General features: G+C 62.0%; 46 protein-coding genes, 1 tRNA gene and 1 pseudogene. 30 read left to right on the top strand and 18 right to left on the bottom strand.

Annotation, left to right across the window (positions count from 1 at the left end; translation table 11 throughout):
• Window positions 1–75: 75 nt before the first annotated feature.
• Window positions 76–354, bottom strand: coding sequence for a conjugal transfer protein TraD (locus JQK15_RS27335; RefSeq protein WP_214868775.1), 279 nt, complete (start codon window positions 352–354; stop codon window positions 76–78).
• Window positions 335–640: a conjugal transfer protein TraD gene (locus JQK15_RS24215; RefSeq protein ID WP_214868773.1), complete on the bottom strand. Its 306-nt coding sequence runs from the start codon at window positions 638–640 to the stop codon at window positions 335–337. The genes JQK15_RS27335 and JQK15_RS24215 overlap by 20 nt, the downstream gene beginning before the upstream one ends.
• A 172-nt stretch (window positions 641–812) precedes the next feature.
• Between JQK15_RS24215 and traA the strand changes: the two genes are divergently transcribed.
• The 5 genes from traA (at window position 813) to JQK15_RS24190 (ending at window position 9,712) form a co-directional block, all read left to right on the top strand.
• Complete coding sequence (gene traA / locus JQK15_RS24210; protein ID WP_214868771.1) at window positions 813–3,827, top strand: Ti-type conjugative transfer relaxase TraA; 3,015 nt, start codon at window positions 813–815, stop codon at window positions 3,825–3,827.
• A gap of 17 nt (window positions 3,828–3,844) precedes the next feature.
• Window positions 3,845–4,594, top strand: a complete 750-nt coding sequence (locus tag JQK15_RS24205; protein ID WP_214868764.1) for a DUF6118 family protein — start codon at window positions 3,845–3,847, stop codon at window positions 4,592–4,594.
• A gap of 656 nt (window positions 4,595–5,250) precedes the next feature.
• Window positions 5,251–6,471: an HlyD family secretion protein gene (locus JQK15_RS24200; RefSeq protein WP_214868761.1), complete on the top strand. Its 1,221-nt coding sequence runs from the start codon at window positions 5,251–5,253 to the stop codon at window positions 6,469–6,471.
• Between the two features lie 14 nt (window positions 6,472–6,485).
• Window positions 6,486–8,594, top strand: coding sequence for a peptidase domain-containing ABC transporter (locus tag JQK15_RS24195; RefSeq protein WP_214868760.1), 2,109 nt, complete (start codon window positions 6,486–6,488; stop codon window positions 8,592–8,594).
• Between the two features lie 23 nt (window positions 8,595–8,617).
• Window positions 8,618–9,712: an MvdC/MvdD family ATP grasp protein gene (locus tag JQK15_RS24190; RefSeq protein ID WP_214868758.1), complete on the top strand. Its 1,095-nt coding sequence runs from the start codon at window positions 8,618–8,620 to the stop codon at window positions 9,710–9,712.
• Between the two features lie 15 nt (window positions 9,713–9,727).
• On the opposite strand, the pseudogene JQK15_RS24185 reads toward JQK15_RS24190, so the two are convergent.
• The 8 genes and pseudogenes from JQK15_RS24185 to JQK15_RS24150 form a co-directional block, all read right to left on the bottom strand.
• A pseudogene (locus JQK15_RS24185) lies at window positions 9,728–10,550 on the bottom strand (IS5 family transposase).
• A 62-nt stretch (window positions 10,551–10,612) separates the two neighbouring features.
• Window positions 10,613–11,290, bottom strand: a complete 678-nt coding sequence (locus JQK15_RS24180) for a DUF6624 domain-containing protein (RefSeq protein ID WP_214868757.1) — start codon at window positions 11,288–11,290, stop codon at window positions 10,613–10,615.
• 4 nt (window positions 11,291–11,294) lie between these two features.
• Window positions 11,295–11,519, bottom strand: coding sequence for a hypothetical protein (locus JQK15_RS24175; RefSeq protein ID WP_214868755.1), 225 nt, complete (start codon window positions 11,517–11,519; stop codon window positions 11,295–11,297).
• A 389-nt stretch (window positions 11,520–11,908) separates the two neighbouring features.
• Window positions 11,909–12,139 carry a hypothetical protein gene (locus tag JQK15_RS24170; RefSeq protein WP_214868753.1) on the bottom strand — a complete coding sequence of 77 codons (231 nt, stop codon included), beginning with the start codon at window positions 12,137–12,139 and terminating at the stop codon, window positions 11,909–11,911.
• A gap of 682 nt (window positions 12,140–12,821) precedes the next feature.
• Window positions 12,822–14,066 (bottom strand): IS110 family RNA-guided transposase, encoded by a 1,245-nt coding sequence (locus JQK15_RS24165; protein ID WP_214868751.1) that lies wholly within the window; start codon window positions 14,064–14,066, stop codon window positions 12,822–12,824.
• Window positions 14,067–14,761: 695 nt separating this feature from the next.
• Window positions 14,762–14,836: transfer RNA gene (locus tag JQK15_RS24160), tRNA-Glu, on the bottom strand.
• 308 nt (window positions 14,837–15,144) lie between these two features.
• Window positions 15,145–15,933, bottom strand: coding sequence for a SapC family protein (locus JQK15_RS24155; protein ID WP_214868749.1), 789 nt, complete (start codon window positions 15,931–15,933; stop codon window positions 15,145–15,147).
• A 116-nt stretch (window positions 15,934–16,049) separates the two neighbouring features.
• Window positions 16,050–17,504: an FAD-binding oxidoreductase gene (locus tag JQK15_RS24150; RefSeq protein WP_214868747.1), complete on the bottom strand. Its 1,455-nt coding sequence runs from the start codon at window positions 17,502–17,504 to the stop codon at window positions 16,050–16,052.
• A 77-nt stretch (window positions 17,505–17,581) separates the two neighbouring features.
• Between JQK15_RS24150 and JQK15_RS24145 the strand changes: the two genes are divergently transcribed.
• The 3 genes from JQK15_RS24145 (at window position 17,582) to JQK15_RS24135 (ending at window position 20,019) form a co-directional block, all read left to right on the top strand.
• Complete coding sequence (locus tag JQK15_RS24145) at window positions 17,582–18,013, top strand: hypothetical protein (RefSeq protein ID WP_004207401.1); 432 nt, start codon at window positions 17,582–17,584, stop codon at window positions 18,011–18,013.
• 134 nt (window positions 18,014–18,147) lie between these two features.
• Window positions 18,148–19,539 (top strand): DEAD/DEAH box helicase, encoded by a 1,392-nt coding sequence (locus tag JQK15_RS24140; protein ID WP_136187451.1) that lies wholly within the window; start codon window positions 18,148–18,150, stop codon window positions 19,537–19,539.
• A 99-nt stretch (window positions 19,540–19,638) separates the two neighbouring features.
• On the top strand, window positions 19,639–20,019 hold the full coding sequence (locus JQK15_RS24135) for a VOC family protein (RefSeq protein WP_214868745.1): 381 nt from the start codon (window positions 19,639–19,641) through the stop codon (window positions 20,017–20,019).
• 2 nt (window positions 20,020–20,021) lie between these two features.
• Here JQK15_RS24135 and radC read toward each other — a convergent pair whose 3' ends face one another.
• Window positions 20,022–20,714, bottom strand: coding sequence for a RadC family protein (gene radC / locus JQK15_RS24130; protein ID WP_048937915.1), 693 nt, complete (start codon window positions 20,712–20,714; stop codon window positions 20,022–20,024).
• A gap of 152 nt (window positions 20,715–20,866) precedes the next feature.
• Here radC and JQK15_RS24125 point away from each other — a divergent pair, with 152 nt between their 5' ends.
• From JQK15_RS24125 to JQK15_RS24090, 8 genes are all read left to right on the top strand, one after another.
• Window positions 20,867–24,106 (top strand): intermembrane phospholipid transport protein YdbH family protein, encoded by a 3,240-nt coding sequence (locus tag JQK15_RS24125; protein WP_214868744.1) that lies wholly within the window; start codon window positions 20,867–20,869, stop codon window positions 24,104–24,106.
• Window positions 24,103–24,291 (top strand): YnbE family lipoprotein, encoded by a 189-nt coding sequence (locus JQK15_RS24120; protein WP_214868742.1) that lies wholly within the window; start codon window positions 24,103–24,105, stop codon window positions 24,289–24,291. Before JQK15_RS24125 ends, JQK15_RS24120 begins: the two co-directional genes overlap by 4 nt.
• Complete coding sequence (locus JQK15_RS24115) at window positions 24,288–24,674, top strand: YdbL family probable chaperone protein (RefSeq protein ID WP_004207395.1); 387 nt, start codon at window positions 24,288–24,290, stop codon at window positions 24,672–24,674. Before JQK15_RS24120 ends, JQK15_RS24115 begins: the two co-directional genes overlap by 4 nt.
• Window positions 24,675–24,847: 173 nt before the next feature.
• Window positions 24,848–25,171: an AtpZ/AtpI family protein gene (locus JQK15_RS24110; protein ID WP_004207394.1), complete on the top strand. Its 324-nt coding sequence runs from the start codon at window positions 24,848–24,850 to the stop codon at window positions 25,169–25,171.
• A gap of 46 nt (window positions 25,172–25,217) precedes the next feature.
• Window positions 25,218–26,003 (top strand): F0F1 ATP synthase subunit A, encoded by a 786-nt coding sequence (locus tag JQK15_RS24105; RefSeq protein ID WP_017503282.1) that lies wholly within the window; start codon window positions 25,218–25,220, stop codon window positions 26,001–26,003.
• Window positions 26,004–26,055: 52 nt separating this feature from the next.
• Window positions 26,056–26,283, top strand: a complete 228-nt coding sequence (locus tag JQK15_RS24100) for a F0F1 ATP synthase subunit C (RefSeq protein ID WP_004207392.1) — start codon at window positions 26,056–26,058, stop codon at window positions 26,281–26,283.
• Between the two features lie 67 nt (window positions 26,284–26,350).
• Window positions 26,351–26,845 carry a F0F1 ATP synthase subunit B family protein gene (locus tag JQK15_RS24095; protein ID WP_004207391.1) on the top strand — a complete coding sequence of 165 codons (495 nt, stop codon included), beginning with the start codon at window positions 26,351–26,353 and terminating at the stop codon, window positions 26,843–26,845.
• Entirely contained in the window at window positions 26,838–27,452 is a 615-nt protein-coding gene (locus JQK15_RS24090; protein WP_004207390.1) for a F0F1 ATP synthase subunit B family protein, read from the top strand. The genes JQK15_RS24095 and JQK15_RS24090 overlap by 8 nt, the downstream gene beginning before the upstream one ends.
• A 62-nt stretch (window positions 27,453–27,514) precedes the next feature.
• Here JQK15_RS24090 and JQK15_RS24085 read toward each other — a convergent pair whose 3' ends face one another.
• From JQK15_RS24085 to JQK15_RS24075, 3 genes are all read right to left on the bottom strand, one after another.
• On the bottom strand, window positions 27,515–28,039 hold the full coding sequence (locus JQK15_RS24085) for a GNAT family N-acetyltransferase (RefSeq protein ID WP_214868740.1): 525 nt from the start codon (window positions 28,037–28,039) through the stop codon (window positions 27,515–27,517).
• Window positions 28,040–28,109: 70 nt separating this feature from the next.
• The gene (locus JQK15_RS24080; protein ID WP_214868738.1) at window positions 28,110–29,024 is read right to left on the bottom strand and encodes an HAD family hydrolase; all 915 of its coding nucleotides are present in this window, start codon (window positions 29,022–29,024) and stop codon (window positions 28,110–28,112) included.
• A gap of 141 nt (window positions 29,025–29,165) precedes the next feature.
• Window positions 29,166–30,218, bottom strand: coding sequence for an NAD(P)-dependent alcohol dehydrogenase (locus JQK15_RS24075; RefSeq protein ID WP_214868736.1), 1,053 nt, complete (start codon window positions 30,216–30,218; stop codon window positions 29,166–29,168).
• A 242-nt stretch (window positions 30,219–30,460) separates the two neighbouring features.
• Here JQK15_RS24075 and uvrC point away from each other — a divergent pair, with 242 nt between their 5' ends.
• From uvrC to JQK15_RS24060, 3 genes are all read left to right on the top strand, one after another.
• Window positions 30,461–32,374, top strand: coding sequence for an excinuclease ABC subunit UvrC (gene uvrC, locus JQK15_RS24070; RefSeq protein WP_037512030.1), 1,914 nt, complete (start codon window positions 30,461–30,463; stop codon window positions 32,372–32,374).
• Window positions 32,375–32,528: 154 nt separating this feature from the next.
• Window positions 32,529–32,780, top strand: a complete 252-nt coding sequence (locus tag JQK15_RS24065) for a hypothetical protein (RefSeq protein WP_214868734.1) — start codon at window positions 32,529–32,531, stop codon at window positions 32,778–32,780.
• Window positions 32,777–34,303 carry a methyl-accepting chemotaxis protein gene (locus tag JQK15_RS24060; RefSeq protein WP_214868732.1) on the top strand — a complete coding sequence of 509 codons (1,527 nt, stop codon included), beginning with the start codon at window positions 32,777–32,779 and terminating at the stop codon, window positions 34,301–34,303. The genes JQK15_RS24065 and JQK15_RS24060 overlap by 4 nt, the downstream gene beginning before the upstream one ends.
• On the opposite strand, the gene JQK15_RS24055 is transcribed toward JQK15_RS24060, so the two are convergent.
• Window positions 34,300–35,187, bottom strand: a complete 888-nt coding sequence (locus JQK15_RS24055; RefSeq protein WP_214868730.1) for a LysR family transcriptional regulator — start codon at window positions 35,185–35,187, stop codon at window positions 34,300–34,302. The genes JQK15_RS24060 and JQK15_RS24055 overlap by 4 nt on opposite strands.
• A 116-nt stretch (window positions 35,188–35,303) precedes the next feature.
• Here JQK15_RS24055 and scpC point away from each other — a divergent pair, with 116 nt between their 5' ends.
• From scpC to JQK15_RS24010, 9 genes are all read left to right on the top strand, one after another.
• Entirely contained in the window at window positions 35,304–36,821 is a 1,518-nt protein-coding gene (scpC, locus tag JQK15_RS24050; RefSeq protein ID WP_214868728.1) for a succinyl-CoA:acetate CoA-transferase ScpC, read from the top strand.
• A 141-nt stretch (window positions 36,822–36,962) separates the two neighbouring features.
• Window positions 36,963–37,943 carry a TerC family protein gene (locus tag JQK15_RS24045; RefSeq protein WP_214868727.1) on the top strand — a complete coding sequence of 327 codons (981 nt, stop codon included), beginning with the start codon at window positions 36,963–36,965 and terminating at the stop codon, window positions 37,941–37,943.
• 38 nt (window positions 37,944–37,981) lie between these two features.
• Complete coding sequence (gene recO / locus JQK15_RS24040; protein WP_214868725.1) at window positions 37,982–38,716, top strand: DNA repair protein RecO; 735 nt, start codon at window positions 37,982–37,984, stop codon at window positions 38,714–38,716.
• A gap of 120 nt (window positions 38,717–38,836) precedes the next feature.
• Window positions 38,837–39,880 carry a 3-isopropylmalate dehydrogenase gene (gene leuB / locus JQK15_RS24035; protein WP_214868723.1) on the top strand — a complete coding sequence of 348 codons (1,044 nt, stop codon included), beginning with the start codon at window positions 38,837–38,839 and terminating at the stop codon, window positions 39,878–39,880.
• Window positions 39,881–39,965: 85 nt separating this feature from the next.
• Window positions 39,966–40,382, top strand: a complete 417-nt coding sequence (locus JQK15_RS24030) for a hypothetical protein (RefSeq protein ID WP_214868721.1) — start codon at window positions 39,966–39,968, stop codon at window positions 40,380–40,382.
• A 184-nt stretch (window positions 40,383–40,566) separates the two neighbouring features.
• Window positions 40,567–41,565, top strand: a complete 999-nt coding sequence (locus tag JQK15_RS24025; RefSeq protein WP_214868719.1) for a threonine dehydratase — start codon at window positions 40,567–40,569, stop codon at window positions 41,563–41,565.
• Entirely contained in the window at window positions 41,562–42,770 is a 1,209-nt protein-coding gene (locus tag JQK15_RS24020) for a trans-sulfuration enzyme family protein (RefSeq protein ID WP_214868717.1), read from the top strand. The genes JQK15_RS24025 and JQK15_RS24020 overlap by 4 nt, the downstream gene beginning before the upstream one ends.
• 32 nt (window positions 42,771–42,802) lie before the next feature.
• Window positions 42,803–43,201, top strand: coding sequence for a Co2+/Mg2+ efflux facilitator ApaG/CorD (gene apaG / locus JQK15_RS24015; RefSeq protein WP_004207375.1), 399 nt, complete (start codon window positions 42,803–42,805; stop codon window positions 43,199–43,201).
• Complete coding sequence (locus tag JQK15_RS24010) at window positions 43,198–43,989, top strand: LysR family transcriptional regulator (RefSeq protein ID WP_004207374.1); 792 nt, start codon at window positions 43,198–43,200, stop codon at window positions 43,987–43,989. The genes apaG and JQK15_RS24010 overlap by 4 nt, the downstream gene beginning before the upstream one ends.
• Before the next feature lie 167 nt (window positions 43,990–44,156).
• Here JQK15_RS24010 and JQK15_RS24005 read toward each other — a convergent pair whose 3' ends face one another.
• Together JQK15_RS24005 and parE are read right to left on the bottom strand one after the other, a co-directional pair.
• Entirely contained in the window at window positions 44,157–45,431 is a 1,275-nt protein-coding gene (locus tag JQK15_RS24005) for a serine hydrolase (RefSeq protein ID WP_214868715.1), read from the bottom strand.
• Entirely contained in the window at window positions 45,428–47,407 is a 1,980-nt protein-coding gene (gene parE, locus JQK15_RS24000; RefSeq protein ID WP_214868713.1) for a DNA topoisomerase IV subunit B, read from the bottom strand. Before parE ends, JQK15_RS24005 begins: the two co-directional genes overlap by 4 nt.
• Before the next feature lie 153 nt (window positions 47,408–47,560).
• Between parE and JQK15_RS23995 the strand changes: the two genes are divergently transcribed.
• Together JQK15_RS23995 and JQK15_RS23990 are read left to right on the top strand one after the other, a co-directional pair.
• The gene (locus JQK15_RS23995) at window positions 47,561–48,403 is read left to right on the top strand and encodes an outer membrane protein (RefSeq protein WP_214868711.1); all 843 of its coding nucleotides are present in this window, start codon (window positions 47,561–47,563) and stop codon (window positions 48,401–48,403) included.
• A gap of 115 nt (window positions 48,404–48,518) precedes the next feature.
• Window positions 48,519–49,697 (top strand): M48 family metalloprotease, encoded by a 1,179-nt coding sequence (locus tag JQK15_RS23990; RefSeq protein ID WP_214868709.1) that lies wholly within the window; start codon window positions 48,519–48,521, stop codon window positions 49,695–49,697.
• Window positions 49,698–49,749: 52 nt separating this feature from the next.
• Here JQK15_RS23990 and JQK15_RS23985 read toward each other — a convergent pair.
• On the bottom strand, window positions 49,750–50,150 hold a 401-nt coding region (locus JQK15_RS23985), incomplete at its 5' end, for a GcrA family cell cycle regulator (protein ID WP_214868707.1).

The raw sequence follows: 50,150 nt of genomic DNA, 5'->3' as shown, positions 1-50,150 counted from the left end.
CGATCCATCCGGCCGTTTTGTCATCGCCAGCGCTGACGAAGTGATACAGCCGGTAGAGCAGGCAAGCACGACAATCTATCGCTCGCGCTGATCGCTTTCGGCCTCGAACGCACGCTTGCCCTTGCGCTGCCATAGAGCCAGCGCCTGTTGCCGATCCTCTCCGCGCAGCCTGTCCGCGACGGCGAGAAAGGCGCCATAGAGTGTGGCACGATTGTCATCGACGAGATCGACCAGGCCGGCCTTGATGACGAGGCCACCCAATTCGATCAGATGACGGGTCCGTTCCCGGCGCTTGACGGCCCAGTCTCGCCTGTCGGTTCTTGCCTTCTGTGCCTCAAGCCGATGCCGAGCCACCGTCGAGCGGGAGAGTGCCGCTCTGGAGGCGATCAGGTCCGCCCGCAGGCTGGCGCTTGTCGCCGCGAAAGAAGGCGGCGCCTGCCTTGCGCCACGCCTCCTTGGCTGTCGCATCCTTGCTGCGCGCCGCATGAAGGAGCACCCCGGCCAGCATATCGGCGTCGAGCACATCCGCGCCGGTTGCCGCGACCAGTTCGCCCAACTGGCGTACGCGCCGTTCCTTCAACTGCTTTGCCTTGTCAGCCAGCGCCTTCAGCTCCGAATCAAAATCGCGGGGTTTGCGCATGATCAAGTCTCCGTTGAATGATGATGCACTCATGATAGAAGAAGGACCTGTGGCACGCAGTAGAGTCGCCGGGACAGTCTGACACCGCCTAGTCCCTTCCAGGAAAATTTCGAGAAGGGCGCGCTTATACGTCGTGCCGACGTGCGCTTAAGGCAGTAGATGGTATGTCGCTATGGCGATCTACCATTTCTCCGTTCAAGTCATCGGGCGCGGCCAAGGGCGCAGCGCCGTTGCGGCAGCGGCCTATCGCGCGGCCGAGCGGCTGCACGACGAGCACCTCGACCGCACCCATGACTTCACGAACAAGGCGGGCGTCGTCCATTCGGAAATCCTCCTGCCCGAAGGCGCGCCCGAACGCTTTTCGGATCGCGCCACCCTCTGGAACGAGGTTGAAGCGACCGAGAAGCGCAAGGATGCGCAACTCGCGCGCGAAGTCGAGTTCGCCATCCCGCGCGAGATGAATCAGGCGCAGGGCATCGCGCTCGCACAGGATTTCGTGCGCGCCGAGTTTGTCGATCGCGGCATGATCGCCGACCTCAATGTGCATTGGGACATTGGCGCAGACAAGCTGGCGAAGCCCCATGCCCATGTCATGCTCACCATGAGGGAGGTCGGCGAAGACGGCTTCGGCGCAAAGGTCCGCGACTGGAACCGCACTGAACTTGTCGAGGAATGGCGCGAGCGCTGGGCCGATCACGTCAACGCCCGTCTTGCCGAACTGGATATTGATGCCCGCATAGATCACCGATCTTTGGAGGCGCAGGGCATCGACCTTGAACCACAAGACAAGATCGGCCCCGCCGCATCACGCATGGGCGAGCGCGGCCTTGAATCCGAGCGGATCGAGGATCACCGTGCCGTCGCCCAGCGCAACGGCGAGAAGATCATTGCCGACCCGTCCGTAGCGCTCAATTCGATCACCCACAATCAGGCGACGTTCACCAATCGCGACCTTGCGATGTTCGTCCACCGGCACAGCGACGGCAAGGACCAGTATGACCGGGCGATGAGCGCGGTTCGTGCCTCGCCCGACCTGATCGCGCTGGGCAAGGACGGGCGCGGCGAGGATCGGTTTACCAGCCGCGACATGATCGAGACCGAGCAGCGGTTGCAGCGCGCGTCCGAACTGATGGCTGGGCGCGAACGGCATCGCACGGACGAGAATTCGCGGGAGGCGGCATTGGTCAGCGCGGAGGGGCGCGGATTGTTGCTGTCGGGAGAGCAGTGCGCGGCGTTCGAGCATGTGACCGGCGATCGGGATTTGAGCATCGTCGTAGGTTACGCAGGCACCGGCAAGAGCGCGATGCTGGGCGTTGCACGAGAGGCGTGGGAGCGGTCGGGGTTCGAGGTGCGCGGCGTGGCGCTGTCGGGTATCGCGGCGGAGGGGCTGGAGAATGGTTCCGGCATCGCCTCGCGCACCATCGCCAGCATGGAATATGGCTGGGCCAACGGACGCGATCTTCTCACTGCCCGCGACGTGCTGGTGATCGACGAGGCGGGCATGGTCGGCACCCGCCAGATGGAGCGCGTGCTCTCCCATGCCGAAAGAGCGGGCGCGAAGATCGTGCTTGTTGGCGATGCCGAGCAGTTGCAGGCGATCGAGGCGGGCGCGGCGTTCCGCGCCATTCATGAACGGCACGGCGGCGTCGAGATCACCGAAATCCGCCGCCAGCATGAGGACTGGCAGAAAGACGCGACCCGCCATCTGGCGACCGGGAGGACCGGCGAGGCGATCCGGGCCTATGCAGATCATGGCATGCTGCATGCCGCCGAGACCCGCGAACAGGCGCGTGGCGATCTGATCGTTCGCTGGGACGCTGCGCGGCTGGCCGAACCCGACAAGACGCGGATGATCTTCACCCATACCAATGACGAGGTGCGGACGCTCAACGAGATGGCGCGCGATCGGCGGCGCGATGCGGGCGAACTGGGCGACGATGCCCGTGTGAAGACCGCGAACGGCGACCGGGACTTTGCGTCCGGGGATCGCGTCATGTTTCGGCGCAACGAACGCAGCATGGACGTGAAGAACGGCACGCTGGGGACCATCGAGCGCGTCAACGAGCAGAGCATGAGCGTGCGCACCGATGACGGGCGCTCTGTGGCGTTCGACCTGAAGGACTATCGCGACCTCGATCATGGCTATGCCGCCACGATCCACAAGACACAGGCGGTCAGTGTCGATCGTACCCATGCGCTCGCCACGCCGGGGATGGACCGGCACGGAACCTATGTCGTCCTCACCCGCCACCGGGAGGGCGTGGACTTCCATTATGGGCGGGATGATTTCAAGGACGATTCCCGCCTAGTCCGCACCCTGTCTCGCGAGCGCGCCAAGGACATGGCGAGCGACTACCGCCAGGTCGATCCGGCCAAGGAATTTGCCGAGCGGCGCGGAATCAGCTTCGGCGAGCGCGTCGCGGAAATCGTCAGACCGATCGCAGAGAAAGCGCGCGGGATCTTCGATGGGTTGCGCCTCTCGCTGCCCGGTCAGGATCGCGTGCCATCGCCCGCGCCCGAACCCGGACGCGGCATGTTCGACGGTCTGGACCTCGGCCGCTTCGCTTCCGCGCCTGTTCACGATCCAGCCCGTCATCAACAGCGCGAGCATGATCCGCAGCCGATGCGCGCAGGCGGTTTGCGCGGGGCGGTTGAGCGCTACGCCAAGGCGGTGGATGCGATCCGGCAGACCCGTGCGCAGGGCATCGATCCCATGCCCCACCAGCGCGAGGCGCTGGACCGGGCACGCGACGCTCTGGATGCGATCCGGCCCGAAGGCTCGACAGATTTGAACAGTGCGTTTCGGGCTGGCCCGGAACTGATCCGCGAGGCAGCGCAAGGACGCGGCCATGAGGCCGTGCGCGCGATGCAGGCGGAGGCGGAAATCCGCATCGATCCCTACAGCCGAGCTGACAGGTTCGTGGAAGGCTGGCAGCAGTTGCAGCGCCAGCATCAGGAGCTTGTGCGCGACGGCAATTTCCGGGGTGCGAAGACCACGGCGCAGCACATGGCCGACATGGCGAAAAGCCTTGAGCGCGACGCCCAGCTTGAGTCCGTGCTGGGCCTGCGCAGCCGCGAGCTTGGCCTTGAGATTGGTCAGGACATGGGCCGCAGCATCGGCCGTGACCTCGCCGCTTCCATCCCCTTCGATCATGGCCGCGACATGAGCCGCGGCATGGAACGCTAGACCAAGGAGAAGTGCATATGGACGATCAATCCCTGTTGAACGAGCCGGAACCCCGGCCGCCGACCGGCACGGCGGCGGAGGCGTTCGCGCACCTGGCGGCGCGCGTGGAGGCGATGGAGCAACGTATGGACGGGCGTCTGGCGGTGATCGCCCGCGCCCTTGAGCATATCGCCGTCGAGAAGCAGAGCATCGAGGTTCCCGACTACAATCCAACGCTCGCCAAGATCAACGCCGCCCTGGCCGAGATCGCCAAGCGTATGAAGGCGTTTGCGCAGTCCGAAGCGCTCAACATGACCCCGGAGAGCATGGCGGAACGAATTACCGTGTCAGCGGACGCGGCGCGGGACACGGACAAGGCGTACATCAAACAGGCACAGGCGCTTCTGCGCGAAGCCCATGCGGATCAGATGCGGGTTATCGGCGCGATCCGCACCAAGGATCGGCAACGCCGGCACACTCTTTACGCTGGCATAGGCACGGCGCTGGCGGTATCGCTCCTGTGGCTGTTCTATCCGGGATGGGCGGCGAGCCTTGCACCCAATGGCTGGCACTGGTCCGAACGGATCGCTACGCGCACGATGGGGGAGGCATCGCCATGGGAAGCAGGCATCCGTCTGATGCGCGCCGGGAACCCGGAAGGCTGGCAGGGTATCGTTGATGCAGCCGACATGGCGCGCGAGAACCATGACCCCATCGCCGCGTGCAAGAGAGCGGCGGAGAAAGCCAAGGAGCCGGTGCGATGCTCGATCAGGATAGGGCAACGTTAGTCGGTTCGATTAGCGACAGGCCGTAAAGCCGATACGCTCATGGTCAAATCGAAACTCTCAAAGGGAACGGCAATGCCATACCTTCCCCTAAAACCTAGGACCAGACCAACCGAGATTTGGCGAGAAAGCGCTAAAACCCGACGCTAATGACCCATATAGATCACGAAACTTAGTTTTCGAGCACGCGATAATTGTACCGTTGAGTACATCGCCTTATACGGAAGCAGGGTTCGAACGCTGAGGACAACGACAATAGATCGTAAAGGGATCGCGCCTGATAGATCCATATTTGCAAATTGATAATAAGGCTAGCAACAATTTGGAAACAAATCAAATCAGTAATTTGATTGATAGCGAAGGTTGCGTTAGCCTGCGATTCGCCCAGTGAGGGCGACTAACGAGTGGAGGTACTATGTCAGAGACTACGAAACCCGCCTCGGATAAGGATTTTGCTGCCGAAATCGAGCGTACACTTTCGTCGAAACTCGCTCGAACTCTCGACGAAGGCGAACTGGGCGAAATTGCCGGCGGCACTTGTGCAACGCAACACCCCGGATTTGGAACCTGTGACGATTGGGCCCAGCCCTAATCGTCTGGCTCCCCCTCTGAAATTTGGAGGGGGGCCTATTTCTCCAATGTACTAAGCGAGTACCATTGTGAAAAGCGGGCTATTTAGAGAAGATTTTCTAAGAAATAGGAAAAATAATCTTCAGGGAGAAATCATACTACCGGCGAAAATTTCAAAATTATCCATCTCATTTGGACTCATGAGTTTTTTCATTGTTGCCGGCGTCTGGTCTTACTTCACACCATTTCCTAATCGGGTCTCTGGCCGCGGATTTGTGATACGCGGGTCTTCGCCCTTGATAATAAAATCTCCTAAAAATGGGATAATAATCTCTTCACAATTTAATGAGGGAGATTTTATTAACAAGGGAGACATAATAGCTGAGCTAGACACAGCTCTTGTCGCTTCCGAAAATCGGAACGAAGTACGGTCTCTAATAGAGCAGCAAGCAGCTGCGGCTTTTGACCAATATAATCTTGAACTTGAAATTCAGCCAATAAATCGAAAAAAGATGATCAAGGAGAGAGAAATAGCGCGCCAGCAATTGGCAGAGGCATATAGTCAACTGCAAATTCAGGAAGTGTTGGTCGAATCCGCTAAGGCTTCTTTCAAACAGATAGAGGAAGTCGCTCGGCGAGGCTTCATTAGTAAGACGGAGACGGAGCGACGATATCAGGAAGTGCTCGTTAAGCAGCAGAATCTGTCTGCATTGCGTACGAAAGTAGCCGAAGCAAAGTCCAAAATCGACGCAATTGATTCCCAAATTGCAAGGGATCCAGTTGAGGCAAAGCAGCGCGAGCGAACAGCTTCGGCAGCCAAAGATGCAGCGAATGAGCGTTTGAAGACCCTCGATGCTCAGTCTCGATATGAAATTCGAGCTCTGGCTTCCGGTTACGCAGCCGGTTGGAACGCACGTGTCGGACGAACGGTTCGCGAAGATACCACGCTTGGCTCAATCATCGATGACGCATCGACGTTCTCAATTGAAGCGTACTTTCCCGCCAATCAACGGGGGAAGCTTCAGGTCGGCAATCGAGCCGTGATCCGTTTTGATGCCTACCCTCATCAACAATATGGACAGGTGTCAGCGACCGTTGCGCAGGTGTCGCTTTCATCGACCACCTCTGATCAAACGCCTGGACCTATCGCTCTAGAGGGGCCGGCTATACGAGTGGTACTCACTCCGTCACGGAGGGCAGCGTTACCAAAGGATTTGGGGCCAAATATGACCGCAAGCGTCGACGTTATTAGCAAGCAAACAACCGTCCTTGGTAGAATTACAGACGCCTTTCGTAATAAAATAAATTAGAAGATTGATATAAAATGGAAATGAACAACTTAATTCCTGAACGAAAAAAGGTTCCACTGATATATCAGTCGGAAGTTACTGAATGTGGTCTTGCTTGCTTAGCAATGGTCTGCAACTATCATGGTTATGAAGTTGACTTAATAAATCTGCGAAGAGATTTCCCCATATCACTTAGGGGTCTAAATCTATCGTCAATCATAAAAGTCGCCGGCAGCTTGAATTTTCACGCAAGGCCTATGCGAGTTGAAATCGAGCACCTTAACGAGATAGATCTTCCAACAATATTGCATTGGAATCTCGATCATTTCGTTGTTTTAACTGCTATAAAAAGTACCCGTCATACAAGGACCTACACGATTAATGATCCGTCTGTAGGCATAAGAAAGCTAACTGAAAAAGAATTTTCGAAACATTTTACCGGAATAGCGCTTGAACTTACCCCCAGCGCTAATTTTGTTCGTAAAATTCAAAAAACTAAATTACATCTATGGGATTTATGGTCTTCTAGCAAAGGCGTATTCTCATCTCTATCAAGCTTGTTGATTTTGACGGTATTGATACAGATCGCGACCCTTCTGTCACCGCTATTCGTACAAGTCGCTGTCGATGATATTTACAGTTCGAGCGATACATTTGCACTAATTATATTTTCAATCGGATTTGCTATACTCGCAATTTTTGGCGGTGCCGCCTCTTGGGCGAGAGCTCGCCTAGCCTCAGACGTTTCCCAAATCTTGGATTTTCAGATTATTTCGAACGTTGTCTCTCACCTGTTTCGCCTTCCATTGGCTTGGTTTGAAAAGAGGTACGTAGGAGATGTAATTTCTAGGTTTAATGCAACAACGCAAATCACGGATCTCCTAAGCAAAGGATTGGTAGTAGGTGGATTAGATATTATTACGCTCGTATCTATAGTTTTCCTTCTATCATTTATGTATTGGCCTGCATCATTCATCGCCACATTAGGAATTTTCCTTATAGCGGTTATACATTTTTACTATGTTCCGCGAATCAATGTTGCAACGGCTGAAGCTTTAATCGCGCAGGCAGCAGATAGCTCCACAATCATCGAGAGCCTCCAAGGCATCTCGGGGATAAAGGCAAGTGGAAACGAATTTTCGCGATTGCGTATATGGCGAGATCGCAAATCAAGGTCCACAAACAGGGCAATTTACGTAAATAGACTTAAAAACTCGTCGGAAACAATAAAGCAATCTTGTTGCAATCTGACAAATGTCATATTTGCGCTTTTCGCCATTTATTCTGCAATAGAAGGCGATATTACACTTGGCTCGGCAATTGCAATTGTTGCGTATTACTCTTTTTTACAAATATCCGGAATTCGCGTACTCCAACTCCACGGTGAGTACAGAATGCTTTCAGTTCATTTGGACCGCTTATCTGACATCGTTCTCGAAGATCCCGAACCATTCAAAGAGCGTATGAATGATGCTCCTCCGTTCAATGGAGCAATTTCGCTACAGAATGTGCATTTTTCGTACGGTGTTGGCGAAGACGAAGTCCTAAAAAATATTAACATTGATATCGCTCCGGGTGAGAGTGTCGCCATTGTGGGCGCATCTGGGGAAGGGAAGACAACCTTAATTAAAATTATGGTGGGCTTATTAGATCCTACAAGTGGAATTGTAAAAGTGGACGGGAGGCCTTTAGATAACAGAACAAAGTTAATGTGGAGAAGAAACGTCGGATATGTCGCTCAAAACGACGATCTTTATAGTGGATCAATAGCGGAAAATATTGCGTTCTTCGATTCTTCGTTAGATCTTGCTGAGGTGGTTAATGCGGCGAAGAAGGCCGCCATACATGAATTTATTGAAAAGACTCCTATGGGTTACGATAGCTTGGTGGGCGATATGGGGTCGGCGCTATCAGGTGGACAAATAGCACGGATTCTACTCGCCCGCGCACTCTACCGGCGCCCGAAGGTCTTGTTCGCTGATGAGGGGACGGCCCATTTGGATTCCGAAACGGAGAGAAAGGTAAATTCGTCGATTTCTGATATGGGCATTACCAGGATTATTGTTGCACATCGGGAGTCGACGATAAATTCGGCGGACAGGAAAATCGAAATATTTAATGGAGAGGCAATAGAGCGCAGGTAGTTCGGCTTCGATAGGAGAACAATGTGAAAAATATTCTTATACCCACTCAGTCGAATGACATCCATGCATTAGCCGTATTCTGCGCCTTGGAAAGGCTCGGGGCCAAACCGATTATGATACATGGGGCTGATTTTCCGTCTCGGCAATTTAATTCTGTTAATATTAGTAATGAAATTGGGTTGGATTGCAGGTTCGAGGGCAATGACTTCGATTTTAATTTTAGTGATATTTCAGTTGTATGGAATAGAAGACTAACCGCACCCGTAATACCTGATGGATTATTAAACGATCAAGACTTGCCGTTTATGAAAATAGAAGCGAGAACGTACTTTAGGTATATATGGATTGCGCTTTCAGAAAGCGCATTCTGGGTTAACCCTAGAGTGGCGCAATATGCAGCTAACTCAAAAATTCTCCAATTGAAAATAGCTCGGGATCTCGGCTTTGCATTTCCTGCCACCCTTATATCAAACAAACCAGCTGATCTTTTGAGATTTTTTGATGAGCACGAGCACGTAATTTATAAGCCATTCATCTCTTTGGGTGAAGTTTTGGATGGCAAAAATGCCGTGCATGAAACCGTTGATGTATGTCGGAGCGATCTCGCATCCGAAGAAATCCAACGGTTATCGACCGGCATATTCCAGGAAAAAATCATAAAGAAAACAGAAGTGAGAGTGGTGGTTTTTGGGAAGCATCTATATGCTGTTGAAATACTTTCGCAGAGAAACGAAAGAACCTTAGTTGATTGGAGAAATCATTCTCTGGGCTCTGTTGAAATGAAGAGGATGCGCGTACCGGATCATGTAGCAGATTTCTGCTTTAAGATGCTTTTATCGCTCGGACTGGTATACGGTGCGTTTGACTTCATCATAAAGCGCAATGATGAATGGATTTTTCTAGAAGTAAACGAGTCTGGCCAATTCCTTTTCATGGAGCAATTAGATCCTGAGCTCGCGCTCTTAAATGCATTTTCTAGATTTTTGATTGATCCAGAGGCAGATATGATGCGCCATGAAAATGTGATCACATTCGACGAGGTGGTCAACAGTGACCGTTATAGAGAGTTGCACAGTGATAATCAGGAGAATCATGTCCCCCAAGATTTGATGATTTGATCTCGCTTTTGAAAATCAGGGATGGGCATTTCGGCGTAGGAGATTACCGTCCATAGCGACGAGGATCATGGCGTGAGAAACGTCGATCCGCTCCTCATATTTCCGGACCAATCGGCGCCATCGGATGATCCAGGCGAAGTCCGTTCGACGACCCAGCGTCTGGGCAGCACCTTGAAGCCCTGCTGCTGATCACTGCGTCGAGTGACCTCCACGACGAAGTCCAGATGGCTGGCCTTGTCTATGAGCTTTAGGCAGTCGTAGGCGCCATCGGCGAAGAGATGCTTGCCCCAGGACCAGCGCCTGCGGATGCCATTAAGGATGGTCTGGGTGCCGGCGCTGTCCGAAATATCCGCAGTGGTTAGGTTGACCGTCAGCAACCTTCCATCGGTATCGACGGCGACATGTCGCTTTCGCCCGACAAACTCTTTCCAGCGTCGTACCCGCGCTCTTGCGCTGAGGACGACTTGACCGACTGGCTGTCGATCACTGCGGAGCTCGGACTTGCCTCCCGCCCTTGGCGCTCTCGATAAAGCATCAATTCGATGTCGTGGATCGTCAGGAACAGGAACCTGTGCGCCAATTCCCGGAACGAGCCAAATACGCTCTGCCATGCAACGAAATGGATCGGCAGCATTCGCCAGCCATAGCCCGAACGAACAAGGTAGCGCACGGCGTTGATCACCTCGCGAAAATCCACTTCGCGTGGACGGCCCCGCCGGCCCGGCCCACGCATCAGGGGCGCCAGACGATCCCATTCCTCATCGGTAAGATCGCTGGGATAACGCTTCGTCTTCTTGGCAATCTGTGCCATTCGCCCTCGGCTCTGCTGGGTCCACATTCACAGCCTGAATGAAACGCAAAGCCGCTCGGCAACCCTGTCACCGATTTCCCAAACAAAATCTAAGGGCACTTCGAGTTGTCAAACATGGCGAGGTACTGCTGATAGGTTTGTGTCATACCTATAGATTTACGTCGTTCATCTATTTTTTCCGGTTCCAACAAATTGTATGCGCCCCATTTCCCGTCGTCGCATTTCACTTGGGTGCCATAAAGCTGAGGCTTCTGATCGAACTCCAGTGCAACTCGATCGTACATCATCGCATACAACTGTCCTTCAGCCTCTCCTTGCTGAACAAATTTTTCCAGCTTTTGCAAAACTGATTTCATAAATGTTGTATCGTTTACTGCATGCTGTACGATTAGAAAGGCTGCTCGCGAAGCCTCTTTCCCATAAACGCTTAGCTTAAACCATCCTTCGGCAGGAATAAGAGATTTCAGTTCATCTTGATAGATTTTGTCATGGCGCGTAATCTCACTGAAAATTGCCGTTCTCCAGGCGGTCCTTTGGTTTTCGGGAACTTGGCTGAAATCGAGTTGTTGGTAGGCGATCCTGCCCGCCTGGTCACGTTCACCGAGCCTTATCAGTTGTTCGGATGCATCCTTCGCCGGTGGCTTTTTGCTTTGGGCGGCTTCCACGGCCACATAGGCATCTCGGATTTGCTGTTGGAACCCAGTTAAAGATGGAGACGGATTAGCAACGGAAATTGTCGCTTGAATTAGCAAGCCGAATGCAAGCATCGCACTACTCCTTTTGCGAATTGCGGTAATCGTGGACGTTATTCCCGCTATCATCAAGGTATTTGATGGATGAGACACTGGCGGCGGGAAGCGTAACGATGGAATTGTTCGGCGCATTGCTCAATGTGGATATGGCATCCGCGACAAGGAGGTAATCGGTGGGATCGAGGCGGAACTTGCTGGCGATGGCACTGTCACCGCCAATGCTGGGGAAAGCACCAAGCTCCAACGGCGCATCGTGCGGGACTGCCTCGCGGGAACGGATGGCCTGCCAAGCTCAAGGCGTAGGCGCCGCTCTGGATGGCCTTTCCGCCGTCTACTTACACCGACCGGGGCGGCGGCGGCAGCGCCGAGATAGGATTGCAGTGCTGCCTAATGTTGACAAGGGAGCGCTGAATACTGACCAACACTATATGGCACAAATGGCGTAGTCGTGCTGACCCTAGAGGCGAAATTGCCTACGGGCTTCTCAACGGGGTTTCAGCGCTGCCGGAACGCCATAACGATTGCCCAAAAAACGCTCCGGCCCCGCCGGGGCGATTCAGTGAGGCTTACGAGCATCATGACCCTAAAGACTACCAACGAATTCATTGTTCGTTGGGTTCGCGTGATAGGCTTTCAATGAGCCGGAAATTTCTTCGCGGAAGCGCCCGCAAAGCTAGGCGGTTCGATCGTCTTGTCGCTATCCACCATGACGAGAACCGGGCAACCGTCGACCTTTCTATCGACAGCCCGCAGCCGCATCGGCGCATCTTGCTCTTTCTTGAATGAAGACGATTTATCGCGATCTGCGACCTGCTGTACCGTGTACCCACATTTGCGGGGCTGAGTAGGATTCTCGTTTGCCATTGTGACGCCGCTTCCAATCGCGAGCGCTCCCAAAGCCAACGTAAGCGTACATATCCTCATGGCCATCACTCCAAATGGTGGCGGTCCCGCCTGTTGCGCTCCAAAGTATCAAATCGCCTAGTCGTGTCTATCACATCTGTGACACTTGCCCAATCGGTGCAAAGGCAGTCGCGATGACATTTGCTCCGCCCGGTGCGCAACGTCAGAACTCAGATCAGTTTCGGCGAGTGCAGAACTAATTACCTGCCGCAGCTCGCGTCATAGGTTCGGACGGCAATTTGAACCGAACGCGATGCACGCAATCAAGATATCCGGTTTCGCTTTTGACGACCCTCGCATTTACAATGGCACTCCGAGCAGCCTCGTCAAAAGCGTCTGCGGGCTCGGACGCGATGACCTTGACGTTGCCGATGTGCCCCAGGGCGCCGTATCGTAGCTGACAGCCGCCATGCCTGCGATCCTCTAGCGCAAGAAAGGAAACGAATAGGCGTTGCCATCGACAAGACTGCGGATGATTTTGGGATCGATACTGCAGGCAGGCAGTTTGCCTGAATCAGGGGGGGGACTCCCCACCATTTAGCAAGCACAAATGTCGTTGCGCAGCAGGCTGCTTCGCTTCGCGCAGCCGGAGGCTACGCTACGCAGCCTGCTGCGCAACGACATGCAGTTTGGGAAGGTGCGCTCAGATAGTCTTGGAAGCGAGCGCCGGGTCGAAGCTGGTCTGATTGAGCAGCATTGTGCAGGCGACGGCGAGCAGGCGGTCGGCAACAGATCGCAGGGCGCGCCCATGACCATGCCTGCGAGCGCGTAGAGCTATGTATTTTGCGCGGCTGCGTGGATCGTGCTGAATGGCGACGCGTGCCCAATGATAGACGCCGTTGCGGAGCCGGACATGAACGGCCTGGCGCATAATGACGATCCGGCTCTTACCGGAGCGTTTGGTGATCGGCGCGACGCCGGACAAACATCGCAATGCATGATAATCTCTGCGTTGCAGGGCATCGGATGCTTCTGCGAGCAGCGTGGCGAGGACGATCCTTCCGACGCCCGGCAAGGATCGCAAGATCGTCACGTCGCGCTGCTCATTCTGCTGCCCCGCGTCAGTATTTTCACTAGCGGCGAGTTGGCCTGTGAGATGGTCGATCCGGGCATCCGCGCTGGTAATCTGGCGATTGACGAGATCGAGGCGCATGGCAACCGCTTCGAGGTGTCCGGTCGCTGCGTTGATCGTCCCAGGGGCAACCGGAATGGCGGCAACCTGCAGCTTTTCCAGTATCTGGCCGGCGGTGATCCGCCGGATTCGATAGCGTTTCAGCAATTTGGCAATGGTGGCTTCGCGGATGCGCTTTGCCTTCGCGGGGGTCGGCACGAGGCGCCAAAGTGCGAGGAACCATGGGGCTCCTACGTCTTCGGTCAGTTCGAGCAGTTGAGGATAGTAGCGCCAGAGAAGCTCGCGCACCCGATTGCTCAGACGGTTGCGGTCATGCCGCAGTTCCTCGGCGATACGTGACCATTCGCGCAATTCGACCAGAACCGGGTCGAGCGATAGAAGCGTCCGAAAGCAACGCGGGTCGGTGCGTATCGCGTCACACAGCACCCAGGCGTCGCGGCTGTCGTCTTTCGCCCCGGCAGGCGAGAAGCGATCGCGAAACCGGTCAAGCTGTTTGGGATTGATGGCGTAGACGTTGAAGCCATGCTCCATCAGGCTTTCGACGATCGGCCCATGCGGAACTTCAATGGCGATATGAACGGCGGCTGGCGGTGCTTTTGTAACCTCCAGGATCCAACTCGCCAGCGCGTTCAATCCTTCACCGCCGTGTTTGAAAGATCGTTCGCCTATTTTTGTACCATGGGCATCTGACACACGGACGACATGGTCCACAGAAGCCCAATCAATGCCTACATACCAACGCCTTTCCTGTTCCATGGCTATGACCTCCTTTGGCCCGAGCCGACCGCGATCTCCGTCATTCCCTGTACTGGCGCTCCAAGGCGCATACTCCCCACGGGACGTCATCGCGGCCACCTGCCGGGGCACGTGTCCCCCCCAGGTGCTCGGGGCGCAGGGGGCGAATTGGTCGCTCCCGGCAGGGTGGCCCGTCCGCCGATCCTACTACAGGCTCACGCGGACGCGAACGAGGTACAGGGGGCGTAGCGGCGGGGAGTTGTCGCCAGAGTGTCCGCTGCGGAAATAGTGGTATGTGCAACCATGATACCCGACTTCTGGTGCATAGCGTTTGGCCGACATTGCACCCACGCTTGCCCGGTCGAGCATACCATCGCCGCGGGAGAAAATACACGGCTAAACCGCCCCCGAGGAGGCAGGTCAGATTGCAACCTTTAGCGAGTTACAACAAAGGTGCTCTTGGGAAAGCGGGCGTCAACGTGCTGCCGCCTTCGCTGGCATGACGTAATATGGTTCGACCGAACGCGCTGCGACTGTCGCTTTAACCGGACGCTCGCTTGGCGTTGGGCGCGAACATAGCGCGGCAATAACAAGGATGTCCGACCGGGGACAGGCTTGCTTCACGCGAACCCAGATGAAATGAGGGAACGCCTGTGGTATTGGCTGGACCAAAAAGTCGAATTATCACACAATATCAAGGCATTAAAGCACTTGACTGGTGACCCCTACGGGAATCGAACCCGTGTTTCAGCCGTGAGAGGGCCGCGTCCTAACCGCTAGACGAAGGGGCCGTATGTCGCATGGGCGACAGGCAGGGGCGTGCCTTTAGGCAGGCGCGGCGATGGCGTCAAGCGAAAGCGGCAAAAGTTTCTGCGGCGTCGTGCATCAACTGCAGCCCATAAAAAACCACCCCATGCGATGCACGGGGTGGCCAGGTTCAGGGAGGAGACGCCTCCAAGGGGGAGGCGCCCTATACGAAACACCCGAAAGGGGGGCAGGTGCATCGCATGCAACAGAAATAGGACAGGGCGCGGCTGCTTTCAAGAGCAAGCCCCGCCCTGTCCCGATATATTTGCGATTAACGGAGTTAATCGGGCTTTCAGGCTTCCACGGCCACCGGCGCGGTCGGCGCGGCGATCGGGCCCTTGCCCTGACCGATCTGCGCTTCAAAGATCTCGCGCATCAGCTGCAGCGAGAAGAGATGGGCGTGGATCAGCGGCAGCAGGCCGTTCTGGTTGATCTTGCGCAGTTGATCACCGCGCAGGTCGCGCAACTTTTCCTCGTTCACCATGCGGAAGCCGCGATAGACGAAGGGCTGCTCGTTGTTCGGGGTCTGGATCGCGACTTCGCCGTCCATCAGCAGGTCCATTTCGGCCAGATCCTTCATGAACTGGCCGGTGCGGGCGGCTGCCTGCTCGAAATCCTCGCAGAATTTCAGGATGCCCTTGGTCACGTCGGTCGGCTGGCCATTTTCGAACAGGACCGGGCCATCGCCTTCGGTGCCGATCGCCTTGCTGGTCGGATCGAAGCAGAGCGACAGTTCGTCGCTGTCGGGACGCAGCTTGGCCAGCATCCAGGGATAGCGGCGGACATAGGCCGGGACATAGGCCGGGCCGCGCAGCTTGCCTTCGTCATCGACGAAGACGTTCACGCCTTCATTGAGGCCCATCAGCGCGAGCGGCACCGAATCCTGGCCGGCCGAGAAGATGATCGGCACGAAGCGCTGGGCCGAGACGAATTCGTCGATGGTCAGCGGCACGGCGTGCTGGGTCACCAGGAACGGAGCAGCATCGACCGGCTGGGTGCGATAATCGGCATGATCGACGGTGCTGAGCGGGATCAGGTCGTTGTAGAAGATGGGAAGGCTGTTCGCGGGCGCGCTGGCCATGATGTTGTTCCGTCCTGTTAGAAAGCGCGCAAGGCTTGCGTCGCTGATCCGAATATGGGTGTGACGGGATAATCGGAGCCATCCCGCTAGGCAATCGCTTTGTGGCTATGCTGCGCTCAACCCTCGTCGGGGCGAGGGATGAGCTTGTCGGGGTTCATGATACCGCGAGGGTCGAAGGCCGCCTTGATCGCGCGCAGGGCATGGATGCGGGCTGGGCTGGCGAGGCGTCCGAGTTCGGCGCGCTTCATCTGGCCTATGCCATGTTCGGCCGAGATCGAGCCGCCCGCGGCGACCACTGCGTCATGGACGAAGGCGTTGATCGCCTGGCCCTGTGCGGCGATCCAGGCCGGACCGTCGCTGGTGCCCCTGGGGGCGCGGACATGGAAATGGACATTGCCGTCGCCCAGATGGCCGAAGGAGGAGGCGGTCGTGCCGGGGAAGGCTGCTTCGGCGGCGGCGGCGGCCTCGACCATGAAAGCCGGCATGCGCGGCACCGGCACGCTGATGTCATATTGCAGCGCGGGCCCCTGTGCCTTTTCGGATTCCGACAGGGATTCGCGGATGCGCCAGAAGGCCTCCGCCTGCGCTTCGCTGGCGGCAATGGCGGCGTCGACGGCGATGCCGCGTTCCAGCGCCAGGCCGAGCGCGCCTTCCAGTCGCTCGGTCGGGCCGGGCTCGCGCATGTCGCCATGGTCGACTTCAATCAGCACATGCCAGGGCGTGCGGGTCTCGATCGGGCAGCGTGTGCCGGGAATATGGGACAGGACATGGCCAAGGCCATCGTCGGCAATCACCTCGAACCCCTCGACGCTGTCACCCAGTTCGCCTTCGACCAGGCGCAGCAGGGCGAGGGCGTCGGCGGGCGTCTTTACGCCGACCCAGCCGACCGCGCGGGCGGCGATGCCGGGCACCAGCCGCAGGGCGGCCGCGGTGATGACGCCCAGCGTGCCTTCCGCGCCGATCAGCAACTGCTTGATGTCATATCCGCGATTATCCTTCTTGAGTGCGTCCAGCCCGTCGAAGATGCTGCCGTCGGGCAGCACCGCCTCGATCCCCTCGACCAGCGCGCGCATCGTGCCGTGGCGCAGCACCTGGGTGCCGCCGGCATTGGTCGAAGTGAGGCCGCCGATCGTGGCTGATCCCTTGGCACCCAGGCTGAGCGGAAAGCGACGGCCGGCCGCTTCGGCAGCGTCGTGCAGGTTGGAAAGGATGACCCCGGCTTCGCACACTGCCAGATTGTCGTCGGCTGACAGGCTGCGGATCTGGTTCATGCGGCGCAGTGACAGGATCAGCGCCGATCCATCGGCTGGCGGCGTCGCGCCGCCGACCATCGACGTGTTGCCGCCCTGGGGGACGAGGGCAATGCCCAGTTCCGCCGCCAGCGCAACGCAGTCGGCCACTTCGCGCGTCGTGGCCGGCGACAGGATCGCGCGGGCCGCACCATGATAGCGGCCGCGCCAGTCGCTGACCCAGGGGGCGATATCATCGGCATCGGTAATGACGCCCTTGGGGCCGAGCAGGGCGACGAAGCGATCGATGGCATCCTGTGCGATTATGGCTTGTTCTGTCATGGGACATGCTATGCCCCGGAATTCATCGACGGTTCAACCGTTGGCCGATAGCTTGCCACTCCCAAAAGGGGTTCCGCTTGGTTCATACCATCCTGATGCTGCTTGCAGCGCCTGCTGCCGACCCGGTGCAATGGGCGCAACTGACGATCGAGCAGCGCGTGATCATTCGTGTTCCGATGGCCAAGGGGCGGGCGCCGACGCGAGTCGTGCCCAAGAGTGACGAGCGCTGGGAAGAGAAGAAGGGGCCGCGCTGCGTGGCGCTGCGATCGATTCGCGGGGCCAGCATCGTGGTGTCCAACGGGGTCGACCTGATCCTGGCGGACAAGCATCGCTATCGCGCGCGGCTGGAGCGAGGATGCGATTCCGCTAGCTTCTATTCAGGCTTCTATGTCGAACCGGACGAGGATGGATCGCTCTGTTCGGGGCGGGACGAGTTGCAGGCGCGCAGTGGCGCGAGTTGCGGGATCGACAGCTTCAGGCGGCTGGTGGAAGCGGACGCCGAGGATTGATCGGCAGAAAAACGGCTGGTTTGCCCAGCATGTTGCGCGATTTCCTTGACAAGATGGCGATATTTTCGCAAGTCGCGCGCGATTTCCGTCGTGCGGACGCGCAGGACGGCCAACCTCCTGTCCCGGACATTTGAATGACTTTTGCCGATCTCGGCCTCTCCGACGAATTGCTCAAGGCCGTAACCGAGGCGGGTTACGACACGCCCACGCCGATCCAGGCGCAGGCGATCCCGCCGGTGCTGATGATGAAGGACATCATCGGCATCGCGCAGACGGGCACGGGCAAGACCGCCAGCTTCGTGCTGCCGATGATCGACATCCTGGCGCATGGCCGCGCCCGTGCGCTGATGCCGCGCAGCCTGATCCTGGAGCCGACCCGCGAACTCGCTGCGCAGGTGGCCGAGAATTTCGAGAAATACGGCAAATATCACAAGCTCTCCATGGCGCTGCTGATCGGCGGCGTGCAGATGGGCGACCAGATCAAGGCGCTGGAAAAGGGCGTCGACGTGCTGATCGCGACGCCGGGCCGCCTGATGGACCTGTTCCAGCGCGGCAAGATCCTGCTCAACGGCTGCAACATGCTGGTCATCGACGAAGCCGACCGTATGCTCGACATGGGCTTCATCCCGGATATCGAGGAAATCTGCACCAAGCTGCCGGCGCAGCGCCAGACACTTCTCTTCTCTGCCACCATGCCGCCGGTCATCAAGAAGCTGGCCGATCGTTTCCTGGACAATCCCAAGTCGATCGAGGTGGCGCGCCCGGCAACGGCATCGACCAACATCACCCAGCGACTGGTGAAGGTCGATTCGCGCAAGAAGCGTGAAGCGCTGCGCGCGATGCTGGAAGCCGAAGATGTGCAGAGCGCGGTGATCTTCTGCAACCGCAAGACCACGGTGCGCGAACTGAACAAGAGCCTGCAGCGTCACGGCTTCAAGTCGGGCGAGATCCACGGCGATATCGACCAGGCATCGCGCATCGCCGAACTGGAGCGGTTCCGCGATGGCAGCGTCAATATCCTGGTGGCGTCGGACGTCGCGGCGCGCGGCCTCGACATCAAGGGCGTCAGCCACGTCTTCAATTTCGACGCGCCCTGGCACCCCGATGACTATGTCCACCGCATCGGCCGTACCGGTCGCGCGGGGGCCAAGGGTGTCGCCTATACTTTCGTCGCGGCCGAGGATGCCGAGGCGATCGACAACATCCAGAAGCTGATCGGCACCAAGATCGACTATGTCGAAACGCCGGTTGCAGCAGCACCTGCGCCGCGCGCGAAGGAAGAGCCGCGCAAGGCCGATCGCGAGGAGCGCGACAATGAGCGGTCCGGTGGCCGCGACGCGCGCCGCAAGCCCGAGCGCAAGGATGACCGGCGCAGCGACAAGCGGGATGATCGTCGTGACGACCGCCGTGACGCGCCGGCTGCACGGCCGGCGCCGCATGGCCGCCGTCAGGAACCCGATGATGGTCCGGACGATGGCTGGAACGGTCCGGTGCCCGAATTCCTGAATTTCGGTTTTGGCGGCTGAACGGCCCCACGCTGATTGAGAAAGGCCCCCGTCACGCGCAGGCATGGCGGGGGGCTTTTTTGTTATGTGGCCATGACGGCGCAACGGGAGGGTAAGGCCATGTCCGCAATTCCAGGCGTCGGCGCTTTCGCGATCGTGCCCAGCAATGACGTCGCCATTGCCCTGGCCTTCTGGGAAAGGCTGGGCTTCACGCGGATCGGCGGCGATCACCATTATCATATCATGGAGGGATGGGGGTGCGAGGTGCATCTGACCCAGGCCGGCGCGCCGCCCTGGGATGTGCCGGCGCATAATCCCTTTGGCGTCTATCTGCGCACGCCCGATGTGGCGGCGATCGCGGCGCTGGTCGATGATCTGGTCATCCGGCCAGGCGGCATTTTGCGCCATCGCGAATGGGGGCTGTATGAGGTCGGGATCAACGGGCCGGATGGACTGCTGGTGCGCATCGGCTGGCCGTCCGAACTGATCGAGGGCGCCTGATCCTACAGCAGTCCCTGCGCGCGCAGGCTGCTATGCCCCTGCGCGCCAATGATGATATGGTCATGGACGCTGATGCCCAGTCGCTTGCCGGCCTCGACGATCTGGCGGGTGATCTCGATATCCTGCTTGCTGGGCGATGGATCGCCCGACGGGTGATTATGCACCAGGATCAGGGCTGCTGATCCCAGTTCCATGGCCCGCTTGATAACCTCGCGCGTATATATGGCCGCCTGGTCGATCGATCCGTCACCCATATTCTCGTCGCGGATCAGCATGTTGCGGCTGTTGAGATGCAGCACCCGCACGCGTTCGACATGGAGATAGGCCATGTCGGCGCGCAGATAGTCGAGCAGCGCCTGCCAACTGCCCAGCACCGGTCGTTCCGCCACATCGTTGCGCAGCATCCGCAGCGCGGTTGCCTGAACGATCTTGATCGCGGCGACGCTGGTGTCGCCCATGCCGGGCACCCGTGCGATCGCCTGCCAGTCGGCCGCCATCAATCCACCGATCCCGCCAAATTCGCGCAGCAGCAGCCGGGCCAGCGGCTTGGTGTCGCGGCGGGGAATGGCGAGGGCGAGCAGATATTCGATCAGTTCATGGTCGAGCAGCCCGTCGCCGCCTTCGGCCAGGCGCTGGCGCAGGCGGGCGCGATGACCGGCGCCATCCTGGCTCGCGCGTTCGTCCTTTTCGGTCATGCTGGCGATCCCCCATTCCCCGGCAAATGAAGGCTAGGCTTTGCGGATTTCGCGGGCAAGGCTATTTCAGGGGTGGATATTTCCAATGGGTCGGACGTTATGGATGCGTTACGGACCTGAAGTGCGAGCGAAAGTCGGGGTTGGCCAGGCAGATGGAAGACGAGAACGGCGAAGCCGAAATTCGCCGGGGCTGGCTGCGCTGGCTGGGTGTCGGGACGGGTTCGCTCGGCCTGGTGCTGGTCGCGCTGTGGACGCAGCGCGCGCCGATCGCCGAGAATTTCGTCAATCGCGAACTGAACCGGCGCGGGGTTCAGGCCAATTATGACCTGACGCAGGTGGGCCTGCGCACCCAGCGGATCGAGAATGTCGTGCTGGGCGATCCGGCGCGGCCGGACCTGACTGCTCGTTGGGTGGAGGTCGACATCGCCTTTTCCGGGGTGACGCCACAGGTGGCGGCGGTTCGCGCCGGTGGTGTGCGGATGCGCGGCGCCTATCGCGACGGCGTGCTGACGCTGGGCGAACTGGACAAGTTTCGCGATCCTGATTCGACCGCGCCCTTCGCCATGCCTGACCTGCTGCTTCACCTGCGCGACGCGCAGTTGCGGCTGGATACCGATGTGGGTGCGGTCGGCATGCAAATTGATGGCAATGGCAATCTGAAATCGGGTTTTCGCGGCACGCTGGCCGCTGCCATGCCCAGGGCACGGATGGCCGGCTGTGGCGTGGCCAAGGCCAGCGCCTGGCTGGACGTGGCGATGGTGGACGGCCGGCCGCATCTGCGCGGGCCGATCAAGGGCGATGCGCTGGCCTGCGCGGACATGGCGATGGCTGCGCCGACGGCCGAGATCGATTTGTGGCTGGGGCAGGGGCTGGACCGCTGGAACGGATCGGCCAAGCTGGCGGGCGAGGCGCTCAAGGCGCAGGGCATGCTGCTGGCGGCCCCGGTCGGTCGGATCGAGTTCGACGGTACGGCCAAGGCCATGGCCGGGCGGGCGCGGATCGGCGCACGCGCCTTTTCCGGTGCCGGCGTGCTGGCGGGGCCAACCGAACTGGCCGGTGACTGGACGCTGCGCGGCGGTGATGCGACCTTCAATGGTGATCTGACCGCGCGAAACGGGCGGATGGCCGGGCGCGATCCGCTGGCGGATTTGCGGACCTCGACGGCCGGCACGCCGGTGGCGCCGCTGGCCCTGCGGTTGGCGGATGCGGCAAGGCGGGCCGGGGCGGATAATCTGCTGCGGGCGCGGGTGGCGCTGGCGCAGAAGGGCGATGCTGGCAGTCTGGTGCTGACCGATACCGAATTCGCCGCGCGCAGCGGCGCGCAGGTGGCCGTGGCGCGGGACGGCCGGGTGACGCTGGCCTGGCCGGGCAAGGGCGGCGCGGCGATCGACTGGGCGCTGGACGGCGCGATCACGTCGCAGGGCGGCGGCTTGCCCAAGGCGGCGCTCCGGCTGGCCCGCCGCGCCGGCGGCGGCTTTGGCGGGCAGTTGTTCGTCGATCCCTATACGGCCGACGGCGCCCGGCTGGCGTTCGAGCCTGTCCGATTCGTTGCCGGGCCGAAGGGCGATACCCGCTTCACGACCGCGTTGCGGCTGGATGGGCCGCTGCCCGATGGGGCTGTTCGCGGTCTTGGCCTGCCGATCGATGGCCGGCTGGCGTCTAATGGCGCGATCGCGATCAACGAACATTGCGCGCCACTGACCTTGCTGGAAGCGCGCTATGGTAGCTTCGCGCTGGGGCAGACCCGGCAGACGCTCTGCCCACTACCCAATTCGGCGCTTTTCGCCATGGGGCCGGGCGGCATGAAGGGCGGTGCGGAGCTTCGCAATGTCGCGCTGAACGGGCGAAGCGGCGACAGCCCGATGGGCCTAAAGGCGGACAATGCCCGGCTGATATTGGGCCAGACCGGCTTCACCCTGGGCAACGCAGACTTTGCCATCGGCCCGGAGGATGCGCCGGTGCGCCTGTCTGCGACGAGCGTCACCGGTGCGGCGACGAAGGAAGGCTTTGCCGGCGACATCAAGGGCGCGGGTGGACGGATCGGCACCGTGCCGCTGATTGTCGAGCAGGGGGCGGGCGACTGGGCCTTTGCCAAGGGGGCGCTGTCGCTCAAGGCGGCGATGCAGGTGCGCGATGCGCAGCCTTCGGTCCGCTTCAACCCGCTGTCCGTGCCTGACTTTGCCCTGGCGATGAAGGATGGCCGAATCACCGCGACCGGTACGCTGCAGGTGTCGGGCAAGGGTGCCACGGTGGCACGCGCCGATATTGCGCACGACCTGGGCAGCGGGAAGGGGCATGCCGACCTGACCGTGCCGGACCTGGGCTTCGGGCCGGGATTACAGCCGGAGGAACTTACGCCGTTGACGCTTGGCGTGATCGCCAATGTCGCTGGCCGCGTAACCGGCGAGGGGCATATCCGCTGGACCGGTTCCGATGTCAGCAGCGATGGCGTCTTCCGGACCGATCGGCTGGATCTGGCGGCGGCATTCGGCCCGGTCGAGGGACTGTCTGGCGAAATCCGCTTCTCCGACCTGCTCAACATGGTGACGCCGACCGGACAGGAGGCGCGAATCGCGCTGGTCAATCCGGGTGTCGAGGCACGCAATGGTACGGTGCGCTATCGCCTGGGTGCCGGCCAGAAGGTGCATATCGAGGGTGGCGGCTTTCCCTTTTCGGGCGGTGAACTGGTGCTTCTGCCGACGACCATGGACTTTGGTGCCGACGTCGACCGCTATCTGACCTTCCGGGTCATCGGCCTCGATGCTGGCGCCTTCATCCAGGCGATGGACCTCAAAAATGTGTCGGCGACCGGCACGTTCGACGGCATCATGCCGCTGATCTTCAATGCGCAGGGCGGGCGGGTTGCCGGCGGCGTGCTGGTCGCACGGCAGCAGGGCATGGCGCCGCTGATCATGCCGGAGGGCGTGCTGCCGACCATCCCTTGCGACCCCACGCGCCAGTCCGGCGTGCTGTCCTATGTGGGGCCGGTGTCGAATGAACAAGTCGGAGTTATGGGCAAGGTCGCCTTCGATGCGCTCAAGGATCTGCAATATAAATGCCTCACCATCCTTATGGATGGCGCGCTGGATGGCGAGATGGTGACCAATGTGGTGTTCAACGGCGTCAACCGGGGCCAATTGGGAGGCGTGCCGCGAGGGCTGGCCGGCAATTTCGTGGGCTTGCCCTTCATCTTCAATGTTCGCATTGCCGCGCCTTTCCGGGGGCTGATGCGCAACGCCCAATATTATACCGATCCGACGCAGGCGATCCGTGACAGGGTGGCTGAGGAAACGCAGGAAAAGATGCGCGCGCAAAGCGCCCGCGATTTGCAATCAGGTCTTGCGGTTCAGCCTGTGGCAAGCGAGACTGTGCGAAATACGGAGCCGAAATGAAAAAGATAGAGACCATTATGGCGGGACTGACCGTCATGGCCCTGGGCGGATGCATTCAGGTCAAGGCGCCGGAAAAGCCGATCGAGATCAACCTCAACGTTAAGATCCAGCAGGAAGTCGTCGTAAAACTGGAAAAGGACGCGCAGGATCTGATCAACAATAACCCGGAGTTGTTCCCGCAATGACACGCAAGTTCATGCTGGCCGCCGCTGTGCTGGGCGGCCTAGTTCTGGCCGGCGCCGCGCAGGCCCAGGGTGGTGCGGCCGCCGCGATCGCTGCCGGCACGGTGGGCGAGCAGGCCGATGGCTATCTGGGCATCGCCGGCACGGTGGGCGCGGATGTGCGGGCCGAGGTCGAATCGATCAACATCAAGCGCCGCGCCGTCTATACCGATCTGGCCGGCAAGCGCGGCGTGACGGTGCAGGATGTGGCGGCCGCAACCGGTTGCCAGACGCTCAGCAGCCGGGTGAAGCCGGGGCAGGTCTATCGCGTCGGCGGTGGTGCCTGGCAGACCAAGGGCGCCGGGGCGATCTCTTTGCCGGCCTATTGCGCCACCGCAGGCCAGTAAAACGCGCGTGGCTGGCGGACTTTGACCGCCAGTTCGTCTGGGCAGGATAATCTCCTGCCCAAGTATAGTTGACTATCCGTCATCCCCTTTCTAAACGGGCCGCGCCTTGACGGGTGCAGCCGCAAGCGCCATGCCGCCTGCCATTGGGTTTCAGCCTGATGGAAGGATTGGCAATGGTTGCGGGTGAATCCGGGCAGGACCCGGCGGGGGAAGATGCGCGGATCGCTTCACTGGAAGCGAGAATTGCGCAGGCGGAACATGCCGAGCAGGTCAGACAGGGGACGAAGGTGCAGCAGGCGGACGATGGTTCGCGTCTGGGCAACAGGGTTCTCGCAGAGCTGATCGGTGGTCTTGTCGGTGGTGCGTTGATCGGCTGGGTTCTCGACCGGCTGCTCGGCACATCCCCATGGCTCCTGCTTGTCTTCCTCGGTCTCGGGATCGTGGCGGCGTTCAGGAACATCATCAGATTGACGACGACGAAGCGTTCCGATCAATAGGGGCGCTTTTGTCTTAGTCCGAATATTAGACGGTACAGGGGTCCAAGTGGCAGAATCCGGCAAAATCGATCCGATGCATCAGTTTGCGATCGAACCGCTGTTCGGTACCGATCACCTGTCCATCGGCGGCTTCAACATCGCCTTCACCAACAGCGCGCTCTATATGGTCGCCGCTGCGGTGGTGCTGTGGATCTTCGTGATCGGCGGCATGAAGCGCGAACTGGTGCCCGGTCGTTGGCAGATGGCGGTCGAATATTTCACCGGCTTCATCAAGAACCTGCTGATCTCGAACGTGGGCGAGGGCGGCAAGAAGTACATTCCCTATGTCTTCTCGCTCTTCATGTTCATCCTGATGGCCAACCTTCTGGGCTTGCTGCCGCTGGGTCTGGTCGGGGTCCACCCCTTCACCTTCACCAGCCACTTCACCGCCACAGGCGTGCTGGCGATCATGAGCTTCTCGATCGTGCTGATCGTTGGCTTCTGGAAGCATGGGCTGCACTTCTTCTCCCTGTTCGTGCCGCACGGCACGCCCCTGCCGATGATCCCGGTCATTTTCCCGATCGAGCTGATCTCGTTCATGGTGCGTCCGTTCAGCCTGGGCCTGCGACTGTTCGTGGCGATGACCGCCGGACACGTGCTGCTCAAGGTGCTGGCCGGCTTCGTCATCAACAGCTCGAATGCTGGCCCCGGTTTCGGTCTGACCGTCGGTGCCGCCAGCTTCGTGCTGATGGTCGGTATCAGCGCACTCGAAGTGCTGGTCGCCGTGATCCAGGCCTATGTGTTTGCGCTGCTGACCTCGGTCTACATCAACGACGCCGAAAACCTGCACTGAGTTTTCGTACATTCTTCAACGCTTAATTGGTTTAGAAAAAGGAGTTTAGAACATGGACGCAGAAGCCGCAAAGCTGCTCGGTGCTGGCCTGGCCGCGATCGGTGCGGGCATTGCCGCCCTCGGTGTGGGCAACGTCTTCAGCTCGTTCCTCGAAGGCGCGCTGCGCAATCCGGGTGCCGCTGACGGCCAGCAGGGTCGCCTGTTCATCGGCTTCGCCGCCGCCGAACTTCTGGGTCTGCTGGCGTTCGTTATCGCCATGATCCTGGTCTTCGTGGCCTAAAGATCGACGGGGCGGGCAGCCTGGCTGCCTGCCCCTTGACGACCGCCCCCTTTTCGGACGGATAAAAATGCCTCAAATCGCGCAAATCGCCGATACCTATGCTTCCCAGATCTTCTGGCTGCTGCTGACGTTCGGCTTCGTCTTCTTCGTCATCGGCCGCGGCATGGTGCCCAAGGTGCAGGCGACGGCCGACGCGCGCGACGCGAAGATTTCGGGTGATCTCGATGCTGCCAAGGCAGCCTTCGCCCGCGCCGACGAAGCGGAAGCGGACTATCGCGTCCGTGATGCCGAAAGCCGCACCGCCGCCCAGGCGACGCTGGCCAAGGCGAAGGCGGATGCCGCCAAGGCTTCGGAAGCGAAGCTGGCCGCCGCCGATGCGGAGATCCAGGACAAGATCGGCGCTGCCGAAGCCCGGATCAAGACCGCCACGGATGCCGCCATGGCACAGATTGAAACCGTCGCCGCCGATGCGGCGCGCGACATGGTCGTCCGGATTTCCGGCGTGGAAGCGTCGGACGAAGCGGCCCGCAACGCAGTAAAGGCGGCACTGGCTCATGGCTGAGGCAGCAGTAGAGCATAGCGAGGCGCAGGCCCCGCACCTCAATCAGGCAATCCACGCCGAAGGCATGGAGCCGGTTGGCACCGTGGCGCATGAAGGCGTCGCGCCGCATACCGATCCCAAGGCGGTCGGCATGGACGCGACAGCCTGGGTCAGCCTGGCGATGGCGGTATTCATCGTCATCCTGCTGATCAAGAAGGTGCCCAGCCTGATCGGTGGCGTTCTGGATGGCCGGATCGCCCAGATCAAGGAACAGCTGGCCGAAGCATCGAAGCTTCGTGCCGAAGCCGAAGCGCTCAAGGGCGAATATGAAGCCAAGCTGGCCGCTGCGGCCGGCGAAGCCGACGCCATGCGCAAGTCGGCCGAGCATGAAGCCGAAACGCTTCTGTCCGATGCCAAGGTGCAGGCTGCCGATCTGGTCGCCCGTCGCCAGAAGATGGCGGAAGACAAGATCGGTGCGGCTGAGCGCAGCGCACTGGCCGACATTCGTGCCAAGGCGGTGAAGGCCGCTACCGGCGCTGCCGCCGCCCTGATTGCCGAAGGCCATGATGCCAAGGCGGACAAGGCGCTGGTCGATGATGCGATCAAGGGTCTTGGCCCGGTCGCCTGATCGAACAGGCAGAAATAGCAAAAGGGTCGGCACCGGAAGGCGCCGGCCCTTTTTGTTTGGGTTCAGGCTGGCGTGCTGTCCGTCCATTCGGATCGCAGCATTCGCATGATCGCGGTATCCCATCGCGCATCGCCGACCCGCACGGAGGACAGGCGGATGCCTTCGGTCACGAAGCCCAGCCGTTCATAGCTGCGGATGGCGGGCCGGTTCCAGGCATAGACATTGAGTTCCAGCCGCTCGACGGCGTCGAAGGCAAAGGCGCTGGCGAGCGCAAGGCGCAGCATCGGCACCGCCAGACCCCGGCCGCGCGCATCGGGCGCGATCGCGACACGGCCCAGCGTGGCATTGCCGTTGCGCCAGTCGAAGGCGATCTGGACATGGCCGACCAGTCGATCACCGTCCTGCGCCATCCAGCACAGGCGCATGGGCGGATCGCTGCGTCCTTCGTCCAGCATCGCTGTCATCTGCTCGTCGGACAGCGGGAAATGGACATAGGGGCCGCCCCACTGAACGACATCTGCGTCGCTGCCAAACCAGCCCGACAGGGTGGAGAAATGATCGGGGGTGAAGGGAAGGAGATGGACCATAAGGCGGTCATAGGCGCGCCAGCCTGCGGAGTGCCACGGCCGGTTGTCTGAAGGTGGCGCGGTCAACGGATCAGACGAAGATGCTGTTCCAGTCCTGCTTCATGCTGACCAGGGTCAGGCCATAATCCTGGGCCTTGTCCAGCGCCTCGGCCAGGGGACTCAGGAAGAAATCCCGATCATAGGCAAATTCCCGAACGGCATCGTCATGATGCAGCAGCAGCGCCAGCCGTGGCCCTGATCCGGTCTTCACATAGCGGAGCATGGCGAGGTCGCCGTCCGAATTGCCGAAGGCCAGGATCGGGCGACGGCCGATATGAAGGGCGATATTCTGCGCTTTCGCCTCGCGATCGTCGAAACAGCGGAGTTCGGGCAGTTTGACAAGTTGCGCGACGCCATCACCGTCGATTTCGAACCGGGTGCGAAGGCTGGAGCCGATCACCTGTTCGGGCGGAATGCCATAGACGTTTTCGGCGAAGGCGCGCATCAGGTCGAGCCCGCCGCCCGAGACGATATAGGTCTTGAAATCATGGGCGCGCAGGAAATCGAGCAATTCGATCTGCGGGCGATAGACGCATCGGGTGAAGGGCCGGTCGAGCAGGGGATGATGTGCGGTGGCGAGCCAGTCGCGTGCGATCCTGTCAAATTCCTCTTCGGTCGCGCCCGCATGCTCACGGGCGGCAACCTCCAGCAGCCCTAGCTTCCCCAGCGCCTTCATGGCCGGCATGTCCTGTTCGACATAGGCCTTGAAAGGCTGTTGCTGCGCGAGTTCCGGTTCCTGTTCGATCAGTTTTGCGCGCAGCATGCGGCCGAACAGGAACTGGGTCTGAAGTGGCTGTTCCGCCCAGAGCGTGCCGTCATTGTCGAAGGTGGCGATGCGCTGCGGGGTGGGGACATGCTCCGGTCCCGAGCCTGTCACGCGGGCGACGAAATCCAGGATCGCGGCCTTGGCAGGTCCGTCGTTCCAGGATGGCAGGGGATCGGACATGGCTGGCTCCTTCGCGCTTGGACGTCCGGTGATTGGACCGGGACGGGAAGCTGGGAGCAATCGGGGTTTCCCCCGGAAAGGGGCGGGCATGGCCCGCAGTCGGGGCGAATGGCCGTTGGCCATTCGCCCCTTTACTTGCGATCAGGCCGTCAGCGTGGCGTTGTCGATCACGAAGCGATATTTGACGTCGCTCTTCTGCATGCGGGCATAGGCGTCTTCGATATCCTGGATGCGGATCATCTCGATGTCCGCAACGATGCCCTTCTCTGCGCAGAAATCGAGCATCTCCTGCGTTTCGGCGATGCCACCGATCAGCGAGCCGGCAATGCTGCGGCGCTTGAAGATCAGCGCGCCGACATTGGGCGAGGGGTGGGCATGTTCGGGCACGCCGACCAGTGTCATCGTCCCGTCGCGCTTCAGCAGAGTGGTGAAGGCGTCGAGATTATGGCTGGCCGCGACCGTGTTCAGGATGAAGTCGAAGCTGTTGGCATGGGCCTGCATCTCTTCGGCATTGCGCGAGACGACGACTTCGTCCGCACCGAGGTCCAGCGCGTCCTGGCGCTTGGATTCCGAGGTGGTAAAGGCGATCACCTTGGCGCCCATGGCATGGGCCAGCTTGATGCCCATATGGCCCAGGCCGCCAATGCCGACGATGCCGACCTTCTGGCCGGGGCCGACCTTCCAGTGGCGCAGCGGCGACCACGTGGTGATGCCCGCACACAGCAGCGGCGCCACCGCGGCGAGCTGATCGGCGGGGTGGCTGATCTTCAGGACGAACTTGTCCTTCACCACGATATTCTGCGAATAGCCGCCCAGCGTGTGGCCGGGCGCATCATCGGTCTTGCCATTATAGGTGCCGACAAAACCGTTCTCGCAATATTGCTCCAGCCCTTCGTCGCAGGAGGCGCAGCCCTGGCAACTGTCGACCATGCAGCCGACGCCGACCGTGTCGCCGACCTTGAAGGCGCTGACATGATCGCCGACCGCGGTCACATGCCCGACGATCTCATGGCCGGGAACGCAGGGATAGAGGGTGCCGTCCCATTCGGACCGGACCTGGTGCAGGTCCGAATGGCAGACGCCGCAATAGGCGATATCGATCGCGACATCATGCGGACCGACGGCGCGGCGTTCGATGTCGAGGGCTTCGAGCGGCTTGTCGGCGGCGTTGGCGCCATAGGCTTTGGTGGCCATGGGGATGTCCCTTTGCTTGAGGTTCGCGGTGTGCAGGGCAGACATGCCCCTCCGCTGCTATTCTTGGATGGGCGCGGGCCGTGGGACGGCCTGTGCCTGTCCCATGTAGGAAGTCGACAGGCTGTTGATTAGGCCGGCTTTCGGCAACACAGCCATGAATGGCAATCATGAATGGCGGTGTTGGCCGCCCTTTGTTCCATCCCGCCATTGCGATCCGCGCCGGTGCCGCTATCTCTGCGGCCATGTCGCAGCCGCAATCCCCCGACCGTTTCAACGAAGACAAGGCGACCTATACCGTCACCGGCAGCCAGCCCGACATCGATGCAGGTGTGGAGGCGATCCGCACGACGCTCAAAACGCTGCCGACCCGACCCGGCGTCTACCGGATGCAGGATGCGCGCGGCGATGTCCTCTATGTCGGCAAGGCGCGGGCGCTGAAGAACCGGGTGGCCAATTACACCCAGGTCGATCGCTTACCCAACCGCCTGCGGCGCATGGTGGCGCAGACGCGCAGCATGACGATCGTCACCACCAACAGCGAGGCGGAGGCGCTGCTGCTGGAGGCGCAGCTGATCAAGCGCTATCGTCCGCCCTATAATGTCCTGCTGCGCGACGACAAAAGCTTCCCCTTCATCCTGCTGCGCGAGGATCATGATTTTCCCCGCGTGCAGAAGCATCGCGGCGCGCGCAAATATAAGGGGCGCTATTATGGGCCCTTCGCCAGCGCCGGATCGGTGACGCGGACGATCAACGCGCTGCAGAAGCTGTTCCTGCTGCGGTCCTGCACCGACAGCTTCTTCGCCAATCGTTCGCGGCCCTGCCTGCTGTACCAGATCAAGCGCTGCTCGGCGCCCTGCGTCGATCGCATCGACACGGCCGGCTATGCCGAACTGGTGCAGGACGCACAGGATTTCCTGGGCGGCAAATCGACCGCCGTGCAGCAGAAGCTGGGCGCGGCGATGGAGGCAGCGGCCGAGGCGCTGGATTTCGAACAGGCGGCGATGATCCGCGACCGGCTGAAGGCGCTGACCTTCATCCAGGGATCGCAGGCGATCAATGCCGAGGGGCTGGGCGACGCCGACATCTTCGCATTGGCGGAGAAGGGCGGATCGATGTGCATCCAGGCCTTCTTCATTCGCGGCGGCCAGAATTGGGGCCATCGCAGCTTCTTCCCGGTCCACACCAATGATGTGGCGACCGAAGAGGTGCTGGAAAGCTTCATGGCGCAATTTTACGAGGAAGTGCCGCCGCCCAAGCTGATCCTGACCGACCGTGAGCCGGCCGAGTGCGAGCTGATGGCGCTGGCGCTGAGCGAAAGGCTAGGCAGCAAGGTACGGATCGAGGTGCCCCAGCGCGGCGAGCGCACGCGCCTGATCAAACAGGCGCAGCGGAACGCGGTGGAGGCGCTCGACCGGCGCCTGGCCGAGACCACGACCCAGGCCAAGATATTGGACGAGATGGTCGAAGCCTTCGGGCTGGACGGCGTGCCCGACCGGATCGAAATCTACGACAACAGCCATATCCAGGGCGCCCATGCGCTGGGGGCGATGGTGGTCGCCGGGCCGGAGGGGTTCCGCAAGAACGCCTATCGCAAGTTCAACATGAAGAACCCGGACATCTCGAACGACGATTTCGCGATGATGCGCGAAATGTTCGAGCGGCGCTTCGGCCGGGCCGCGCGCGAAGACCCCGATCGCGACGGCGGCGAATGGCCGGACCTAGTGCTGATCGACGGCGGCAAGGGGCAGTTGTCGGCGGCGCGGGCGATGCTGGAGGATATGGGCATCGAGGATGTCTGCATGATCGGCATTGCCAAGGGGCCACATCATGGCCGCGACGGGCGCGAGGTTTTCCACCTGATGGATGGGCGGGAGGTGAGTTTCCCGATCAATCATCCGCTGCTCTTCTACATGCAGCGCCTGCGCGATGAAGCGCACCGCTTTGCCATCGGCGCGCATCGGGCGAAGCGCAGCAAGGCGATCACCGTGTCGTCGCTGGACGAGGTGCCCGGCATCGGCCCGGCCCGGAAAAAGGCGCTTCTGATGCATTTCGGGACGGCGCGGGCGGTGCGCGATGCGGCGCTGGAGGATCTGCAACGCGCCCCCGGCGTGTCGAAGGCGGTGGCCCAGCAGGTCTATGACTATTTCCACGGCTGAAAAATGTGACGATAACGCAATGATTTTTGCTGGCTCATAAGTGTCGCGTTAACAATTGCTGGCGATGTTTCCCCCCGGCCGATCGGTGGGGGAGACAAGAGTGGGGAACAGTTGGGGGCTTGCGGCTGCGCAATTGGCAACAGTCGCTTTTCTGATGATGGCGGGCGTTCTGGCGCCGCCGGCACGTGGCGACATGCTCGCCATTCCCCTGACGACGGCCAGCGGCCATGGATTGGCGGCGGGGTTGATTGCGGTCGGCGCGATCCCGATCGGCAAGGGGCAGTTCGAGGGGGCATTGGTGGTGCGGGGGGACCGCGACCGCCTGGCCTGGCCGATGCTGACGCGCGGCGTATTGCTGCTGGCGGCGCCCGATTTCCTCTGTGCCGGCAGGGGAGGGCGGGCATGAACGTCGAACGCCCGATGGAAAGCATCCGCCTGGCCGGTGCGCGCATGCTGATGTGGCTATTCTGGCTGAATGTGCCGGCACTGATGCTGATCGGCTGGTGGCTGAAGGCACCCGATGCGGAAGTCGGCGCGCTGGCGGCTGCGCTGCTGGCGCTGCTTCCGACCATCATGGTGCGGCGGCGCGACATTGCGGCGCCGGCGCGCATGACGCTGGCGGTGACATCGGTGGCGATCCCGGCGCTCTATGTCTTCCTGCTGCGCGGGCATGGCTGGCAGATGGACATGCATATGGGTTTCTTTGCGGCGCTGGCGGCGCAGACCGTGCTGCTCGATCGGCGGGCGTTGCTGGTCGCGGCCGGCGTGACGGCGCTCCACCATCTGATCCTCAACTATAGCTATCCCGCCTGGGTGTTCGCCAGCGAGGGCGATCTGCCTCGCGTGCTGGTGCATGCGCTGATCGTGGTGATCCAGACCCTGATGCTGTGGTGGATCGTGTCGCTGCTGACCCAGACCATCCGCCTGCAAACCGAGGAGCGGCAGCGGAGCGAAGGGCTGCGCAAGGAGGCGGACGCGGCGAAGGAGCGGGCCGAGGTCGCGCTGGCCGAACTGGAGCGGGCGCAGACGATTGCCACTCGTCAGCGCGCGATCGAGGAAGCGGCGCGGCGGGCCGAAGAGGCAAGCGAGCGGCGCCGGCTGGTGGCCGATGCGCTGGAGGCGCGATTGGGCGCGGTGGTCGGCGATCTGGGCCAACTGGCCGGGCAATTGTCGGCCAGCAAGCAATGGCTGTTCGATCTGCTCGATCGCACGACCCAGCGTTCGGCCGAATTGCGCAAGGCCCATGCCCGCGCCGATGGCGATGTCCGCGCGGTGGCGCAGGATACGGAAAAGCTGGCCATTTCGATCAATGGCGTGGGCGGCAGCGCCAGCCATACCCGCGACAATGCGCTGCGCGGCGCGATGGCCACCCGTGCGCTGACGCCGGAGGTCGACATGCTGTCGGCGACGGTCGATTCCGCCAGTTCGATCGTCGCGCTGATTTCGCAGATCGCGGCGCAGAGCCGGACCCTGTCGCTTAACGCCGGGATCGAGGCGGCGCGTAGCGGCAGCGAGGTGCGGGGCTTTGCCGTCGTGGCATCGGAGATGAAGAGCCTCGCCGCGCAGACGGCCGAGGCGACCCGCCAGATTGACATCTATCTGCAGGATATTCGCCGTGCGGCCGACAGCGTGTCGGGCGCGATCGACGTCGCGACCCAATCGGCCGACACGATCGATCGGTCGACCGCCGGCATCGTCGATGATGTGGCGGAACAGATACGCGCCACCGGCGAGATCGCCGCGGCGACCGAGGAGATGGCCCGCCACATCGCCGAAGCGGCGTCCCAGGCCGAAGCGCTGAGCCTGGCGCTGGCGGAGGCGCAATCGGCCATGGGCGAAACCGACGCGGCGGCGACGGCCCTGTCCAGTCGTTCGCAGGAATTGCAGGAAACGGTGCGTAACGTGCTGGAGGAACTGCGCGCCGCCTAGCGCTGGGGCGGGTCGCCGGGGAAATTCGCCTTCAGGAAATCGAGCACCAGCCGGGCGCGGGCGGGCAGGCGCTTCAGCGCGGGATGCACCGCCAATATGTCGATCGGGTCGATCTGGCTGGCGGGGAGGACGCGCACGAGGCGCCCCGCCTCCAGATCCTCCGCCACCCGCACGGCAGGCAGCATCGCGATGCCGAGGCCGGCAAGCGCGGCGCGATGCACCGCTTCGCTATTGTCGCTGCGGAACGGGCCGCTGATCAACTGGTCGCGGCCATCCACCGTCCATTTGGCCGGCAGGTCGCCATAGCCATAGGCGATGCAGCGATGGCTCGGCAGATCGTCCGCGCTGGCGGGCAGGCCATGGCGCGCGACATAGTCGGGATGGGCGACCAACATGCGGGGCAGGGCGCCCAGCCGATGCACGACCAGCATATCGTCCCCGACCGGGCCGACGCGCAGCGCCAGATCGAGCCGGTCCTGGACCAGATCGCGTTGCCAGTCGGTCATCGCCATGTCGATCCGCAGGCCGGGATGCTGATCGCTGAGCAGGCTCAGCAGGCCCAGATAATAGAGGCCCAGCGCGGTCGTGACGCCGATCCGCACCGTGCCGCTGACATCGCCCTGGACCGGGCGCAATTCCTGTTCGGCCACTTCCAGCGCGTCGACCAGCGTGCGGGCATGGACCAGCAACTGGTCGGCTTCCGGCGTCGGGACCAGCCGGCGCGTGGTGCGATGGAACAGCACGGTACCAAAATGGGCTTCCACCTGATCGAGCCGGCGGGCTATGGTGGTGTGGCTCGCATGCATCTCGGCAGCGACGCGCGTGAAACTGGGCTTTTCGCATAGCCGTATGAAGGTGCGGATCGAAAGAAGCAGGTCGCTCATTTGAACATGTCCTGCACAGATATTGTGCCGGGAATCCCTATTGTGCGGAGAACGGAAAAGCCAGACCTAAGCGCCGGCGCAGGGACGCCAGTCAGACATTTAATGGAGACGAGAGGATGGCATCGGATCGTATCGGTCATGCAGGGTTTGCGGCAAAAAGGCGCAGCGCGCAGGACGCAGCTGCCCTGATCGCCGACGGCATGACCGTGGGCATGAGCGGCTTCACCGGTTCGGGCTATCCCAAGGCCGTCCCTCTGGCGCTGGCCGACCGAATTACTGCCGCCCATTCCGCTGGTGATCCGTTCCGGGTGAAGGTGTGGACCGGCGCATCGACCGGGCCTGAACTGGATGGCGCGCTCGCCAAGGCCGACGGCGTCGAATTTCGCCTGCCCTATAATAGCGATCCGATCGCCCGCGAGCGGATCAACCGCGGCGAGATGCAATATTTCGACATGCATCTGAGCCAGGTCGCGCCGATGGCGTGGCAGGGCTTTTTGGGCGAACTGGATGTCGCCGTGGTCGAAGTGACCGGCATCACGCCCGATGGCCTGCTGATTCCGTCCGCCTCGGTCGGCAACAACAAGACGTGGCTCGATCGCGCCAAGGGCATCATCCTGGAGGTCAATAGCTGGCAGAATGCTGCGCTCGAAGGGATGCACGACATTTATTACGGCACGGCGTTGCCGCCCAGCCGCGTGCCGATCCCGCTGACCCGCGCGGATGATCGCATCGGCGAGCCCTATTTCCGCGTCGATCCCGCCAAGGTGCTGGCGGTGGTCGAAACCGACTCGCCCGATCGCAACGCGCCCTTCACCCCGCCCGATGACAGTGCGCGGGCGATCGCTGGCCATCTGCTCGAATTCCTCGGCCATGAAGTGAAGATGGGCCGCATTCCGGCGTCGCTGCTACCGCTTCAGTCGGGCGTCGGCAATATCGCCAATGCCGTGCTGACGGGCCTCATCGATGCGCCGTTCGACAATATGGTCTCCTATACGGAGGTCATTCAGGACGGCATGCTCGACCTGCTGGAATCCGGCAAGCTGCGCATGGCGAGCGCCACCGCCTTCTCGCTCAGCCCCGAGGCGGCCGCGCGGCTCAATGCCGACATGGCCCGCTTCCGCAACAAGATGATCCTGCGTCCGCAGGAAATCAGCAACCATCCCGAACTGGTTCGCCGCCTGGGCTGCATCGCCATGAACGGCCTCATCGAGGCGGACATTTATGGCAATGTGAACTCCACCCGTGTCATGGGATCGCGTATCCAGAACGGCATCGGTGGATCGGGCGACTTTGCCCGCAACGCCTATCTGTCGATCTTCATGACGCCCTCGACCGCCAAGCAGGGCAAAATTTCGGCGATCGTGCCGCATGCCAGCCATGTCGACCATATCAATCAGGATGTGCAGGTGATCGTCACCGAACAGGGGCTGGCCGACCTGCGCGGGCTGGCGCCGCGCCAGCGGGCCGAACTGATCATCAACAATTGCGCCCATCCCGATTATCGCCCGATGCTGAAGGATTATTTCAGGCGGGCGATGCAGGGCAGCTATGGCCTGCAGTCGCCGATGCTGCCGGCCGAGGCCTTCGCCTGGCACCAGCGCTTCATCGATACCGGCACGATGATGCCGGGCTGATCATCAATGGCCCGGCGCAGCCTGACCTGCGCCGGGCCATTGATCATTGCTGTTCGATTGCCGCTTTCCGACATATTTCCGCTGAGGGAACCGGGAGCCATGCCGTCCGCTTGACCTGCATATTCGCAGCACGGACCCATCATGGATTTCCTGACGACCGACTTTCTCGACAAGCCCATCTGGATGTGGGCGCTCTTCCTGACGACCATCATCGCATTGCTGGCGCTGGATCTGGGCGTGCTGCATCGCAAGCAACGCGAGATCGGCGTGCGCGAGAGCGTGAAGCTCGCGGGTTTCTACATTGCGATCGGCCTTGCCTTTGGCGGCTGGATCGCCTGGCAGATGGGGCAGGAGGCGGCAGTCGCCTATCTCACCGGTTTCGTCGTCGAAAAATCGCTCGCGCTCGACAATGTCTTCGTCATCGCGATGATCTTCTCCTTCTTCCATGTGCCGCGCCGCTACCAGCATGAGGTGCTGTTCTGGGGCATCATCGGCGTCATCGTCCTGCGCGCGATCATGATCGGACTGGGCGCGGCGCTGGTCCAGAATGTCTCCTGGGCGCTCTATTTCTTCGCGGCGATCCTGATCTTCACCGGCATCCGCATGTTGTGGACGGTGGGCAAGGAGCAGACGATGGAGGGGAACCGGCTGCTCGGTTTCCTGCGCCGCCACATGCGCGTGACCGACCGGGTGGAGGGCGATCATTTCTTCGTGCGCCAGCCGGCCGAGCCGGGCGGCAAGCCGCTGCTCCATGCGACGCCGCTGTTCCTGGCGCTGGTGATGATCGAGATTGCCGATGTCATCTTCGCGGTGGATTCCGTGCCGGCGATCTTCGCCATCACCACCGATCCCTATCTGGTCTATACCTCCAACATCTTTGCGATCCTGGGGCTGCGCGCGCTCTATTTCGCGCTGGCGGCGGCGGTCCACCGCTTCCATTATCTCAAATATGCGCTGTCGGTGGTGCTGATCTTCATCGGCGCCAAGATCTTCCTGGCCGATGCGCTGGGGTTGGAGAAGATCCCGCCGGCCTTTTCCCTGCTGGTGACGGCCGGGGTGTTGGGTGCAGGCATCGGCCTGTCGCTGTGGCGCACCCGTGGCGAGGCGCAGCCGCAACATTAGATTTGGCACGAATGCCGGATCGCCGATAGGAAGGCGCCATGCCCGTCCTCATCACATCCGGCATCGTCTGCGCGCTGCGTGCCCATGGCGAACATGGCGCGGTCGCGCGGCTGCTGACGCCCGATCATGGGCTGGTCGCGGGCTATGTGCGCGGCGGGCGGTCGCGGGCGCTGCGCCCGGTGCTGCTGCCGGGCAATGCGGTGAAGGCCGAGTTCCGCGCCCGTACCGAAGATCAGCTCGCGAGCCTGACCGTCGAACTGGAGCATAGCCGCGCGCCTCTGCTGGGAGAGCCATTGCCGGCGGCAGCGATCGACTGGGCCTGCGCACTGACGGCGGCCGCCCTGCCGGAGGGAACGCCCTATCCGACGCTCTACGAAGCGCTCGATGGCGTGCTTGGTGCTGTCGAGGCGGCGCCGGCGGCGCGGGGCTGGGCGGCGGCTTTGGTCCGTTATGAATTGCTGCTGCTGGCGGAACTGGGCTTCGGCCTTGACCTCAGCCGCTGCGCTGCCACCGGCACCGCCGACGAGCTGGCCTTTGTCAGCCCGCGCAGCGCCGCGGCGGTCAGCCGGGCCGGGGCGGAGGGCTATGAGGCGCGCCTGCTGCCGCTGCCGCCTTTCCTGTTGCAGGGCGGGGCCGGAGACTGGTCGCAGATCATGGATGGATTGCGCCTGGCAGGCTTCTTCCTGGAGCGGTCGGTGCTGACCGAAAGGCGGGCCGATGTGCTGGCCGCGCGCGAAAGACTGGTCGATCGGCTGAAAAGAGCGGTTGCGTAACGCGCGCAGTTTTTGCAAGGGCGGGCGCGCCGTTTCCGCATTCTCCGTTCGCCCACCGTGCAGCGGCGGCCATTTTCTTTCGCGGAACCGTGCCGGCAGAGATTTAGAAAGAGGTTTCCCATGTTGATCGCCCTGTTCCCTGGAGATGGTATCGGCCCCGAGATCGTCGCGCAGGCGAAGCGCGTGCTTGATGCGCTGGCGATCGACGGCCTCACCTATGAAGAGGGTCTGGTCGGCGGTTCGGCCTATAAGGCGGTCGGCCATCCGCTGCCGCCCGAGACGCTGGACATCGCCAAGCGCGCCGACGCCATCCTGTTCGGCGCGGTCGGTGATCCCGACTGCGACTCGCTGGAACGCCATCTGCGTCCGGAACAGGCGATCCTGGGCCTGCGCAAGGAACTGGGCCTCTTCTCCAACCTGCGGCCGGCCAAGGTCTTCCCCGAACTGGCGCACGAAAGCGCGCTGAAGCCCGAAGTGGCCGGATCGATCGACCTGCTGATCGTGCGCGAGACCAATGGCGACGTCTATTTCGGCGAGAAGGGCATGCGCACTACCGCCGATGGCCTGCGCGAAGGCTATGACATCATGTCCTATAACGAGGCCGAGGTGCGCCGCATCGCCCATGCCGGCTTCCAGGCGGCGCGCGCCCGTCGCGGCAAGCTCTGCTCGGTCGACAAGGCCAATGTGCTGGAAACCAGCCAGCTGTGGCGCGACGTGGTGATCGAGGTGTCGGCCGAATATCCCGACGTCGCCCTGACCCACATGTATGTCGACAATGCCGCGATGCAGCTGGTCCGCAACCCCGGCCAGTTCGACGTCATCGTCACCGGCAACATGTTCGGCGATATCCTGTCGGATCAGGCGAGCATGTGCGTGGGCTCGATCGGCATGCTGGCGTCGGCGACGCTCAACGGTAGCGGCCAGGGCCTCTATGAACCGATCCATGGTTCGGCACCCGACATTGCCGGCCAGGGCAAGGCCAATCCGTTGGCGACCATCCTGTCGGCGGCGATGATGCTGCGCTATTCGCTGAACCTGTCCGAGCCGGCCGACCGGATCGAGGCGGCAGTGGCCAAGGCGCTGGCCGACGGTGCCCGTTCGCCGGATCTGGGCGGCACGATGAACACGGTGGAGATGGGCGACGCGGTTCTCGCTGCGCTCTGATCCGACTTCGGTTCGTCGCATTTGCGTGACGCGAACGTAAAGTTTCTTCGTTTCCGGTCGATATGAGCGGTGAATGGGGACGCAAATGCCGACTGAACTGATTGAAGACCATCATGTCCTGCGGGGCATGATGCGGGATTTTGCCAGCATGATGGACGATGACGTCCGCGACATGGCACTCCTGACCCGCTGGCGCATTCGCTTCGCCCAGCTGTTCCGCGACCATATGGGGCGTGAGGACATGCTGGCGCGGGGCTTGCGCCAGGGGCCGCTGGCGATCGAAGCCGAGCCGGTCGTGCATCAGCATGGCCGCACCATGGTGGCGCTGTTCCTGCGCTACAGCGACCATATCAAGCAATGGACCCCGGCCCAGATCGCGGCCGACTGGGGCAATTACAAGCGGGCGACGCTGGCGCTGCAGGATTCCCTCTATGACCATATGGAGTGGGAAGAGGCGCATCTGCATCCGCTGATCGAGGGCAGGGTGCGAAGGGCCGCCTAGACCTTGATCGCTTCAGGCTGAATCTGCCTGAAGCGTGAATCAAGGTCTAGCATCCAAGAATAGAGCCTGATTCACGCTATCGGTGGAAGCGCAAGGCGCTTCCGCCTCAAACGATCAGGCTCTAGGGGGCCAATTCGCGCATATCGGTCCTGTCGGCTGTTCCGCACGCCAGCTAGGCAGCGGCATGGACGACTTTTCCCTGCCCAGCCTTCGTGCCGCCGCCGCCATGGTTCATGACCAGGTGCCGCCGACCCCGCAATATGCCTGGCCGCTGCTGGCCGGGCGGATCGGCGTCGAAACCTGGGTCAAGCATGAGAACCATACGCCGACCGGCGCCTTCAAGGTGCGCGGCGCCATCACCTATATCGACTGGCTGCGCCGCACCCATCCGGAGGTGACGGGCATCATCACCGCGACCCGCGGCAATCATGGCCAGGCGCAGGTGCGCGCGGCCCGTGCCGCCGGCCTCCAGGCGACGATCGTCGTTCCCCATGGCAATGCGCTGGAGAAGAATGCCGCGATGCGGGCATTCGGCGCGACCCTGATCGAACATGGGCATGATTTCGACAGCGCCAAGGCGGAGGCTGTGCGCCTGGCCGCCGAGCAGGGGCTGTTCATGGTCCCGGCCTATCATGAACAACTGGTGCGCGGCGTTGCCAGCTATGGGCTGGAACTGTTCGATGCGGTGCCCGACCTCGACACCGTCTATGTTCCCGTCGGTTGCGGATCGGGCCTGTGCGCCACGATCGCGGCGCGCGATGCGCTGGGCCTCAAGACCAAGGTCGTCGGCGTCGTTTCCGCCCATGTCGATGCCGCCAAGCGCTCGTTCGAGGCAGGGCAATTGCTCACCAGCCTGACCGCCTATACCTTTGCCGATGGCGTCGCCGTCTGCACCCCGGTTCAGGCCGCGCTCGACTATTTCGGGCCGCGCGCCGATCGCTTTGTTGGCGTCACCGATGACGAGGTGGCGGACGCCATCCGCATCTATTGGCAGGACACCCATAATCTGGCCGAGGGCGCCGGTGCGGTGGCGCTGGCCGCGCTGATCCAGGAAAAGGAGCAGATGCGCGGCAAGAAGGTTGCGGTTATCCTCTCGGGCGGTAATGGCGACATGAGCCAGATGGCACAGATATTGGGCGGCGAAACGCCGCGCGTCACGACGGATATGCGGAAGGCGATATGAAGCGGAAGAGCGGGCAGAACCCTGAGATCACCAAGAACTGGAAGCCGGCGACGCTGGCCATCCGGGGCGGCACCGCCCGCACCGAATATGGCGAGACGTCCGAGGCCTTGTTCCTGTCCAGCGGCTATTGCTACGACCGGGCCGAGGATGCCGCCGCGCGCTTCGCCGGCGAACAGCAGGGCATGACCTATAGCCGGCTGCAGAACCCGACTGTCGAGATGCTGGAGCAGCGCATCGCCCTGCTGGAAGGCGCCGAAGCCTGCCGCGCGACCGCGACCGGCATGGCGGCGATGACCGCTGCCCTGCTGTGCCAGTTGTCGGCCGGCGACCATGTCGTCGCGGCCAAGGCGGCCTTTGGCTCCTGCCGCTGGCTGGTCGACACGCTGCTGCCCAAGTTCGGCATCGCGACGACGACGATCGACGGCAGCGACGTTGCGGCCTGGGAGGCGGCAGCACAGCCCAATACCAAGGTCTTCTTCTTCGAGACGCCGGCCAATCCGACCATGGACGTTGTCGACATCGCCGCCGTCTGCGCGATCGCCAGGGCCCGCGGCATCACCACCGTTGTCGACAATGCCTTCGCCTCGCCCGCATTGCAGCGGCCGATGGAGTTCGGCGCCGACGTGGTTGCCTATAGCGCGACCAAGATGATGGACGGGCAGGGCCGCGTGCTGGCCGGCGCCATCTGTGGCAGCCGCGACTGGATCGACAATGTGCTGCTGCCCTTCCACCGCAACACCGGCCCGACGCTCAGCGCGTTCAACGCCTGGGTGGTGCTGAAGGGGCTGGAGACGCTGGACCTGCGCATCCGCCGTCAGAGCGAGAATGCGCTCAAGGTTGCCCAGTTCCTGGAAACCCGCCTGCCCAAGGTCAATTATCCGGGGCTGGAGAGCCATCCCCAGCATGCGCTGGCGATGCGGCAGATGGACGCGGCCGGACCGATCTTCTCGCTCTATGTCGGCGGCGGCCGGGCCGAGGCGCATGGCCTGCTCAATGCGCTGGAACTGGTCGACATCAGCAACAATATCGGCGATTCGCGCTCGCTGATGACCCATCCGGCATCCACCACCCATTTCGGCATGGCCGAAGAGGCGCGACTGGAAGTCGGCATCACCGAGGATATGCTGCGCCTGAACGTCGGCCTGGAAGATCCGGACGATGTGATCGCGGACTTCGACCAGGCGCTCAAGACGATAGGGCGTTGACGGAACCGGGCAGGGAGGCGCATGCGGGAGATATGAACGCATTGTTCCCCCTGCACGCGACGACGCGGGACATCATCGTCCATGTCGCCGTGACTTTCCTGCCCGAACAGTCGGAGCCGGACCGGGGGCGCTGGTTCTGGGCCTATCATATCCGGATCGAAAATCAGGGCGAACAGCCGGTGCAACTGCTGAGCCGTCACTGGATCATCACCGATGGGCGGGGCATTCAGCAGGAATTGGAGGGTGAAGGCGTGATAGGGGAACAGCCGGTGGTGCAACCGGGCAAAAGCTATGACTATGTGTCGGGCTGCCCGCTCAACACGGCGACGGGGTCGATGCGCGGCGCCTATACGATGATCGGTTCCGATGGCGAGACGTTCGAGGTGACCATTCCCCATTTCGCGTTGATCGCGCCGGCGGTGGCCGAATGAAGCGGACCCATTTGCCGCTCAACGGCCTGCGCGTGCTGGATGCGGCGGCGCGTCACCTGTCCTTTACCCGCGCCGCCGACGAACTGGCGGTGACGCCGGCGGCGGTCGGCCAGCAGATCCGCGCGCTGGAGGATATGCTGGGCGTGGTGCTGTTCCGCCGCACGCCCAAGGGGCTGGAACTGACGCCCGAGACCGAGGCGGGGCTGGAAGCGCTGCGCGCCGGTTTCCTGGAGTTTGAGGAAGCGGTGCGGGCGATGCAGGCGGGCCAGTCCAGTTCGTCGCTGACGATCGCGGCGCCGCGCGACATCACCGCCAAATGGCTGCAGCCGCGCCTGGCCGCCTATGCCGCGAGCCAGCCCGGCCTGACCTTCTCATTGGTCGCCGCCGACGAGGCGCTGGACTTTACCGAGGCCAATCTGGATCTGGCGCTGCGCCTGACCGATGGCGCGGGCGAGCATGAGGGCATCAAGATCGGCGAAACCGCCTTCGTCACCGTGGAAGCGGCGGCAGGTGGGCCGGAGCAGCGGATCGAATGGCCCGGCTGCCCCTCGGGCGACCTGCCTGCCGCGATCCGGGTGGCGGATGCAGGGCTGGCGATCGAGGCGGCGGCGAACGGCTTTGGCCGGGCGAGCGTGCCGCTGCTGCTGGCGCAGGCGGATATCGAGAATGGACGGGTGCGCAAGGTGGGCGATGCCCTGCCGACGATGCTCAGCTACTGGCTGATCGCGCCGTTGCCGCAATGGCGCCAGAAGAAGGTTAAGGCGCTGGTCGAGGCGCTCACGGCCTGATCCGGCGCGGCCGGGAAAATAGGATTTCGTCCGCTTAACTTCGCATATTTCCCGCATATTTCGACATTAAATGTCCAGCTGGTGATGGATTGTTGCGCGTTCCGTTCATGTCCCATCGGGCATGTATAGAGGATCGGCGGCGTGTAGGACAGGCGCCGGGCCGGGGATCAGTCGGCGAGCAGGTTGAGCGCGCGCGTCATCAGCATGACGAAGCGGCCTTCGTCGACGCGGGCGACCGGATCATTCCAGGCGCCGCTGACCGCGTAATATTGGCCGTCCTGCGCCTGCACCAGGAAGTTCATGGCAATGACGCCGGGTTCGCTGCCGCCCTTGTAGCCGAAATAGCGCCAGCGTTTCGCGTTGGCGGGGGCGATGCCCGGATTGACCGCCATGATCGACAGGGCGTCGCCGCCGTTGCGGCGCAGCCAGTCGAGCTGGGCGATTTCCTCCTGCGGGCTGGCGAACCATTCGAGCGTGTCGATTGCTACCGGATTTTCCGACACGGTGCCGACATCGACATGAGCGGCGGTCAGCCGGGTGGCGGCATCCCGCAACAGGGCGCGGCGATCGGCGATGGTCCCGGCCTCATAGCGGCGGCGCAATTCGGCATTGGCCGGCATCTTCAGGGCAAAGGCCTCTGCCGTGGTCAGCATCGGCAGGCTGCGGGGATCGGTGATGCCGAAGCGCTGGCGCATGGCGTCGACCTTGTCGCGGCCGAGGCCCAGCAGCAACGTGTCCGATGCGCTATTGTCGCTTTCGGCGATCATCGCGGTCGCCAGACTGTGCAGCGTCATCGGCGCGCGATCGGGCCATGCCATCAGCCGGCCGGAAAAGCTTTTCGGGCCGAGCGGGATGACATCGCTCCAGCGCCGCTCACCGGCTTGCACCGCACGCGCCAGTTCGGCCAGCACGGTCAGCTTGAAGGAGGAGCCGGTGGCCATCGGCTGGTCGGGACGGTGCGACTGGAGCAGGACGGGACCGGCATCGGTCAGCCGGGCGATGGCGAAGCTGCTGCGACCCGGCAGGGCGGCGATGTCGCGCAGCACCGCGGCCATGCTGTCATCGGCCTGGCGGCTGCCGATGATGCGCAGGCCGACGACGCGGTTGGGCGGATCGGGCGCGATCACCAGCGTGATGGCGACGATCGCCCGTTCGTAGCGGACCTCCATCTGCCCGGCGGTTGCGCTTTGCTGGGTGAGCGCGCCAAGCGCGATCGGACGGCCATGCTGCCGGCGCAGGTCGGCGGCGAGCGCGCGCCAGCGGTCGACCGGGATCGCGTCGATGAAGACGGGGGAGAAGAAGTCGGCTTCGTTGCCGGGGGCAGCGAGGATGGTCACCAGTTGCGTGGCGCGCGCGCGAAAAGCGGGGGCGGGATCAGCCATGGCGCGGCCGGGCAGCAGCGCCATCCCGATGAGGACAAGCGCGGCCGCCAGCAGCCTCATGCGTCAATCGCTTCCTCATCGACCGCTGCCGCATTTTCCTGGATGAAGGCGAAGCGATGGGCCGGATTGGTGCCCATCAGCCGCTCGACCAGATCGCGCACCTGCTGCCGATCCTCGATATCGTCGGGCAGGGTGATGCGGATCAGGCTGCGGGTCTTGGGATCCATGGTGGTCTCGCGCAGCTGCATCGGGTTCATTTCGCCCAGCCCCTTGAAGCGGCTGATCTCGACCTTCTTGCCCTTGAACTCCTTGGCCAGCATCGCCTCGCGCTGGGCATCGTCCATCGCATATAGGCTCTTGCCGCCGGCGGTCAGGCGATAGAGTGGGGGCTGCGCCAGATAGAGATGACCGCGCCGCACCAGTTCGGGCATTTCCTGGAAGAAGAAGGTCATCAGCAGGGTGGCGATATGGGCGCCGTCGACATCGGCGTCGGTCATGATGACGATGCGTTCGTAGCGCAGATTATCCGGGTTACAATCCTTGCGCGTGCCGCAGCCCAGCGCCAGGATCATGTCAGCAATTTCCTGGTTTGCCAATATCTTGGCGGTGTTTGCTGAGGCGACGTTGAGGATCTTGCCGCGCAGGGGCAAGATTGCCTGCGTCTTGCGGTCGCGGGCCTGCTTGGCCGATCCGCCGGCTGAGTCGCCTTCGACCAGAAAGATTTCAGCACCTTCCGGGTCATCGTTCGAACAATCTGTGAGCTTGCCGGGCAGGCGCAGCTTGCGCGCGCTGGTGGCGGTCTTGCGCTTGATCTCCTTTTCCTGCTTGCGCTTCAGCCGCTCGTCCATGCGGTCGATGACATAGGCGAGCAGTGCCTTGCCCCGGTCCATATGGTCGGTCAGGAAATGGTCGAAATGGTCGCGCACCGCATTTTCGACCAGACGCGCGGCGTCGGGGCTGGTCAGGCGATCCTTGGTCTGGCTCTGGAACTGGGGATCGCGGATGAAGACCGACAGCATGATCTCCGATGACGTCATGATGTCATCGGCGGTAATGTCCTTCGCCTTCTTCTGCCCCACCAGTTCGCCAAAGGCACGGATGCCCTTCACCAGCGCGGCGCGCAGGCCGTTTTCATGGGTGCCGCCATCGGGGGTCGGGATGGTGTTGCAATACCAGCTATAGCTGCCGTCGGACCAGAGCGGCCAGGCGACCGCCCATTCGACCCGGCCGGCTTCGCCCGGAAAATCCTGATTGCCCGAGAAGAATTGGGTGGTGGCGCATTCGCGCTCGCCCAGTTGCTCCTTCAGATGGTCGGCCAGGCCGCCGGGGAACTGGAACACTGCTTCGGGCGGGGTGTCGTCGCCGATCAGTTCGGGTGCGCATTTCCAGCGTATCTCGACCCCGGCGAACAGATAGGCCTTGGACCGGGCGAGACGATAGAGCTTGGCCGGCTTGAACTTCTGCTCGCCGAAAATCTCGCTGTCGGGGATGAAGCTGACCGCCGTGCCGCGCCGGTTGGGGGCGGCGCCGACCTTTTCCAGGCCGCTGGTGGGCAGGCCCTGGCTGAAGCTTTGGCGGAACAATTCCTTGTTGCGTGCGACCTCGATCACGGTCTTGATCGACAGGGCGTTGACGACGCTGATGCCCACGCCATGCAGGCCGCCCGAGGTTGCATAGGCCTTGCCTTCGAACTTGCCGCCGGAATGGAGGGTGGTGAGGATGACTTCCAGCGCCGACTTGCCGGGGAATTTGGGATGGTCATCCACCGGAATGCCGCGACCATTGTCAGTGATAGTCAGCTTGTTACCCGGTTCCAGGCTGATCTCGATCCGCGTGGCGTGACCGGCGACGGCTTCGTCCATGCTGTTGTCGAGCACTTCGGAGGCGAGATGGTGGAAGGCGCGCTCGTCGATGCCACCAATATACATGCCCGGACGGCGCCGGACCGGCTCCAGTCCTTCGAGCACTTCGATAGTGGAGGCGTCATAGCCCGGCGAGGTGGTGGACTGGGCGGAGGCGAACAGGTCTTCGGACATTCCGCCAAGCTATAGGCAGCCGGGCGTCGGGCGCAAGCGCTGCGCGCACGCGATCGCTAGCAATCAATTGTTACAAGGCGCTTTGCAACAAATTGGCCGACAGAGCCGTTGCCTCCATCAGGGTATATTCCCAAGGTCAGGCTGGAGAAATTCATGACATTCAAGCATTTTGCGCCGATCGGCGCCACGCTGGCGCTCGCCCTGGCGACGCCGGCAATGGCACAGCAGGACAGCGGCAAGGTCGACTGGACCGGCCCCTATGTCGGCGGCTCCTTCGGCTATAACTGGTCGAAGGGCGATGGCGGCGAGCATCTGCGCTTCGACACGGACGGGGACGGCAATTATGATGATGTCGTCACCACGGCGGCCGGGGCCAATGCCTTTTCGCCCGGCACCTGCGGCGGTTCGGCACGGGGGGCGACGCCGGCCAGCGGCTGCAATGGCGACAAGGATGCGATCGGCTGGATGGGCCATGTCGGCTATGACCGGCAGTTCGGCAGCATCGTCGCGGGCATCGTCGGCGAAGCGGGCAAGGCCTATGTCAGCGACAGCGTGACCGAATATTCGAGCACGCCGGCCAGCTATACCATGACCCGGCGGATCGGCTGGAACGCCAATCTGCGCGCGCGGCTGGGCTACACCACCGATGGCGGGGTCATGCCCTATATCACCGGCGGTCTGGCCTATGCCAAGGTGAAGAATCATTTCGACACCAGCAACACCGCCAACAGCTTCACCGAATATGATCGCAAGGAAGATGCCTGGGGCTACACCATGGGCGGCGGTGTCGAGGCCAAGGTCGCGCAGAATTTCTCGATCGGCGCCCGCTATCTTTGGACCCGTTACAATACCGGCGACTATCGCGTCGATGTGGGGCAGGGCAGCGCGCCCGCGACCAACCCCTTCATCATCACGCCATCCGGCGGCACCAGCATCAATCGTGGCGACAAGTTCGACAATCAGAGCCTGATGGCGACCGCCAGCTTCCGCTTCTGATCCGCCGCAATGAAGGGGCCGGGGCGATGCTCCGGCCCCTTCCTCTTGTGATCTTTACCTGATCCTGCGTCCGCCATAGCATCCCGCCGACAGGATATGGCGGGAGGTCGAGAAAATGGCGGCAGGTTTCAACCCCGATGCGGCGACCGCCGCCTATCTGGCGACGCTGTCGCCGGCCCAGCATGAACGGGCGATCGCCTATACCCAGGGCGGGCATTGGCTGCTGCTGTGGGGCATGCTGGTGACACTGCTCGCCATGGCGCTGATCTGGCGCAGCGGTCTGCTGGTGCGGTTGGGGCGGCGGGTGCATGTGCGGCGCCCCAATCTGGCGGTGTTCCTGTCTGCCTTGCTCTTCTTCCTGCTCGACTGGCTGATCGAACTACCCTGGTCCGTCTATGCCAATTGGGGACGCGAGCGCAGCTACGGCCTGACCAGCCAAAGCTTTGGCGGCTGGCTGGGCGAGGACATATTGTCGAGTGCGATCAGCATTCCGTTGCTGGCGCTGCTGGCGGTTGCCATCTATGCGCTGATGCGGCGCACGCCGCGCTGGTGGTGGGCCTGGTCGGGGCTGGTGGTGGTGCTGGGCATCATCCTGATGGTGGTCATTGCGCCGGTGGCGATCGAGCCGCTGTTCAATAACTATACGCCAGCGCCCGCCGGGCCGACCCGCGATGCGGTGGTCGAGCTGGCCCATCGTGCCGGCGTGCCGGGCGACAAAATCTATATCTATGACGGGTCGAAGCAGTCGGAACGCTATACCGCCAATGTCTCCGGCCTGTTCGGCACGGCGCGGGTGGCAATGAGCGATGTGATGTTCAAGCGCGGCGCCGACCTGGCCGAGGTGCGGGGCGTGGTGGGCCATGAAATGGGCCATTATGCCGAACATCATGTGCTGTGGCTGGCGGGCGGCATGAGCCTGCTGGCGATGCTGCTCTTCTTCCTGGTCGACCGGCTTTATCCGGTGGCGGCGCGCTGGTTCGGCGCGGGAAGCGCGATCAGCGATCCGGCGCATATGCCGGTCGCCTGTGCGGTGGCGGCGGTGGTCGGGATATTCCTGGTGCCGCTGATGAACAGCATCAGCCGCTATGACGAGAATGCCGCCGACCGTTTCTCGCTCAAGGTCGCGCATGAGCCCGATGGCCTTGCCAAGGCGCTGGTCAAGACGATCGAATATCGCGCCTCATCGCCCTCGCGGCTGGAGGAAATCCTGTTCTACGACCATCCCAGCGTCGAACGGCGCATCCATGCGGCGATGGTCTGGAAGGCGGAAAATCCGCAACTGGTCGGCAAATAGGGGGCAAAAGAAAAGGCCGCCCGGTGGGGCGGCCTTCCTTATCTGGTTTGGCTCAGCGGACCCGCGGGCCGCCGAAGGGCAGCGGCGGAGGCGGGCGGCGCGTGCCGCGCGGCAGTTGCGCCTGATAGGCGCGGCCGCAATGTTCGACGCAATAGGGGAAGCCAGGGTTCACCGCTTCGCCGCAGAAATGGAAGTCCGGCTCGCCCGGATGGCCCATCGGCCACTTGCAGATCCGCTCGGTCAGGTCGAGCAGGCTCGTCTTGCCGGCAATTTCGGCGCTCGGCTTGGCGGGCACCAGGCGGCGTGGCGGCGCCGGCGGGATCGGTGCCTGCTGGTCACCGGGGCCCTGGCGCAGGAAGCCGCCGGGGCCGACCGACACGATGCGCGGCTGCGGCGCGGCAGGCGCGTCGCTGGGGGCAGCGGCGGCAGCCGGTGCGGCAGGCGCAGCCGGTG

Source organism: Sphingobium sp. BHU LFT2 (assembly GCF_018604485.1).
In the GTDB taxonomy this organism is placed as follows: Bacteria; Pseudomonadota; Alphaproteobacteria; order Sphingomonadales; family Sphingomonadaceae; genus Sphingobium; species Sphingobium yanoikuyae_A.
This window is presented reverse-complemented; position numbering and strand designations above follow the sequence as displayed.

Coding starts and splice junctions, on each gene's coding strand:
- JQK15_RS24090 (WP_004207390.1), top strand. CDS start 26,838: ATGGCTGAGGCAGCAGTAGAGCATAGCGAGGCGCAGGCCCCGCACCTC.
- JQK15_RS24110 (WP_004207394.1), top strand. CDS start 24,848: ATGGTTGCGGGTGAATCCGGGCAGGACCCGGCGGGGGAAGATGCGCGG.
- JQK15_RS24100 (WP_004207392.1), top strand. CDS start 26,056: ATGGACGCAGAAGCCGCAAAGCTGCTCGGTGCTGGCCTGGCCGCGATC.
- JQK15_RS24165 (WP_214868751.1), bottom strand. CDS start 14,066: ATGGAACAGGAAAGGCGTTGGTATGTAGGCATTGATTGGGCTTCTGTG.
- leuB (WP_214868723.1), top strand. CDS start 38,837: ATGTTGATCGCCCTGTTCCCTGGAGATGGTATCGGCCCCGAGATCGTC.
- JQK15_RS24065 (WP_214868734.1), top strand. CDS start 32,529: ATGATGGCGGGCGTTCTGGCGCCGCCGGCACGTGGCGACATGCTCGCC.
- parE (WP_214868713.1), bottom strand. CDS start 47,407: ATGTCCGAAGACCTGTTCGCCTCCGCCCAGTCCACCACCTCGCCGGGC.
- JQK15_RS24055 (WP_214868730.1), bottom strand. CDS start 35,187: ATGAGCGACCTGCTTCTTTCGATCCGCACCTTCATACGGCTATGCGAA.
- JQK15_RS23990 (WP_214868709.1), top strand. CDS start 48,519: ATGGCGGCAGGTTTCAACCCCGATGCGGCGACCGCCGCCTATCTGGCG.
- JQK15_RS24120 (WP_214868742.1), top strand. CDS start 24,103: ATGAAAAAGATAGAGACCATTATGGCGGGACTGACCGTCATGGCCCTG.
- JQK15_RS24045 (WP_214868727.1), top strand. CDS start 36,963: ATGGATTTCCTGACGACCGACTTTCTCGACAAGCCCATCTGGATGTGG.
- JQK15_RS24005 (WP_214868715.1), bottom strand. CDS start 45,431: ATGAGGCTGCTGGCGGCCGCGCTTGTCCTCATCGGGATGGCGCTGCTG.
- JQK15_RS24135 (WP_214868745.1), top strand. CDS start 19,639: ATGTCCGCAATTCCAGGCGTCGGCGCTTTCGCGATCGTGCCCAGCAAT.
- JQK15_RS24085 (WP_214868740.1), bottom strand. CDS start 28,039: ATGGTCCATCTCCTTCCCTTCACCCCCGATCATTTCTCCACCCTGTCG.
- JQK15_RS24030 (WP_214868721.1), top strand. CDS start 39,966: ATGCCGACTGAACTGATTGAAGACCATCATGTCCTGCGGGGCATGATG.
- JQK15_RS24180 (WP_214868757.1), bottom strand. CDS start 11,290: ATGCTTGCATTCGGCTTGCTAATTCAAGCGACAATTTCCGTTGCTAAT.
- radC (WP_048937915.1), bottom strand. CDS start 20,714: ATGACCGAAAAGGACGAACGCGCGAGCCAGGATGGCGCCGGTCATCGC.
- uvrC (WP_037512030.1), top strand. CDS start 30,461: ATGTCGCAGCCGCAATCCCCCGACCGTTTCAACGAAGACAAGGCGACC.
- JQK15_RS24010 (WP_004207374.1), top strand. CDS start 43,198: ATGAAGCGGACCCATTTGCCGCTCAACGGCCTGCGCGTGCTGGATGCG.
- JQK15_RS23995 (WP_214868711.1), top strand. CDS start 47,561: ATGACATTCAAGCATTTTGCGCCGATCGGCGCCACGCTGGCGCTCGCC.
- JQK15_RS24195 (WP_214868760.1), top strand. CDS start 6,486: ATGGAAATGAACAACTTAATTCCTGAACGAAAAAAGGTTCCACTGATA.
- JQK15_RS24125 (WP_214868744.1), top strand. CDS start 20,867: ATGGAAGACGAGAACGGCGAAGCCGAAATTCGCCGGGGCTGGCTGCGC.
- JQK15_RS24155 (WP_214868749.1), bottom strand. CDS start 15,933: ATGGCCAGCGCGCCCGCGAACAGCCTTCCCATCTTCTACAACGACCTG.
- scpC (WP_214868728.1), top strand. CDS start 35,304: ATGGCATCGGATCGTATCGGTCATGCAGGGTTTGCGGCAAAAAGGCGC.
- JQK15_RS24075 (WP_214868736.1), bottom strand. CDS start 30,218: ATGGCCACCAAAGCCTATGGCGCCAACGCCGCCGACAAGCCGCTCGAA.
- JQK15_RS24095 (WP_004207391.1), top strand. CDS start 26,351: ATGCCTCAAATCGCGCAAATCGCCGATACCTATGCTTCCCAGATCTTC.
- JQK15_RS24150 (WP_214868747.1), bottom strand. CDS start 17,504: ATGACAGAACAAGCCATAATCGCACAGGATGCCATCGATCGCTTCGTC.
- traA (WP_214868771.1), top strand. CDS start 813: ATGGCGATCTACCATTTCTCCGTTCAAGTCATCGGGCGCGGCCAAGGG.
- JQK15_RS24080 (WP_214868738.1), bottom strand. CDS start 29,024: ATGTCCGATCCCCTGCCATCCTGGAACGACGGACCTGCCAAGGCCGCG.
- JQK15_RS24205 (WP_214868764.1), top strand. CDS start 3,845: ATGGACGATCAATCCCTGTTGAACGAGCCGGAACCCCGGCCGCCGACC.
- JQK15_RS24215 (WP_214868773.1), bottom strand. CDS start 640: ATGCGCAAACCCCGCGATTTTGATTCGGAGCTGAAGGCGCTGGCTGAC.
- JQK15_RS24170 (WP_214868753.1), bottom strand. CDS start 12,139: ATGGCAAACGAGAATCCTACTCAGCCCCGCAAATGTGGGTACACGGTA.
- JQK15_RS24020 (WP_214868717.1), top strand. CDS start 41,562: ATGAAGCGGAAGAGCGGGCAGAACCCTGAGATCACCAAGAACTGGAAG.
- JQK15_RS24060 (WP_214868732.1), top strand. CDS start 32,777: ATGAACGTCGAACGCCCGATGGAAAGCATCCGCCTGGCCGGTGCGCGC.
- JQK15_RS24140 (WP_136187451.1), top strand. CDS start 18,148: ATGACTTTTGCCGATCTCGGCCTCTCCGACGAATTGCTCAAGGCCGTA.
- JQK15_RS24025 (WP_214868719.1), top strand. CDS start 40,567: ATGGACGACTTTTCCCTGCCCAGCCTTCGTGCCGCCGCCGCCATGGTT.
- JQK15_RS24115 (WP_004207395.1), top strand. CDS start 24,288: ATGACACGCAAGTTCATGCTGGCCGCCGCTGTGCTGGGCGGCCTAGTT.
- apaG (WP_004207375.1), top strand. CDS start 42,803: ATGAACGCATTGTTCCCCCTGCACGCGACGACGCGGGACATCATCGTC.
- recO (WP_214868725.1), top strand. CDS start 37,982: ATGCCCGTCCTCATCACATCCGGCATCGTCTGCGCGCTGCGTGCCCAT.